The 56,178-nt window shown below is 68.9% G+C and carries 48 protein-coding genes and 1 pseudogene (1 of these 49 only partly in view); 27 read left to right on the top strand and 22 right to left on the bottom strand.

The features are described 5' to 3' along the window. Together AB4Y91_RS13605 and AB4Y91_RS13600 are read left to right on the top strand one after the other, a co-directional pair. A protein-coding gene (locus tag AB4Y91_RS13605) for an Lhr family ATP-dependent helicase (RefSeq protein ID WP_441418979.1) crosses the window boundary here: on the top strand, nt 1-4,133 show its 3' portion. Its footprint begins 928 nt before the window's first position; only the last 4,133 of its 5,061 coding nucleotides appear in the window; the start codon falls outside the window, past its left edge; it ends in the stop codon at nt 4,131-4,133. Then, complete coding sequence (locus AB4Y91_RS13600) at nt 4,126-4,962, top strand: DNA-formamidopyrimidine glycosylase family protein (protein ID WP_441418978.1); 837 nt, start codon at nt 4,126-4,128, stop codon at nt 4,960-4,962. Before AB4Y91_RS13605 ends, AB4Y91_RS13600 begins: the two co-directional genes overlap by 8 nt. 43 nt (nt 4,963-5,005) lie before the next feature. On the opposite strand, the gene yczE is transcribed toward AB4Y91_RS13600, so the two are convergent. Next, a complete protein-coding gene (yczE, locus tag AB4Y91_RS13595; protein WP_441418977.1) occupies nt 5,006-5,686 on the bottom strand; it encodes a membrane protein YczE in 681 nt (226 codons plus the stop codon). A gap of 61 nt (nt 5,687-5,747) precedes the next feature. Between yczE and yczR the strand changes: the two genes are divergently transcribed. After that, on the top strand, nt 5,748-7,268 hold the full coding sequence (yczR, locus tag AB4Y91_RS13590; RefSeq protein WP_441418976.1) for a MocR-like transcription factor YczR: 1,521 nt from the start codon (nt 5,748-5,750) through the stop codon (nt 7,266-7,268). A gap of 105 nt (nt 7,269-7,373) precedes the next feature. Here yczR and AB4Y91_RS13585 read toward each other — a convergent pair whose 3' ends face one another. Together AB4Y91_RS13585 and AB4Y91_RS13580 are read right to left on the bottom strand one after the other, a co-directional pair. Continuing rightward, nucleotides 7,374-8,066: an SRPBCC family protein gene (locus AB4Y91_RS13585; RefSeq protein ID WP_441418975.1), complete on the bottom strand. Its 693-nt coding sequence runs from the start codon at nt 8,064-8,066 to the stop codon at nt 7,374-7,376. Continuing rightward, nucleotides 8,059-8,751: an ArsR/SmtB family transcription factor gene (locus AB4Y91_RS13580; RefSeq protein ID WP_441418974.1), complete on the bottom strand. Its 693-nt coding sequence runs from the start codon at nt 8,749-8,751 to the stop codon at nt 8,059-8,061. Before AB4Y91_RS13580 ends, AB4Y91_RS13585 begins: the two co-directional genes overlap by 8 nt. A 198-nt stretch (nt 8,752-8,949) precedes the next feature. Between AB4Y91_RS13580 and AB4Y91_RS13575 the strand changes: the two genes are divergently transcribed. Together AB4Y91_RS13575 and AB4Y91_RS13570 are read left to right on the top strand one after the other, a co-directional pair. Then, complete coding sequence (locus AB4Y91_RS13575) at nt 8,950-9,885, top strand: RluA family pseudouridine synthase (RefSeq protein ID WP_441419058.1); 936 nt, start codon at nt 8,950-8,952, stop codon at nt 9,883-9,885. A 43-nt stretch (nt 9,886-9,928) separates the two neighbouring features. Then, nucleotides 9,929-10,573, top strand: a complete 645-nt coding sequence (locus AB4Y91_RS13570) for a DedA family protein (protein WP_441418973.1) — start codon at nt 9,929-9,931, stop codon at nt 10,571-10,573. 49 nt (nt 10,574-10,622) lie between these two features. Here the strand turns inward: AB4Y91_RS13570 and AB4Y91_RS13565 are convergent, their stop codons facing one another. From AB4Y91_RS13565 to AB4Y91_RS13555, 3 genes and pseudogenes are all read right to left on the bottom strand, one after another. After that, complete coding sequence (locus tag AB4Y91_RS13565) at nt 10,623-10,928, bottom strand: hypothetical protein (protein WP_441418972.1); 306 nt, start codon at nt 10,926-10,928, stop codon at nt 10,623-10,625. Nucleotides 10,929-10,970: 42 nt separating this feature from the next. Continuing rightward, nucleotides 10,971-12,446, bottom strand: a pseudogene (locus tag AB4Y91_RS13560) (phosphoenolpyruvate carboxylase); the annotation flags it as partial. Between the two features lie 237 nt (nt 12,447-12,683). Beyond that, entirely contained in the window at nt 12,684-13,364 is a 681-nt protein-coding gene (locus AB4Y91_RS13555; protein WP_441418971.1) for an NADPH-dependent F420 reductase, read from the bottom strand. A gap of 208 nt (nt 13,365-13,572) precedes the next feature. On the opposite strand from AB4Y91_RS13555, the gene AB4Y91_RS13550 reads away from it, so the two are divergent. Both AB4Y91_RS13550 and AB4Y91_RS13545 read left to right on the top strand, forming a co-directional pair. Next, entirely contained in the window at nt 13,573-14,208 is a 636-nt protein-coding gene (locus AB4Y91_RS13550; protein WP_441418970.1) for a TetR/AcrR family transcriptional regulator, read from the top strand. 79 nt (nt 14,209-14,287) lie between these two features. Beyond that, entirely contained in the window at nt 14,288-15,115 is an 828-nt protein-coding gene (locus AB4Y91_RS13545; RefSeq protein WP_441418969.1) for a DUF1684 domain-containing protein, read from the top strand. Nucleotides 15,116-15,129: 14 nt separating this feature from the next. Here AB4Y91_RS13545 and AB4Y91_RS13540 read toward each other — a convergent pair whose 3' ends face one another. Beyond that, complete coding sequence (locus AB4Y91_RS13540; protein WP_441419057.1) at nt 15,130-16,263, bottom strand: acyl-CoA dehydrogenase family protein; 1,134 nt, start codon at nt 16,261-16,263, stop codon at nt 15,130-15,132. Nucleotides 16,264-16,343: 80 nt separating this feature from the next. Then, nucleotides 16,344-17,168: an SDR family NAD(P)-dependent oxidoreductase gene (locus AB4Y91_RS13535; RefSeq protein WP_441418968.1), complete on the bottom strand. Its 825-nt coding sequence runs from the start codon at nt 17,166-17,168 to the stop codon at nt 16,344-16,346. Nucleotides 17,169-17,327: 159 nt separating this feature from the next. Between AB4Y91_RS13535 and AB4Y91_RS13530 the strand changes: the two genes are divergently transcribed. From AB4Y91_RS13530 to AB4Y91_RS13510, 5 genes are all read left to right on the top strand, one after another. After that, complete coding sequence (locus tag AB4Y91_RS13530; RefSeq protein WP_441418967.1) at nt 17,328-18,677, top strand: glycoside hydrolase family 76 protein; 1,350 nt, start codon at nt 17,328-17,330, stop codon at nt 18,675-18,677. A gap of 164 nt (nt 18,678-18,841) precedes the next feature. Further along, entirely contained in the window at nt 18,842-19,894 is a 1,053-nt protein-coding gene (locus AB4Y91_RS13525; protein ID WP_441418966.1) for an iron ABC transporter substrate-binding protein, read from the top strand. Nucleotides 19,895-19,897: 3 nt separating this feature from the next. Next, the gene (locus AB4Y91_RS13520) at nt 19,898-21,490 is read left to right on the top strand and encodes an ABC transporter permease (RefSeq protein ID WP_441418965.1); all 1,593 of its coding nucleotides are present in this window, start codon (nt 19,898-19,900) and stop codon (nt 21,488-21,490) included. Then, a complete protein-coding gene (locus AB4Y91_RS13515; protein ID WP_441418964.1) occupies nt 21,487-22,662 on the top strand; it encodes an ABC transporter ATP-binding protein in 1,176 nt (391 codons plus the stop codon). The genes AB4Y91_RS13520 and AB4Y91_RS13515 overlap by 4 nt, the downstream gene beginning before the upstream one ends. A gap of 124 nt (nt 22,663-22,786) precedes the next feature. After that, complete coding sequence (locus tag AB4Y91_RS13510; protein WP_441418963.1) at nt 22,787-24,706, top strand: glycogen debranching N-terminal domain-containing protein; 1,920 nt, start codon at nt 22,787-22,789, stop codon at nt 24,704-24,706. Here AB4Y91_RS13510 and AB4Y91_RS13505 read toward each other — a convergent pair. Together AB4Y91_RS13505 and AB4Y91_RS13500 are read right to left on the bottom strand one after the other, a co-directional pair. Further along, the gene (locus AB4Y91_RS13505; RefSeq protein WP_441418962.1) at nt 24,703-25,518 is read right to left on the bottom strand and encodes a phosphatase PAP2 family protein; all 816 of its coding nucleotides are present in this window, start codon (nt 25,516-25,518) and stop codon (nt 24,703-24,705) included. The genes AB4Y91_RS13510 and AB4Y91_RS13505 overlap by 4 nt on opposite strands. A 41-nt stretch (nt 25,519-25,559) precedes the next feature. Then, the gene (locus AB4Y91_RS13500) at nt 25,560-26,177 is read right to left on the bottom strand and encodes a YdeI/OmpD-associated family protein (RefSeq protein ID WP_441418961.1); all 618 of its coding nucleotides are present in this window, start codon (nt 26,175-26,177) and stop codon (nt 25,560-25,562) included. A gap of 43 nt (nt 26,178-26,220) precedes the next feature. Between AB4Y91_RS13500 and AB4Y91_RS13495 the strand changes: the two genes are divergently transcribed. The 7 genes from AB4Y91_RS13495 (at nt 26,221) to AB4Y91_RS13465 (ending at nt 32,898) form a co-directional block, all read left to right on the top strand. Then, nucleotides 26,221-27,006, top strand: a complete 786-nt coding sequence (locus AB4Y91_RS13495; protein ID WP_441418960.1) for a VOC family protein — start codon at nt 26,221-26,223, stop codon at nt 27,004-27,006. A 46-nt stretch (nt 27,007-27,052) separates the two neighbouring features. Further along, complete coding sequence (locus AB4Y91_RS13490) at nt 27,053-27,592, top strand: NUDIX hydrolase family protein (protein WP_175322253.1); 540 nt, start codon at nt 27,053-27,055, stop codon at nt 27,590-27,592. Between the two features lie 121 nt (nt 27,593-27,713). Continuing rightward, on the top strand, nt 27,714-28,781 hold the full coding sequence (locus tag AB4Y91_RS13485; RefSeq protein WP_441418959.1) for a DUF6707 family protein: 1,068 nt from the start codon (nt 27,714-27,716) through the stop codon (nt 28,779-28,781). A 90-nt stretch (nt 28,782-28,871) separates the two neighbouring features. Next, nucleotides 28,872-29,597, top strand: a complete 726-nt coding sequence (locus AB4Y91_RS13480) for an SRPBCC domain-containing protein (RefSeq protein ID WP_441418958.1) — start codon at nt 28,872-28,874, stop codon at nt 29,595-29,597. Nucleotides 29,598-29,630: 33 nt separating this feature from the next. Continuing rightward, entirely contained in the window at nt 29,631-30,929 is a 1,299-nt protein-coding gene (tgt, locus tag AB4Y91_RS13475; protein WP_441418957.1) for a tRNA guanosine(34) transglycosylase Tgt, read from the top strand. A gap of 123 nt (nt 30,930-31,052) precedes the next feature. Beyond that, nucleotides 31,053-31,802 carry a dienelactone hydrolase family protein gene (locus AB4Y91_RS13470; protein ID WP_441418956.1) on the top strand — a complete coding sequence of 250 codons (750 nt, stop codon included), beginning with the start codon at nt 31,053-31,055 and terminating at the stop codon, nt 31,800-31,802. A gap of 166 nt (nt 31,803-31,968) precedes the next feature. After that, nucleotides 31,969-32,898, top strand: coding sequence for a type IV toxin-antitoxin system AbiEi family antitoxin domain-containing protein (locus AB4Y91_RS13465; RefSeq protein WP_441418955.1), 930 nt, complete (start codon nt 31,969-31,971; stop codon nt 32,896-32,898). Between the two features lie 93 nt (nt 32,899-32,991). Here the strand turns inward: AB4Y91_RS13465 and AB4Y91_RS13460 are convergent, their stop codons facing one another. Further along, a complete protein-coding gene (locus AB4Y91_RS13460) occupies nt 32,992-33,690 on the bottom strand; it encodes a queuosine precursor transporter (protein ID WP_441418954.1) in 699 nt (232 codons plus the stop codon). Between the two features lie 332 nt (nt 33,691-34,022). Beyond that, the gene (locus AB4Y91_RS13455) at nt 34,023-35,414 is read right to left on the bottom strand and encodes an MFS transporter (RefSeq protein ID WP_441418953.1); all 1,392 of its coding nucleotides are present in this window, start codon (nt 35,412-35,414) and stop codon (nt 34,023-34,025) included. Between the two features lie 142 nt (nt 35,415-35,556). Here AB4Y91_RS13455 and AB4Y91_RS13450 point away from each other — a divergent pair, with 142 nt between their 5' ends. Beyond that, nucleotides 35,557-36,420, top strand: a complete 864-nt coding sequence (locus tag AB4Y91_RS13450; protein WP_441418952.1) for a hydroxymethylpyrimidine/phosphomethylpyrimidine kinase — start codon at nt 35,557-35,559, stop codon at nt 36,418-36,420. Between the two features lie 100 nt (nt 36,421-36,520). Here AB4Y91_RS13450 and AB4Y91_RS13445 read toward each other — a convergent pair whose 3' ends face one another. From AB4Y91_RS13445 to AB4Y91_RS13435, 3 genes are all read right to left on the bottom strand, one after another. Continuing rightward, a complete protein-coding gene (locus tag AB4Y91_RS13445; protein WP_441418951.1) occupies nt 36,521-37,795 on the bottom strand; it encodes a serpin family protein in 1,275 nt (424 codons plus the stop codon). Between the two features lie 187 nt (nt 37,796-37,982). Further along, nucleotides 37,983-39,731: a pyruvate dehydrogenase gene (locus tag AB4Y91_RS13440; RefSeq protein WP_441418950.1), complete on the bottom strand. Its 1,749-nt coding sequence runs from the start codon at nt 39,729-39,731 to the stop codon at nt 37,983-37,985. Between the two features lie 164 nt (nt 39,732-39,895). Further along, nucleotides 39,896-41,407, bottom strand: coding sequence for a helix-turn-helix domain-containing protein (locus AB4Y91_RS13435; RefSeq protein WP_441418949.1), 1,512 nt, complete (start codon nt 41,405-41,407; stop codon nt 39,896-39,898). Between the two features lie 141 nt (nt 41,408-41,548). Here AB4Y91_RS13435 and aceA point away from each other — a divergent pair, with 141 nt between their 5' ends. Together aceA and aceB are read left to right on the top strand one after the other, a co-directional pair. After that, nucleotides 41,549-42,877 (top strand): isocitrate lyase, encoded by a 1,329-nt coding sequence (gene aceA / locus AB4Y91_RS13430; protein ID WP_441418948.1) that lies wholly within the window; start codon nt 41,549-41,551, stop codon nt 42,875-42,877. Nucleotides 42,878-43,081: 204 nt separating this feature from the next. Further along, nucleotides 43,082-44,746 carry a malate synthase A gene (aceB, locus tag AB4Y91_RS13425; protein WP_441418947.1) on the top strand — a complete coding sequence of 555 codons (1,665 nt, stop codon included), beginning with the start codon at nt 43,082-43,084 and terminating at the stop codon, nt 44,744-44,746. Nucleotides 44,747-44,987: 241 nt separating this feature from the next. Here aceB and AB4Y91_RS13420 read toward each other — a convergent pair whose 3' ends face one another. Next, entirely contained in the window at nt 44,988-46,136 is a 1,149-nt protein-coding gene (locus tag AB4Y91_RS13420; RefSeq protein ID WP_441419056.1) for an MFS transporter, read from the bottom strand. Between the two features lie 194 nt (nt 46,137-46,330). Between AB4Y91_RS13420 and AB4Y91_RS13415 the strand changes: the two genes are divergently transcribed. Both AB4Y91_RS13415 and AB4Y91_RS13410 read left to right on the top strand, forming a co-directional pair. Continuing rightward, nucleotides 46,331-46,867, top strand: coding sequence for a GNAT family N-acetyltransferase (locus AB4Y91_RS13415; RefSeq protein ID WP_441418946.1), 537 nt, complete (start codon nt 46,331-46,333; stop codon nt 46,865-46,867). Between the two features lie 104 nt (nt 46,868-46,971). Then, complete coding sequence (locus AB4Y91_RS13410) at nt 46,972-47,682, top strand: DsbA family oxidoreductase (RefSeq protein WP_441418945.1); 711 nt, start codon at nt 46,972-46,974, stop codon at nt 47,680-47,682. 15 nt (nt 47,683-47,697) lie between these two features. Here the strand turns inward: AB4Y91_RS13410 and AB4Y91_RS13405 are convergent, their stop codons facing one another. Further along, nucleotides 47,698-47,946, bottom strand: a complete 249-nt coding sequence (locus AB4Y91_RS13405; RefSeq protein WP_441418944.1) for a hypothetical protein — start codon at nt 47,944-47,946, stop codon at nt 47,698-47,700. Nucleotides 47,947-48,188: 242 nt separating this feature from the next. Between AB4Y91_RS13405 and AB4Y91_RS13400 the strand changes: the two genes are divergently transcribed. Continuing rightward, complete coding sequence (locus AB4Y91_RS13400) at nt 48,189-48,827, top strand: TetR/AcrR family transcriptional regulator (protein ID WP_441418943.1); 639 nt, start codon at nt 48,189-48,191, stop codon at nt 48,825-48,827. Between the two features lie 73 nt (nt 48,828-48,900). Here AB4Y91_RS13400 and AB4Y91_RS13395 read toward each other — a convergent pair whose 3' ends face one another. Both AB4Y91_RS13395 and AB4Y91_RS13390 read right to left on the bottom strand, forming a co-directional pair. Then, nucleotides 48,901-49,581: a LytR C-terminal domain-containing protein gene (locus AB4Y91_RS13395; protein ID WP_441418942.1), complete on the bottom strand. Its 681-nt coding sequence runs from the start codon at nt 49,579-49,581 to the stop codon at nt 48,901-48,903. Next, nucleotides 49,574-49,873, bottom strand: coding sequence for a type II toxin-antitoxin system VapB family antitoxin (locus AB4Y91_RS13390; protein WP_175322235.1), 300 nt, complete (start codon nt 49,871-49,873; stop codon nt 49,574-49,576). Before AB4Y91_RS13390 ends, AB4Y91_RS13395 begins: the two co-directional genes overlap by 8 nt. Before the next feature lie 212 nt (nt 49,874-50,085). Between AB4Y91_RS13390 and AB4Y91_RS13385 the strand changes: the two genes are divergently transcribed. Both AB4Y91_RS13385 and AB4Y91_RS13380 read left to right on the top strand, forming a co-directional pair. Continuing rightward, nucleotides 50,086-50,997, top strand: coding sequence for a hypothetical protein (locus tag AB4Y91_RS13385; RefSeq protein WP_441418941.1), 912 nt, complete (start codon nt 50,086-50,088; stop codon nt 50,995-50,997). Nucleotides 50,998-51,035: 38 nt separating this feature from the next. Further along, a complete protein-coding gene (locus tag AB4Y91_RS13380; protein ID WP_175322233.1) occupies nt 51,036-52,676 on the top strand; it encodes a stealth family protein in 1,641 nt (546 codons plus the stop codon). 31 nt (nt 52,677-52,707) lie between these two features. Here AB4Y91_RS13380 and AB4Y91_RS13375 read toward each other — a convergent pair whose 3' ends face one another. From AB4Y91_RS13375 to AB4Y91_RS13365, 3 genes are all read right to left on the bottom strand, one after another. Beyond that, nucleotides 52,708-53,652, bottom strand: coding sequence for a phosphodiesterase (locus AB4Y91_RS13375; RefSeq protein WP_441418940.1), 945 nt, complete (start codon nt 53,650-53,652; stop codon nt 52,708-52,710). 206 nt (nt 53,653-53,858) lie between these two features. Continuing rightward, nucleotides 53,859-55,070, bottom strand: coding sequence for a formaldehyde dehydrogenase, glutathione-independent (fdhA, locus tag AB4Y91_RS13370; protein ID WP_441418939.1), 1,212 nt, complete (start codon nt 55,068-55,070; stop codon nt 53,859-53,861). 259 nt (nt 55,071-55,329) lie between these two features. Beyond that, complete coding sequence (locus AB4Y91_RS13365) at nt 55,330-55,815, bottom strand: glutathione peroxidase (protein ID WP_441418938.1); 486 nt, start codon at nt 55,813-55,815, stop codon at nt 55,330-55,332. Between the last annotated feature and the right edge of the window lie 363 nt (nt 55,816-56,178).

Below are 56,178 nucleotides of genomic sequence, written 5' to 3'. Positions count from 1 at the left end.
TGGTGCTGGCCAACCAGTCCACCATCGTGTTCGCGAACTCCCGCCGGCTCGCGGAACGGCTCACCGCCCGGCTCAACGAGATCTACGCCGAGCGCCAACTGATGGCCGAAGGCGGCGGCTGGGACGAGGCAGCCGCCGGTGCGGCGGGGCCGGACGGTTCGCTGCCCGCCTCGACCGCGACGCCGGCGCACATGATGGCCCAGGCCGGCAGCACCGCGGGCGCCGACCCGGTCCTGGCCCGGGCACACCACGGGTCCGTGTCGAAGGACCAGCGCGCCACGATTGAAGACGACCTGAAATCCGGCCGGCTGCGCTGCGTCGTGGCCACCTCCTCGCTGGAACTCGGCATCGACATGGGCGCGGTGGACCTCGTGGTGCAGGTCGAGTCGCCGCCCTCGGTGGCCAGCGGGCTGCAGCGGGTGGGCCGGGCCGGCCACCAGGTCGGCGAGATCTCCCAGGGAGTGCTCTTCCCCAAGCATCGGGCGGACCTTGTCCACACGGCCATCACCGTGGAACGCATGCTGGACGGCAAGATCGAACGGCTCTACGTCCCGGCCAACCCGCTGGACATCCTCGCCCAGCAGACCGTTGCCGCGACCGCGCTCGGCGCGATCGACGTCGAGGAGTGGTTCGCCACCGTCCGCCGCTCCGCACCTTTCGCCTCGCTCCCGCGCTCCGCGTTCGAGGCCACGCTGGACCTGCTGGCCGGGCGCTATCCGTCCGACGAATTCGCCGAACTGCGGCCCAGGATTGTCTGGGACCGCAACGCCGGCACCATCGAAGGACGCCCCGGCTCGCAGCGGCTGGCCGTGACCTCCGGCGGCACCATCCCGGACCGCGGCATGTTCGGGGTGTACATCATCGGCACGGAGGTGGAGGGCACCGGCTCCCCCGGCCGCACCGGCGACGGCAAGGCCGCGGGCCAGGCATCCACGGCCAAGGGCGGCCGCCGGGTGGGTGAACTCGATGAAGAAATGGTCTACGAATCCCGCGTTGGCGACATTTTTGCCCTCGGCGCCACCAGCTGGAAGATCGAGGACATCACGCACGACCGCGTCCTTGTCTCCCCCGCCTTCGGCCAGCCGGGCAAGTTGCCGTTCTGGCGGGGCGACTCGCTCGGCCGGCCGGTGGACCTGGGCCGGGCCCTCGGCGCGTTCATGCGCGAACTTTCGGCGTCCGACGTCGGCCCGGCCACCGAGCGCTGCAAGGCCACCGGCCTGGACGACTTCGCCGCCAACAACCTGATCCAGTACCTCGCCGAGCAGAAGCTCGCCACCGAGGTGGTCCCCAGCGACACGACCCTCGTGGTCGAGCGCTTCCACGACGAGCTCGGCGACTGGCGGGTGGTGCTGCACAGCCCCTTCGGCATGCCGGTGCACGCGCCGTGGGCCCTCGCCGTGGGCCAGCGGCTGCAACAGCGCTACGGGATGGACGGCTCAGCGATGGCCGCCGACGACGGCATCGTGCTGCGGGTGCCGATGACGGAGGACGAACCGCCCGGCGCCGAACTGTTCCTCTTCGAGCCCGAGGAGCTGGAACAGATTGTCACCGCAGAGGTCGGCGGCAGCGCTCTGTTTGCCTCCCGTTTCCGGGAGTGCGCCGCCCGCGCCCTGTTGCTGCCCCGGCAGACCCCCGGAAAGCGGCAGCCGCTCTGGCAGCAGCGGCAACGCTCGGCCCAGCTGCTGGACGTCGCCCGGAAGTACCCGACCTTCCCGATCGTGCTCGAAACCGTGCGCGAATGCCTGCAGGACGTCTACGACCTTCCGGCCCTGAAGGACATTGCCGCCTCGATCGAGCGGCGCGAACTGCGGATCCTGCAGACCACCACGCAGCAGCCCTCGCCGTTCGCGAAGTCCCTGCTCTTCGGCTACGTGGCGCAGTTCCTCTACGAGGGCGATTCGCCGCTGGCCGAGCGCCGGGCCGCCGCCCTGGCGCTGGATTCCACCCTGCTCAACGAACTGCTGGGCCGGGTGGAGCTGCGCGAACTGCTCGACGCGAAGGTCATCGAGGCCACCGAGCTTGAACTCCAGCGCCTCGCGCCGGACCGCCGAATGCGCGGGCTGGAGGGCGTGGCCGACCTGCTCCGGCTGCTGGGCCCGCTCACCCCCGACGAAGTCGCCGCCCGGCTGGAGGCCGAGATCCAGCCCGCCGCAACCAAGGCCGCGTCCGGAACGGAGCTTGCCGACGCTGCAGCAGGAGAGGGCGCCGTCGACGGCGTGCCCGATGCGGGGCCGGAGCCCGCCAAAATCGCGGCCGGCAGCCCCGAGGCCGCGGCGCACCTGGCCGCGCTACAGCGGGCCAACCGTGCGATCAAGGTCAACATCGGCGGCGCCGAGCGGTTCGCCGCTGTCGAGGACGCCGCCAGACTACGCGATGCCCTCGGCGTTCCATTGCCGATGGGCGTGCCGCTGGCGTTCATCGAACCCGTCGCGGACCCGTTGGGCGACCTCGTTTCGCGGTACGCCCGGACTCACGGGCCCTTTACCGCCGCCGAGGCCGCCGCCCGGCTGGGACTCGGCGTCGCCGTCGTCGGCACGGCGCTCAAGCGGCTGGCCGCGGATGGGCGCGCCGTCGAGGGCGAGTTCCGGCCCCACGTCACGGCACCGGAAAGCGGGTCAGCCGGGGAGCCGGCGGACGCGCCTGCCCCGGCTGCCCCGCCGGCTCCGGCGACCGTTGTGCCTTCGGCAAGCGCCAGCGAATGGTGCGACGCCGAGGTGCTCCGCAAGCTCCGCCGCCGCTCCCTGGCCGCGCTGCGCGCCGAGGTCGAGCCCGTGGATATGTCCGCCTACGGGCGGTTCCTCCCGGCCTGGCAAAACGTACGGACACCCGGCACCCGGGGGCAGTCGGCGCTGCGCGGGCTGGACGGCATCATCACCGCCATCGACCAGCTCTCCGGCGTGCCGATTCCGGCTTCCGCCTGGGAACCCCTGGTCCTGGCCAGCCGCGTCTCCAACTACCAGCCGGCCATGCTCGACGAGCTCATGGCCGCCGGCGAGGTCCTCTGGTCCGGAGCCGGCTCACTGCCCGGCAACGACGGCTGGGTAAGCCTGCACCTGGCCGATTCCGCCGAATTGACCCTGAACCCGGCCCTGGACTTCGAACCCGGCGACGCGCAGCAGCGGCTCCTGGACCACCTGCGGAACAACGGCGGCGGTTACTTCTTCCGGCAGCTAACCGACATTGCCGGCGGGATGGATTCGGTACTCAGCGACCAGGACGTCGTGTCCGCACTCTGGGATTTGGCCTGGGCGGGCCGGATCACCGGCGATACGTTCGCTCCGGTCCGGGCGCTGATCGCGGGCGGGCACACCGCGCACCGGCAGGTCGGGCGCGCCCCGCGGGCCCGTGCGCCCAGGCTCAGCCGGCTGGGACGCGCCCACGGGACCGGCCTGCTCGGATCGCCGGGCCTTACCGGCGGCCGTTACGGCTCCGTCAGCGGCGCCGCCCCCACGCCTCCCCTGGCTGCGGGGCGCTGGTCCGCACTCCCGGCCCCCGAACTCGACGCCACCATCCACGCCCGCGCCACCGCCGAACTCCTGCTCGACCGGTACGGCGTGGTCACCCGCGGATCGGTCATGGCGGAGAACATCCTGGGCGGCTTCGGCCTGATGTACAAGGTGCTGGCCCGGCTCGAGGAAGCCGGGCGCTGCCGCCGCGGCTACTTCATTGAGCACCTCGGCGCAGCCCAGTTCGCCGTGCCGGCCACCGTGGACCGGCTGCGCTCCTACGTCGAGGACGCCCAGCTGAACAAGACCGAGCCGGTCGCCCTGGCACTCGCCGCCACGGACCCCGCGAACCCGTACGGGGCCGCGCTGCCGTGGCCGGCCGTGAATGAGGAGGCAGGCACCGGCCACCGGCCGGGCCGGAAGGCAGGTGCCCTGGTGGTGCTGGTCGACGGAGCCCTGGTCCTCTACGTCGAACGCGGCGGGAAGACCCTGCTGGCGTTCAGCACCGACGCCGAAGTTCTGGCCGCCGCCGGCGCAGCCCTCGTGGGTGTCGTGACCCGGGGCGCCGTCGACAAGCTCATCATGGAAAAGGTCAACGGCCACGGCATCCTGGACACCCCCGTTGCCGCCGCCCTGGCCCAAGCCGGCGCCTACTCCACCCCGAAGGGACTGAGGATCCGTGCCTGAGGGCGATTCCGTTTTCCGCGCTGCGGCGCAGCTGCACGCCGCGCTGGCCGGCAAGGAGTTGCTGGCGTCCGATTTCCGGGTGCCGCGCTTCGCCACGCTGAAGCTGGGCGGCTGGACCGTCCAGGAGGTCGTCCCCCGCGGCAAGCACCTGCTGATGCGCGTGACGGGACCGGCCCCGAAGGACCGGCTCACTATCCACTCACACTTGAAGATGGAGGGGAACTGGCAGGTCTATCCCCCCGGCGGGCGCTGGCGCAAGCCCGGTTTCACCGCCCGCTGTGTGCTCCGCACGGCGTCGGCGGACGCCGTCGGATTTTCGCTCGGGCTGCTGGAGGTCATCCCGACGGCGGAGGAGGCCAGCGTCGTGGGCCACCTCGGACCGGATCTGCTCGGCCCGGACTGGGACATGGCGGAAGCCGAACGCCGCCTGCTCGCGGCACCCGAGGTGCCGATCGGCGTCGCGCTCCTGGACCAGCGCAATCTGGCCGGCATCGGCAACATCTACCGCTGCGAGGCGTGTTTCCTGTCCGGCGTCCACCCGGCGTCGCCGGTCTCGGCGGTCCCGGACCTGGCGGCGATGATCACCGACGCGAAGGTCCTGCTGACAGCCAACCTCGGCCCGGGCCGCCGCGTCACGGTGCTCAACGCTCGCGGCGTTCCGGTCGGCCGGACGGCGGGGCGGCCGGGCTACTGGGTGTACCGGCGGGAGCACCAGCCCTGCCTCAAATGCGGCACCCCCATCCGGCGCGGCGTCCTGGCCAAGGCCACCGGCACCGAGGAACGGGACATCTACTTCTGCCCCAGCTGCCAGCCCCTGCTCGGAGCCTGACGCGGCCGGCCGGGTGCGCGGCCGCCAGGCTCCGTCGGTGGATCTAGGTGGCCGGTGTCGAGGCCCCGGCCACGGCCGCTTCCGCTGCGGGCTGGTCGTCCGCAGCGGGCAGGACCTCTCCGGGGGACTTCAGCTCGGCGGACTTCAGCTCGGGGACGGTGAAGCGCGGCAGCAGGAGCTGGACCAGGGGTCCGATGGCCAGCGCATAGAGCACGGTCCCCACGCCGACCGAGCCGCCCAGCAGCCAGCCGGCGCCCAGCACCACCACCTCGATGCCGGTCCGCGCGCCCCGCACCGGCCAGCCGGTGCGCCGTGCAAGTCCGGTCATCAGGCCGTCCCGCGCTCCGGGCCCCAGGCGGGCACCGATGTACAGGGCGGAGGCCACGCCGTTGAGCAGCACCGCCCCGATCAGGAGCGCGACCTGGCCACCCAGGTGCGAGAACTTGGGGATCAGCGCCAGCCCGAGGTCGGCGAAGACCCCCACCAGCACGGCGTTGCTGACGGTGCCGACCCCGGGCCACTGCCGGAGCGGGATCCAGAGCAGCAGGACCAGGAAACTGACGATGATCACCACGGTGCCAAGACTCAGCCCGGTCCTGCCGGCGAGTCCCTGGTGGAAGACGTCCCACGGCGCCGTGCCCAGGCTGGCGCGGATGACCATGGCGAGCGAAACGCCGTACAGGGCTAGGCCGATCAGGAGCTGGAGGAGTCTGCGCGTCATCATGGCCACCATCCTGCCGGAAAACTGGCCTTGTAATCCATAGCCAGTTTGGAATACTGGCTTTATGTCCGGCTCCCTGAATCCGAGTTCCCTCACCCGCCTGCTGGGTAAGTGGAACGTCGGCGCCTCGCCCGCCTACCGCGAGCTGGCCGACGTCGTCCGCCTGCTCATCCTCGACGGCCGGCTCCCGCTGGATGTGGCACTGCCCAGCGAGCGGTCGCTGGCAGCCACCCTCGGCATCAGCCGCACCACCGTGACCGCGGCCTACGCCCTGCTGCGCGAGCAGGGCTTCCTCAGCAGCGGCCAGGGCAGCCGGAGCCGGAGCTGCATCCCGAGCCACGGCCCGGCCCATCCCGGCGGGAACGACGGCGGCCTGCGGCTCAGCGGCGCCCCCGGGCTGGCGGTTCCCGACGGGATCCTCGACCTGGCCTACGCCTCGCTGCCAGCCAGCGGCGAAGTGGTGCACCGGGCGTTTGCCGCCGCACTGACGGAGCTGCCGGCGCTGCTGCCCGGCTTCGGGTACGACGCGCTCGGCGTGGGTCCGCTCCGGGAGGCGATTGCGGCCCGCTACACGGCGGCCGGGGTGCCCACCACCGCCGGGCAGATCCTGGTCACCTCCGGCGCGCAGCACGCCCTGAACATCGTGCTCCGGACCCTCGCCGGGCGGTCCGGGAAGGTGCTCGTGGAACATCCGAGCTACCCGAATGCCCTCGACGCGATCCGGGCCGCGGGCTGCCGCCCGGTGACGGTGGCCATGCCCGCGGCCCACGGCGGCGGCGCCCACACGGAGCACGCCCGCGCCGGGGGCCAGGCAGGCTGGGACCTGGAGGCGATGGAATCGGCGCTGCTGCAGCAGCGGCCGTCGATGGCCTACGTGGTGCCGGACTTCCACAACCCCACCGGCCGGCTCATGCCCGACGCCCAGCGGCGCCGCCTGGTAGCGGCCGCCGTGGCGTCAGGCACCGTGCTGGTGGCAGACGAGACGCTGCGGGAGCTGAACCTCGACGGCGCCAGCTCCACTCCGATGGCCGCGTTCGGGCCGGCGGTGGTGTCCCTGGGATCGCTCAGCAAGTCGCACTGGGCGGGGCTGCGCACCGGCTGGATCCGTGCCAGCGAGCCCCTGATCCAGCGCTTCGCCGCGGCGCGGACCACACTGGACCTGGGCGGTCCAGTGGTGGAGCAGCTCGCCGCGGCGCACCTGGTCAATGACCTGGCCGAGCCGCTGCCCGCCCGGCTCGCCGCGCTGCGCGGAAACCGGGATTGCCTGCTGGACCTGATCCGCGGGCATCTTCCGGACTGGGAGCCGGAGCGGCCCGTTGGCGGATTGTCGGTCTGGTGCCGTCTTCCCGCGCCCGTCAGTACCGCTCTGGCGGTGCTCGCCCCGGACTTCGGCATCCGCCTCGCGGCGGGACCCAGGTTCGGCGTCGGCGGCGCCTTCGAGTACTACCTGCGGCTGCCGTTCACCCTGCCGCCGGAGCAGCTCGAGTCAGCGGTGCTGGCCCTGCGCGCGGCCCAGGACCGGCTGGACCGCTCCCCGCAGCTGCGCCGGAACCTCCCCGCCCAGCCCGCCGCGGCCATCGCCTGACCCGGCCCCCGGCCCGTTTCGACGGTTCCCTGCCGATCCGGGGCTTGGAAACATCGAGCGGGCACGGAACCGTCGAAACGGCGAGTGGGGCTTGGTTGCGCAGACCTAGGCATAGACCTTCGCCAGGAATCCGGCCCAGGCGTTCGACGTCGCCCCGGTGTCCCCGCTGCCGCTGAAGTCGTGCACGGTCATGCCCACCGGCGCCCCGAAGTTGTTGCGGCCGAAGAAGCGGTACATCGCGTCGGCGGTCCGCAGGCCGAGGAAGTTTTCGTTGGCAAAGTCCACTTCGCCGGCCAGGTGCCCGACGCCGTCGACGTCCAGCTCCACCCCGTCGCCGGGGGCCGACCCGGCGACGCCGAGGGCCTTCTTGAGCCGGTCGAAGCCGTCCGGGACCTGGGACGCGGCCGGCGCCTGGATGTCCGTGAAGACGACGGGCCGGCCGTTGAAGTGCTGCAGGTACTGGCCCAGAGTGTGGAGGTAGAAGGCCGTGTGTTTGCTGGCGCCGTCGTACTGCTCATCCCAGTTGTCTGCAAAAATGCCGCTGTGGACGTAGTGGAGCCGCGCCCGGCCGCCGTCTAGCGGTTCCAGCACGTGCTCCAGCTGGTTGAACCAGCCGTCCTGGCCGTCCATCCGGGTGACCAGATGCGAGGGGTACTCGTCCACGGTACGCACCGCGGGCCACTGGTCCGTGGGGAACATCCAGGCGGGGGTGTCCTTGGTGACGGCCTCCCATACCTGTTCGGGCGTGCCGGGCAGTTCGGTGTCGTAAACGATCTCGAATTCGCGCTTGTCAGTCATTGTCCTGCTCCTTGGCTTGGGTGGTTGTGTCTTTCGGGGTTGCGTGGGTTGTTGTGCGTGCCGTCGCCTTCAGCGAGGGATGGAGTGCGACGACGAGCCGGTGCCTGCGTCCGGCCGGTCGGGCTGCCGGGGACTCTGGCGAGCCGTCCGCCGGGACACCGCTGCCGCCGTCGTGATACTTGTCCACGAGCCGGGTCACCGCGACGCCGAGCTCTTCGGCGAAGGCCGCCCGGTCGGCCGCGGACCGGAAAGTGACCTCGCCGTCGATCGCGAAGGTGGCGATTTTTTGCCTGGCCGCGGTGGCCCCGGCGATCAGCTGGCCCATTTCCTGGACCATGCGGGCCGCGAGCGCCAGCAGCCAGAACGCAGAGAAGCGGTCCGAGAACCGGTGCGGGTCCGGGGCCACGGAGGCAAGCGCCGCCGGCGAAATCAGGTACGACGCCGCCGTCGCCCGCAGGATGCGTTCGGTGACGTTGCCGCGCCTGCGCTCCTCGATGAGTTCGACCAGACCATGCCGCTCGAGGGCTTTCAGGTGGTAATTCACTTTCTGCCGCGGCAGGCCCACTTTCGCGGCCAGCTGTGTTGCCGATCCCGGCTCGGCCAGCTCGCGCAGGATGCGGGTCCGGATCGGATCCAAGGATGCCTCCGCCGCGGCCGGGTCTTCGATCACTTCGATATCCAACATGCTCCAAGTCTGATTACCGACAGTTTTATTTGTCAAGAACTTTTTTGTCGTCGGCCCCGTCTCGACGGTTCCCTGCCGATGCGGCGCTTGGAAACATCGAGCGGGCACGGAACCGTCGAAACGGCGGGCGGGGCTTAGGCGGGCGGGGCACGGCGGGCAAGCGGGGCGGCGGGGCGGGCAAAGTAGAATGGACCGGTGATGCAATCCCCCCTGCCCGTGCGTGACGGCGTGAACGCGACCCGCCTGCGGCTGCCGGACGAGGGGCCGTGGGACACCGCCATGGACTACATGATGCACCGCTGGGGGCACATCGACCCGCAGGGCATCGAGGACCGTTTCGACGCCGGCGAGATCGTGGGCGAGGCCGGCGTACCGCTGGACCGCACCACCCCGCTGCAGCGCCACACCTTCATCTGGTACTACCGTTCACTGCCGCCCGAGACCCGCATCCCGGTGGAACTGAACATCCTGCACCAGGACGAGCACCTCCTGGTCGTGGACAAGCCGCACTTTCTGCCCACCACCCCGGGCGGCACCTACATCCAGGAGTCGGCCCTGGTGCGCCTGCGGAACCAGCTGCGGCTGCCGGACCTGATCCCGATGCACCGACTGGACCGCATGACGGCCGGCATCCTGCTGCTCTCCACCAACCCCGAGACCCGCGGGAAATACCAGGTGCTCTTCGAGAAGCGCCAGGTTCAGAAGGAATACGAGTGCGTGTCCGCCGCGGAGCCCGCCCCGGGGCACCCCGCCGTCGACTTCCCGGTAGTCGTGCGCAACAGGATGACCAAGTCCCGCAGCTACCTGCTCGCCGAGGTCATCGAGGGCGTGCCCAACGCCGAGACCCGGATCGAACGGTTGCGCACCTTTGACGCACCCGACGACGCCGCCCCGCGCCGTGCGCTCTACCGGCTGGAGCCGCACTCGGGGAAGACGCACCAACTCCGCGTGCACATGGCGTCGCTGGGACTCGGGATTGTGAACGACGCGTTCTATCCCGAGCTGCTGGACAAGGCGCCGGACGACTACGCCAAACCGCTCCAGCTCCTGGCCCGCGGCATCCGCTTCGTGGACCCCATCTCGGGCAGCCCGGTGGAGTACCGCAGCCGGCTCGAACTTTCCGAAGCCCACTAGCACCAACCACTGATCCCCGCCGGATATGCGGTAACTTGTGCCCATGGACCTGGCCAATGCGGACACCTGGGGAGCCGCGATCTATTTCTGGATCATCCCCGTGGTCCTCGGCGACGCCATCTTCCCGCCGGTCCCCTCCGAGATGGTGGTCATCACCGCCGGAGCCCTGTCTGCCGACGGCCGGGCCAACGTTTTCCTGGTGGCAATTCTCGCCGCCCTGGCCTCCTGGCTGGGGGACATCATGGTCTTCCAGCTCTTCAAGCGCCGCCTCAGCCACGTGCTGGACCGGTGGAGCTGGGGCCGCAGGTTCCACAGCGGCGTGCACCTGGCCATCGCTCGGGCCGGACGATCGTCGACCTACGGGGCCATCATCGGCATCCGCTTCATCCCGGGCGGCCGGCTTGCCACCACGGCCGCGGCGGGGATCGCCAACGTGTCCACCCGCGGTTTCAGTTTCTGCGCGGCGCTAGGCGGCAGCCTGTGGGCGGTCTGGTCGGTGGGCCTGGGGTACATCACAGGTTCGGCCACCAAGCTGCCGTTCTGGGCGAGCTCGCTGATCGGGGTGGGCCTTGGGCTGGTGATCGGCGCCGTCGTCGGGGTGGTCGTCACCCGCCGCCGCGGCAACCGCTCCCCCGTGGTGCAACCCGGCTCCCCCGAGGCGGACCCCGACGCGGAGCTGGACTTCTAGACCGGCACTTCCGCTCCGGCCCAGGCCCGCGCGGCTGGGCCCCGCGCGGCTACACCGGCGCCCAGCGTCCCCTGTTGCGCCGCAGCACGGTCAGGTTCCCGGTCACCGCAACGCGTTCGACGGCGTCGCGCATCATGGCGGCCGACTCCAGCGCCTGGCTGTTCTCCGCGGCGTAGGCCGTGGCGTCCACCAGGAAGCGGAGGTTCAGCTGCGGGACCCCGCCGGCGAGTTCCAGCTGGTTGGCCTCCACGTGGTGCCGCGTCCCGAGCGCCTCCACGGCAGCCGCCATCACGGCTTCCGGCGGGGTGCCCGGCTTGAGTCCGGTGATTTTGAGTCTGGTCTGGAACGACGGCATGGAACAACCCTAGCCGGACGCGCCCCGGAGCCGGGGCGCGGACTACCCGGTGTTGCGCAGGCCCGCCGCGACGCCGTTGACGGTGATCAGCATGGCCCGCTGGAGGCGTTCGTCGATCTCGGAGTTGGGCATGCCCTCCCCTGCCGCGGCCTCGGCGCGGACGCGGCGCAGCAGCTCCACCTGCAGGTAACTGATCGGGTCCAGATACTGGTCCCGGATCTCGAGCGAGCGCTTGAGCGTGGGCTGCGCGTCGAGCAGCAGGTCCTCCCCCGTCAGGTTCTGGATCTCGGCCACGGTCAGCTCGTATTCGGCGCGGATGGCGTGGAACAGGTGGTGCAGCTCGGCCGGCACCAGGGTCGAAACGTAGTAGCCGGCAATGTCCATGTCCGTCTTGGCGAGCGTCATTTCGACGTTGGAGAGCACCGAGCGGAAGAAGTGCCAGCCGTCCATCATCTCCACGAGCTGGGCCGAGTTGCCTGCCTCGCGCGCAGCCTTAAGTCCGGAGCCGACGCCGAACCAGCCCGGCACGATCTGCCGCGACTGGGTCCAGCCAAACACCCACGGAATGGCCCGCAGCCCCTCGAGGCCCGCACCGGAATCGGGGCGCTTGGACGGGCGGGAGCCGATGTTCAGCGAGCCCAGCTGCTCCACCGGCGTGGAGGCCATGAAGTAGGCCGGCAGGTCCGGATTGTCGATCAGGGTCCGGTAGCGGGCGAATGCCGCATCGGAGATGGTCTCCATGACGTGGCCGTAACGCTCGCGCTGGTCCTCCGAGGTGCGCGGGGTACGGTGCAGCGCCGATCCCTGCAGCACCGCGGCGAGGGAGAGCTCCAGGTTCTCGCGCGCGAGCTCGGGCAGCGAGTACTTGTCCGAGATGACCTCGCCCTGCTCGGTGAACTTGATCTCGCCTTCGAGCACGCCGTTGGGCTGGGCCATGATCGCGTCGTAGGTCGGGCCGCCGCCGCGGCCCACCGAGCCGCCGCGGCCGTGGAAGAGCCGCACCCGGACGCCGTGCTTGGCCGCGACGTCGCGCAGCTTGCGCTGTGTCTTGTGGATTTCCCACTGGCTCGTCATCACGCCGGATTCCTTATTGGAGTCCGAGTAGCCGAGCATAATTTCCTGCACGTCGCCACGCAGCCGGACCAGCTCGCGGTAGGACGCATCCGAGAGCAGCGCGTCCACGATCTCGGCCGAGGCGCGCAGCTCCTCCACGGTTTCCAGCAGCGGGGCAAAGCCGATCTTGGCATAGGGCGCCTCGCCGAAAAGGTTCACCAGCCCGGCCTCGCGGGCCAGCACGGCCGCGGCCAGGACGTCATCCGCGCCGCGGGTCATGGAAATGATGTACGTCTCGATCACGTCCGGGCCGTAGGTGCGCAGGGCGCGGCGGATCTCACGGAAGACGTCGTACGTGCCGTCCGCGACGCCGTCGAGCTTAATCGGGTGGCCGGAGAGCGGGCGGCGGGAGGCAAGCTCGGAGCCGAGCACTTCGAGCCGTTCGGCGCGGCTCAGTTCGGGAAACAATCTTTCGAGGGTTCGACTTGGCTCGTACACTGCGCTGGATACTGTGAGCCGGGTTACTTGTACCCATGGGATGTTACCCGGCTCACGCTCACGCGGGGAATCCGTCTCAGATAGTGTCGGGACCCTTGACGACGGCCGCTGCACCCAACTAACTCGCAGTTGTTGCCGTTTTCAGCGCTCAAAACGGCAACAACTGCGAGCCAGTTCGGCTGGACCCGGCGGGGCCCGGCGGTTTTAGCGGGCGATCTTGAAGTTGAAGTCCGCGTTTCCGAAGGCACCCCAGAGCCGCAGCCAGATCGGCAGGAGCATTTCCGTCCCGCGGGCCGTCGTGATGTCGCCCAGGTCGATGATGTCGCGGTGGCCCAGGTCCGCCAGCAGCCCCGCCACCACCGTCTTGGCGTCCGCGTCGTTGCCGGAGACGAACACCGAGTGGTCACCGCCGGCCACGCTGGCCGGGTCAACCATGATCCCGGCGTTCATCGTGTTGAGCGTCTTGACTACCCGCGCGTCCGGGAAGGCGCGCTGGATCTGCTCGCCGAGGCTGTCGGTGTTCACCGGGTTCAGCGACGGCGGGAAGCCCTGGGAGAAGTCGAGCGGGTTGGCGATGTCGACGATGACCTTGCCCGCCAGGTTGGCGGCGCCGGCGGCGGCCAGCGCATCGAGGGAACCGGTGCCGTTGGTGGCGTTGACAACGATCTCGCTGCCGGCGGCGGCCTCGGCGAAGGTGGTCAGGGAAATTTCGCCGTGCTCCGCGTGCCACTGGGCAAACGGGACGCCGCCCATCGGTCCCGCCTCGGTCCGGGCCAGCGTGGCCTGCGGATCGCGGGTTCCGATGACGACGTCGTGGCCGAGCTTTGCCAGGGCGCCTGCGACGGCGGGACCGACCGTGCCGGTGCCGAATACTGCAATTTTCATGGGGACCTCATTCGGTAGGACATTTTCGGATCATTGAGGGTAGACAAGTCCGTCTACCGCTGGGCGAGACGCTACCAGACAGAACTGTCTACGGCAAGCGTCCCGTCGGCGGACTGTGACCTGGGAGCGGCCTCGGCTGGCTCCGCCGGCCGCCCGTCAGACGGCCCCGGACCGCGCCCGGACAGACTGGTCTGTGTACCATGAAGTTATGACGCCGACAGCAGCCACCGCACCAACCGCCGTCGGGCCGCGCAGTGTCCGGACGCCGGCAGGGCAGGCCAAGGACAAGATCCTGGCGACGGCCTTCCGGCTCTTCTACGCGCAGGGACTCCGGGCGGCCGGCATCGACACGATCATCGCCGAATCCGGCGTCGCGAAGGCCACCTTCTACAAGTACTTCCCGGCCAAGGATGACCTGATCCTGGCCTATCTGGAACAGGTTGACGGGGTCTGGACCGGGCAGCTGCACGCCGCCGCCGAAGCCGCCGGGCCGGACGCCGCGGATCAACTCGTGGGCCTGTTCGACGCACTCTCCACCGCCTGCCGCCGGGACGGCTACCGCGGCTGCGCCTTCATCAACGCCGCGGCCGAGTCGGCCTCCGGCACCCGGGTGCATGAACGGACGGTCGCCCACAAACAGCACATCCTGGCGTGGATTCGGGACCTGGCGGAGCAGGCCGGCGCCCAGGATCCGGACGGGTTGGCCCGCAGCCTGACCCTCGTCCTCGACGGCGGCCTGGCCAGCGGTGTGCTCGACGCCGACCCCGCCGCTGCCGCCGCCGCCCGCACCACCGCGGCCCAACTGGTTGCGGCCGCCCTGACCAACCCGCCCACCCCCAACTGACAGACAGTTGTTGCCGTTTTGAGCCCTCAGAACGACAACAACTGCGAGCTAGTTGGGCTGATACCCGCAGAGGTGCCCTTTGACCGCCGCCCCGTCCCCCACTGACGCACAACTCGCCCGCTGGCAGCGCTTCCGCAAGAACCGCAACGAGGCCCTCGCCAGTGACTACGGCTGGCTCACCCTGACCTCCTTCCAGTGGCTGCCGGAGAGCCCGGCCGCCGTCGAACTCGTCCCCGGCCTCTGGTCCACGGACGGGACGACGGCGTTCCTTACCGCAGCCGCGGCCGACGGGCTGACCCTGGTGGAGACCGGCGAGCCCGTGGACGGGACCATCAGCGCGGCGCTTAGCAATGAAGAGTCGCTGCTGTGGGTCCAGTTCGGCGGAACGGACGGCCGGCAGGTCAGGGTGGAGCTCGCCATGCGGGCCAACAGATACGCGCTGCGCACCCGGGATTCGAAGTCGCCGGTGTTCACCGGGTTCGACGGCGTACCCACCTTTGATTACCGGCCGGACCTGGTCATCGAGGCGCGGTTTACGCCCTATCCCGAGCCGGTGGACGTGCCCATCGGGACCGCCAACCCGCTGGTGGACGGCGTGCACCGTTCCGTCGGCGAGCTCGTGTTCCGGCTCCCCGGCCAGGAGCATGAGTGCCACCTGCAGGCCGAGGAGGAGAAACTCGGCGCCCTCACCGTCACGTTCCACGACGAGACCAATGGAGACACGACGGACGAATGGCGCAAGGTCTCCACGGCCCGGCCGCGGCCGGACAACACCGTGATCCTGGACTTCAACCGGGCCATCAACTACCCCAGCGCCTTCACCCCGTACGGCACCTGCCCCATGCCGGTGAAGAACAACAGCCTGGACTACCGGATCGAGGCCGGCGAAAAGCAGCCCTTCGCCTAGCAGGGCCCGGCTGGCTAGACGATCGCGGACACCCCGGTCACGGCGCGGCCCACGATCAGGGTGTTGATCTCGTACGAGCCCTCATAGGTATAGATCGCCTCGGCATCGGCGAAGATCTTCGCCATCCGGTAGTCGGTGACGATCCCGTTGCCGCCCAGCAGGGACCGGCCCATCGCCACGCTTTCGCGCATCCGGGCGCTCACATAGGACTTCGCCAGCGCCACCTGGGGCATGTCGGCCGCGCCCGCATCCTGCAGCTGGGCAATCCGGACCATCATGCCCATGCTGGCCACCGCGTTCCCGAGCATGGTCACCAGCTGCTGCTGGACCAGCTGGAACTTGGCCAGCGGCCGCCCGAACTGGCGGCGTTCGACGGCGTACTGCCGGGCGACGTCGAACGCGGCAAGCTGTTGCCCCACGCCCTGCCAGGCGACCATGATCCGCGAACCCCGCAGCAGCTCGTTGGTGTCCTCGAAACTGTTGATCCCGGCGAACCGGTCGGCCTCGGCCACCTGCACGTCGGTGAACACGATGTCGGCGTTCTGCACGGTCCGCAGCGCGATCTTGTTTTCGATCCTGCTCCGGCGCACGCCGGGCAGCGTGGCGTCGACAATGAAGCCGCGGATGCCGCCGTCGGCCTCGTCGCGGGCCCAGACCAGCATGTAGTCGCAGAACGTCCCGTTGCCGATCCAGCGCTTGGCACCGTTGAGCACCCAGTGGTCGCCGCTGTCCCCGCCGGACACGCGCCGCGCTGTGGTCTCCATCCCGCCGGCCACGTCGGAGCCGTGGTCCGGCTCGGTCAGTGCGAAGGCCCCGGTGGTGCGCAGATCGGCCGCGTCCTTCAGCAGCCGGGCCTTCTGCTCCTCGGAACCAAAGCCGTAGAGCGACTCCACGAACAGGTCATGGTGGACCAGGAAGAAGGTCGCCAGCGAGGTGTCCACCCGGGTCATCTCGGCGATGACCAGGCCGGCGAACAGGTTGCTGTAGCCGCGCTGGGCCGGTGCGCTGAGCTCCAGCGCCGCCAGCTTGGGCAGGATATGCGCCGGGAACTCGGCGTCGTTCCACCACTGGGTGGCGAACGGCGCCACCTCGCGGGCCAGGAACTCCCGGAGTTCGGCCAGTTTCGCCTGTTCGGCAGCGCTCAGCATCGACTCAAAGTCAAAGAAATCGGCAGTCGGCAGCCCGGACACTGCCGGGTCCGCGGCAGCGGAAGTGCCCACGTCGAGGGTCACTTCGGTCCCATCCGGATGGCGCCGTCGAGCCGGATGGTCTCACCGTTAAGCATGGCGTTGTCCACGATATGCGCGGCGAGGTTCGCGTACTCGGCGGGCCGGCCGAGCCGGGACGGGTGCGGCACCTGCGCACCCAGCGAGTCCTGCGCCTCCTGCGGCAGCCCGGCCATCATGGGGGTTTCGAAGATGCCGGGCGCGATCGTGACGACGCGGATCAGCGAGCGCGCCAGTTCGCGGGCGATCGGCAGCGTCATGGCGGCGACGGCGCCCTTGGAAGCCGAGTAGGCCGGCTGGCCGATCTGTCCGTCGAACGCAGCGACAGAGGCGGTGTTGATGATGACGCCGCGCTCCTCGCCGCCCAGCTCGGTTGCAACTGGCTCGGTGGCGGCCATCGCCGCGGCGGCCAGGCGGATGACGTTGAAGGTGCCGATGAGGTTGATCTGGATGACCCGGCTGAAGGTCTCCAGCGGCAGCACACCGTCCCGGCCCAGCACCTTGCCCGGGGTGGCAATGCCGGCGCAGTTCACCACGATCCGCAGCGGCCCAAGGGCGACGGCGGCGTCGACGGCGGCCTGCACCTGCTCCTCGCTGGTGACGTCCGCCGGGACAAAGACGGCACGGTTCGCCGGTACCGGCGCACCGCCGCCCGCAGCGCCGCCGTCGGCAGACGCGTTGAGCTCGGCGGCTAAAGCGTCCCCGGCCGAGGCCGGCAGGTCCACCAGCACCACGGACGCGCCGGCATCGAACAGCCGCCGGGCCGTCGCGGCCCCCAGACCGGAAGCGCCGCCGGTGATCAGTGCGACAGTACCCAAGACGTCCATGCATCCTCCTTGATGTGGAACCGGAACCCGGCCGTGAGCTGCGCGCAGCCCACTGGCACCAGGGAACATTAGTTAGTTCAGGTTAACTGGAATGCAAACATTGCGCACCTCGGCCCTGAGATTCCGCGCCGGAGCCGCCGCCGCCACTAGGCTTGAACCATGACCGCAGCACCTGCCCATTCCCCCGCCCCGAACTGGTCTTTCCGCGCCGATGAGGCCGCGCGTTCGGTGACCCGGCTGTTCGGGCAGCGCCTCTTCTTCCTGCCCGGCACCCACATCGCCGCGATTTCCCGCCCCTCCGGCAGGCTCAAGAACTTGGCCCGGCCGTGGCACTACTGGTGGCAGGCACACTATGTGGACTGCCTCGTGGACACCGGCCGCCGCGAACTCGGCGTCGAGGGCCACACCCCGGCCAAGTTCGACGGCGACAACCCGCCCAGCGCCGGCAAGCTGGCTTCCCGGCTGGTCACCGGCATCCGGCTGCGCAATTTCCTGACCGTCGTCAACAGCTACTACGACGACATGGCTTGGCTGGCCCTCGCCACCCTGCGGCTGGAGAAGCTCGCCGAAGACACCCGCAAGACCTCCGGCAGGCGCCGCAACGCCAAGGTCCTCAAGAGCCTCACCCTCCAGTTCGACTCGGCCTCGACCGACGACCTGGGCGGGGGCACGTTCTGGAGCAAGAAGCGCGACTTCAAAAACACCCCGGCCACGGCCCCGATCGCCTTGTACTACGCCCGGACCGGTCAGTCGGCCAAGGCACAGGCCCTGCTCGACTGGCTCGACGCCAAGCTCTACGACCCGGAACAGGGCCTGTACCGGGACGGCCTCCGGATCGCCCCCGGCGGGGAGCTGGTGCTGGAAAGCGCCATCTACACCTACAACCAGGGCCCGGTCCTGGGTGCGCTGCTGGAGCTGGGCGGTGAGGCGAACCTGGAACGGGCGGCCGCGCTGGTCGCCGCGGTGGGGCGCAGCCTCACGGTCCAGGCCCCGCTGCTGGGGCGCAAGGCCACGGTGCTCCGGTCCGAGGGAACCGGCGACGGCGGCCTCTTCACCGGTGTCCTCATCCGCTACTTGGCCCTTGCGGCCGTCGACGAACGGCTGTCCGCCGAGACCCGGGCCGAGGCGGCCCTGCTGGTGACGGATACCGCGGAGGCGTTCTGGGAGGGCCGCCGCCTGGTGGCGGCGCAGGAGCCGCTGGCACGCAACGGGGCACGGCTGGTCTTCTCGGCCCGCCCCGAGCTGCCGGCGCGCCGGAGCTACCCGGCGGGGTCCGCCGTCGAGCTGTCCACGCAGCTGCAGGCCTGGATGGTCATGGAGGCAGCGGCGTCGATCGCCGGGAGGCTGCCCGCCGTCGGGAAGCCCTCCGCCGAGGAAGCCGGCGCCACCGAGTCCGCGGCCGAAGACGCTGGCGCTCCGGCCGTTGCCACCCCAGAGGCCGGCGCCACCCACGCGGGCGACGCCGCGCAGAGCGCCACAGCGGCCCAGGAAGCCTCCACAGGGAATTAGGTCACGCAATAGTTTCGTAATTGGTGTGATCCTCCTCACTTAAGGCGCTCTCGGCTTGGTTGCTTAGGTTTGGCTAACCTACAGTTTTTCGTAGTGAGCATGCCCTAACTTCCCGCTCACGGAGGTTAGGCACCTACGACCTTTTCCTTGCAGAAAGTAGCCTCATGAAGATCCGCAACAATGCGCTGGCAGGCATCGCCCTCGCCGCCACCGCCGCCCTCAGCCTCGCAGCCTGTGGCTCCGGCGCATCGACCTCCGGCAGCACCACCGGAGCCGACGGCAAGCCGGCCGGCGAGATTACGGTCTACAACGCCCAGCACGAATCCCTGACCAAGGAATGGGTTGACGCCTTCACCGCGGAAACGGGCATCAAGGTCACCCTGCGCCAGGGCGACGACACCGAAATGTCCAACCAGATCATCCAGGAAGGCGCGGCCTCCCGCGCCGATGTGTTCCTCACCGAGAACTCCCCCGCCATGGCCCAGGTGGAAAACGCCGGGCTGTTCGCGGACGTGGACAAGGCCACTGTCGACCAGGTTCCGGCCGAGTTCCGGCCCTCGACGAACAAGTGGACCGGCATCGCCGCCCGCTCCACCGTGCTGGTCTATGACAAGGCCAAGCTGAGCCAGGACAAGCTGCCCAAGTCCATGCTGGACCTGGCCAAGCCCGAGTGGAAGGGCAAGTGGGCGGCATCGCCGTCCGGCGCCGACTTCCAGGCGATCGTCTCCGCCCTGCTCGAACTCAAGGGCGAGGCCGCCACTGAGGAATGGCTCAAGGGCATGAAGGAGAACTACAAGGCGTACAAGGGCAACAGCACGGCCATGAAGGCCGTCAACGCCGGCGAGGTGGACGCCGCCCTGATCTACCACTACTACTACTACGGCGACCAGGCCAAGACCGGCGAGAACTCCAAGAACGTCACGCCGCACTACTTCAAGAACCAGGACCCCGGCGCGTTCGTGTCCGTCTCCGGCGGCGGCGTGCTCAAGTCCTCGAAGAATGCGGCGGCCGCCCAGGCCTTCCTGAAGTTCATCACCGGCAAGAAGGGCCAGGAAGTGCTGCAAAAGGGCACGTCCTTTGAGTACGCCGTCGGCTCGGACGTCCCGTCCAACGACAAACTGGTTCCGCTCAAGGAACTACAGGCACCCAAGGTCGATCCGGCCAAGCTGAACTCCGCCAAGGTCACCGACCTGATGACCAAGGCAGGACTGCTCTAAGCAGTGACAAAAACGCTAACGGCTCCCGGAACCACCGGAAGCACGACGACGGCGGGCAGGGGCAAACGCCCCCGCCCGCCTTTCGGCGTTTCCGTGGTGGCCATCCTGGCGGTCCTGATCGCCCTGTTTTCGCTGATCCCGCTCGGCTACGTGGCGGTCATGACAGTCGCCACCGGCTGGGACACCGCCGTCGGCCTGATCTTCCGCGCCCGGGTAGGCGAGCTCCTGCTCAACACCGTGCTGCTCACGCTGATCACCGTGCCGCTCTGCCTGATCCTGGGCGTGGGCGGCGCGTGGCTGGTGGAACGCACCAACCTCAAGGGACACAAGTGGTGGGCCGTGCTGCTCGCGGCGCCGCTCGCGGTTCCGGCCTTCGTCAACAGCTACGCCTGGGTCTCGGCCGTGCCATCGATGGGCGGGCTCTGGTCCGGCGTGCTGATCGCCACCCTGTCCTACTTCCCGCTGGTCTACATCCCCGCCGCCGCGACGCTCAGCCGCCTGGACCCCGCCATCGAGCAGTCCGCCGCCTCCCTGGGCCTTGGGGCGTGGCGCGCCTTCTTCCGTGTGGTGCTGCCGCAGCTGCGGATCGCGATGACCGGCGGCGCGCTGCTGGTCTCACTGCACTTGCTGGCCGAGTACGGCGCCTTCGCGATGATCCGTTTCGACACCTTCACCACCGCGATCATGGTCCAGTACCAATCCACCTTCAACGGGACGGCCGGGAACATGTTGGCCAGCGTGCTGGTGTTCCTCTGCCTGATCCTGCTCCTCGTGGAGGTCCGCAGCCGCGGCACCGCCCGCTACGCCCGGGTGGGCTCCGGCGCCCAGGCCCGCGCACTGCGCCTGCCGCTGCACGCCTACCAGCTGCCCGCGCAGCTGTCCCTGCTGGCCCTGACCGCGCTGGCTTTCGGGCTTCCGCTGACGTTCGTGCTGCGCTGGATCTTCGCCGGCGGGCCGGACATCTGGGCCGCCGATGAGTTCCTGCCCGCGCTGCTGCAGACCCTCGGCTACGGCCTGGCCGGCGCCCTGGCCACCACCGTGGTCGCGTTCCCGATGGCGTACCTCGCCGTGCGGCATCCCGGCTGGTTCAGCAAAGCCCTGGAGCTCTCCAACTACGTCACCAGCTCCATGCCCGGGATCGTCGTCGGCCTGGCCTTCGTCACCGTGAGCATCCGGCTGGCACCGGACCTCTACCAGACCACGGCACTGCTGATCTCCGCCTACGTCCTGCTGTTCGTGCCCCGGGCGCTGGTGAACATCCGCTCCGGGCTTTCGCAGGCCCCCAAGGAGCTCGACGAAGCGGCCCAGGCCCTCGGCAAGCCTCCGCTGCTGGCTTTCCTCCGGGTTACCCTGCGGCTCACGGCTCCGGCCGCGGCCGGCGGCGCTGCCCTGGTGTTCCTTGGGATCGTGAACGAACTGACGGCCACCCTGCTGCTCTCCCCCAACGGGACGCGCACCCTGGCCACCGAGTTCTGGAGCAAGAGCAGCGAAATCGACTACGCCGGGGCCGCCCCCTACGCCCTGCTGATGATCCTGATCTCGGCGCCGATGACCTACCTTCTTTTCCAGCAGTCCAAGAAAGCAGCGGGACAGTGACCGAACAAAACCCCTCCCGGCTTCCGGAACCCCGGATCGCACCCTCCGTGGCGCCCAGCACCAACAGCCACCTGGAAGTCGAGGCCGTCACCAAGAACTTCGGTTCCCAGGCCGTCCTCAAGGGCGTCAACCTCTCCGTCGCGAAGGGCGGCACGACGGCGATCGTGGGCCCCTCCGGCTCGGGCAAGACCACCTTGCTGCGGTTGATCGCCGGCTTTGAGCACCCCGACACCGGCAGCATCTCCCTCGATGGCCGCAAGGTAGCCGGCGACGGCCTCTGGGTGCCCGCGCACAAGCGGCACGTCGGCTACGTGGCCCAGGACGGCGCCCTCTTCCCGCACCTGACCGTGGGCCAGAACATCTCCTTCGGACTGGACGCCGGCAAGCTCCCCGGCGGCCACCGCGGAGTCAAGGCCCGCGTCGCGGAGCTGCTCGAGATGGTCGCCCTGGACCCGGCCATGGCCAAGCGGCGGCCGCACCAGCTCTCCGGCGGCCAGCAGCAGCGCGTCGCGCTGGCCCGCGCCCTGGCCCGCGAGCCCGAGCTGATGCTGCTGGACGAACCGTTCTCCGCGCTCGACGCCGGGCTGCGCGTCGCCACCCGCCGCGCGGTCGGCAAGGTGCTCCACGACGCCGGCGTGACCACCATCCTGGTCACCCACGACCAGGCCGAGGCGCTCTCCTTCGCGGACCAGGTCGCCGTGATGCGCGGCGGCAAGCTCGCCCAGATCGGCAACCCGTTTGTGGTCTACACGCGCCCGGCGGACCGGGCCACCGCGGAGTTCCTGGGCGACGCCGTGATCCTCGACGCCTGGATGGAGGGTTCCCTAGCCACCTGCTCGCTGGGCGGCATTCCGGTCCGCCGGCCGCCGGCACAGGGACGGGTGCAGCTCATGCTCCGGCCCGAGCAGATCCGGATCGCGGAGGACGGCCCCATCCGCGGCACCGTGGTGGACACGGACTACTTCGGCCCGGAGACCACGGTACGGCTCAAGCTGGCCGTTCCTCCGGTCCTGGCCGAGGGCGCCGTTGCCGACCACCGCTACCCCGGCGGCGGCGAGATCATCACCATCCGGCACTGGAACGCGTCGATCGCCCGGCCCGGCACCGAACTGTGCCTGAGGGTGGTGGGTGAGGCCGTGGCCTTCCCGATGGAGGACACCACGCAGGACTGAGTCCCGCCGGCCGGGCGGCGTGCCCGCAGACGGGCGGCGTGCCCGCATACGGGTGGACCTGCAGGCGGGCGGCACCGCGGGCGGGCCTAGGTCCGCCCCGGCCTTCCGGCATAGGCTGGGGCGCATGACTGTTCAGCCAGCACTCCACCGTCAGCACTGTTCCGTGGCCGCCCCCACCCAGTTGTGGCTCGACGCCGACGGCCGGCTGGCCGGCGATGCATCCGGCGAGAGCGCCGCAGGTACAGCCACCGCCACAGGCGCCGGCGACTGGTTCACCGGGCTCTTGCATGGCGACACCCGGATGCTGTGTCGGGCCGAGGTGACCGTCAACGGCTTCGCCCCGGAACCGGCCACGGTCGAGGCCTCCCCCGGCGGGGTGCTCCGCGTCCGCGGACTCGTGCGCGGCATCGAGGGCCCCACCGAGGATCCCGCCGTCGAACTTGTGCAGACCTGGACCGTCACGCCCGGCGCTGTCCGCGTCTCGCTGCGGCTGAGCACCTCGCTGGAGGCCCTGGACGCGGAGGTTGAGGTGCGGCTGGCTGCGGACTTCACCGACATGGCCGCCATCCGGCTCGGCCGCTACCGCGAACCCTTGCAGCCCGCGGCGGCGGATGATTCCTCGCTGCGCTGGAGCGAGGGCGGCAAGACCCTGACCGTTTCCGCGCCCGGCAGGGTGTCCCGCGGCGAACGGCTGATCTGGCGCGGGACCGCCGGCCGCGGCAGGCCGCTGGAAGCCGAGTGGCAGGCCGTGCTGGCCGACACCGAGGACATCGTGGTGGCCGCGCCGCCGCCCGCCCGCCGGGTCCGGACCGAACCGGAGGGGGACCTCGGCCTGCTCCTGGACAATGCCCTCGACGAGCTCGACGGGCTCCGGCTGGCCACCCGGAAAGCCCCTGAGGCGCCGTTCCTCGCCGCCGGGGCGCCCTGGTACTTCACCCTGTTCGGCCGGGACTCGCTCTGGGCGGCCCGGCTGCTGCTGCCGTTCGACGCCGCCCTTGCCGCCGGGACCCTGCGCGCCCTTGCCGCTTACCAGGGCACCAAAACGGACCCTGCAGCGGCCGAGGAGCCGGGCAAGATCCTGCACGAACTGCGGGCCAAGGAACTGGTGCTGGAAAGCCAGGCCCTGCGGCTGCCGCCGGTGTACTTCGGCGCCGTGGACTCCACCCCGTTGTGGCTGTGCCTGCTCGGCGAACTGGGCCGCGCCGGCACCGACGACGCCGCGGTCCGCGCCCTGCTGCCGAACGCCGCCCGCGCCGCGCAGTGGCTGCTGGCCGCCGGGATGGCCGGTGCAGACTCCGGCAACGGCGGGTTCCTCAGCTACCAGGACACCTCCGGCCACGGTCTGAGCAACCAGGGCTGGAAGGACTCCCGGGACGCCATGCAGTTCCGCGACGGCCGCCAGGCCGACGGCCCGATCGCGCTCTCCGAGGTGCAGGGCTACGCCTACCAGGCAGCCGTGGGGACGGCAGAACTGTTCGACTCGTACGGCGAACCCGGGGCCCAGGAGCTGCGCGACTTCGCCGAGGCGCTGAAACACAACTTCCGCGAGCGCTTTTGGGTTCAGGACGACGGCGGCCGGTTCCCCGCCATGGCGCTCGACGGCCACGGCGAACCGCTGGACATCCCGGGCTCCAACATGGGCCACCTGCTGGGCACCGGGATCCTGGACGCCGCGGAGGCGCGGCTCGTGGCGGACCGGCTGCTCAGCCCGGAGCTGTTCTCCGGCTACGGCCTGCACACCCTGTCCCGGCGCGCGGCGGGATTCTGGCCCTTCAGCTACCACTGCGGCTCGGTCTGGAGCCACGACACCGCCATCGCGATCAGGGGCCTGCTCAGCGAGGGATTCACCGCCGAGGCACGGGTGCTGGCCGAGGGCCTGCTGAGCGCCGCGGGGTCGTTCGGGCACCGGCTCCCGGAGCTCTTCGCCGGCGTCACCGCGGCCGAGTCGGGGCGCGCGGTGCCGTATCCGGCCTCCTGCCACCCGCAGGCGTGGTCCTCAGCCTCCGCGGTGGTGCTCGCCCAGGCGCTCGGCGTAGCGTTCTAGGGCCTCTGCTCCGCCCGGGCCGGCAGACCCGGCTCGGCCTGAAGTGCCGGGTAGGCCGGAAGTGCCGGCGCGGCCGGCGCCTGGTCCGGGTCCGCCATCCGGGGGTCCGCCGTCCGGGCGCCGCGCAGGCCATCGACCAGGACCACGACGCCGGTGACGGCCACCGCCAGGCCCAGCGAGGCGACCACGTCCGTCAGCCAGTGGTAGCCGAGGTAGAGCCGGCTGAACGCGACCAGCAACGTGCCGAGGGCGGCCCCCGAGAAGGCCAGCACCGCCGTCGAACGCCGCGCCGTGCGGGCGCCGGCGCTGCCCAGCAGCAGGTACACCAGCACCAGCAGGAAGACCCCGGTACCAAAGGTGTGCCCGGAGGGGAAGGACAGGGCATCGTCGGGGCCCATCAGGAAGTCCGTAGCCGAGGGCCTGCCGCGCGCGACCTCGTGTTTGATCAGGGTGGACACGCCGAAGGCGGCCGCCATGGCTCCGAGGAGCAACGCCGGCCGCCAGATTTCGCGCTTCCAGACCGCCCAGCCGAGCGCGAGCAGGCCCCCGATGACCGTCATCCAGCTTGGCGAGGTGACCGTGCTGACGGCAGCCAGGATTCCTGTGGCGAGGGGCGACCGGTCCTCCACCAGGGCGTCATGGACTCCGCCGTCGAGCAACGCGAGCCCCGAGTCCGTCTGGACTGCGGCCAGCATGAGCCAGAACACGGCCTCGCCGGCCACCAACAGGCCTGCGGCGGCAAAGAACAGCGTGCGCTGCGAACGCTGGGTGGGGGCGGCGCCGCGCGAGGGCCCGCTTTGGGTGGTAGGCATTGGGCTATTTTCCCACCCCAGGCTGTCGGGCTCCCGGACGGTTACCGGGAAGTCTCTGAAGGTCCGGGATCCGGCCGCCGGCTTTGCGGGTACGGCGTTTCAAAGCGTGCGAGCATGTCCACGAAGCCGGCGATCTTCCGCTCCCGGGTGGCGGCCTGCTTGACCGAGTTGGTCCGGTAGATCAGCGCGAACCGGTTCACCGACGTCAGGACCTCAAACATCGCCTGCGCCCGGGGGTCCGCCGCGATCGCCGCGGCAAGGTCCTCCGGCACCTCGGCTGCGGCCTGGCCCGCATAGGCCGCCTCCCAGCGTCCGTCGGCCTTGGCGCTGTCGACGGCGGCGCGCCCGGCGGGCGCCATCCGGCCGGCCGCCTCGAGGCGCCCGACGCGCTCCACGTTCCGCGCGGACCAGACGCTTTTCGGCCCACGCCGGGTCATCCGCTGGAAGGACGTCTCGGCATCCCGGCGCCTGCCCTGCCCGTCGATCCAGCCAAAGCACAGCGCCTCCTGCAGGGCGGCCTCGTAGTCCAGTTCGGTAACCGAGCCGCCCTTCTTGTGCAGCACCAGCCACACCCCGGGGCTCTCCGCGTGGTGCTGTTCCAGCCACGCGCGCCACTCGGCGGCGTCTTTCACCAGCAGTTCCCTTAGCTCAGCAGCCATGGCACCATTGTGCTCCCGGCCCCGAACCATCAGGGAGATACCAATGCTGCGTGTCCGCCCCATCCATTTCACCTCCCGGCTCGATCAGTGGGAGCGGCTGCTGACCGACCTGGGCATGGTCAAGACCGCCGACGAGCCCACCTGGCGGGAGTTCGACGCCGGCGCGGGACGCCTGGCACTGCACTTCGCCGAGGCGGGGTCCGCGGAGGACGGCACCACCTCCTTCGGCGTCGAGGTCGGCGACCTGGCGGAATTTGCCCGCCAGACCAACGAAGCCGGGGCCGGCGGCGGCACCACCGCGGAGCTCATCGACGCCGACCACGGTTCCTCGTGCCGGGTCTCTTCGCCGGATGGGTTCAGCTTCCTGGCAGATCCCGCCGTGCGCGCGTCCGACGGCACCTGGTCCACGTCTGCGGAGGCGGAGCCGGGTCTCGCCGTCGTCGGCGTCTGGTTCGCGCAGGATCCGCGGGCGGCGACCCAGACCCTGCGCGACATCGGCGCCCGCCCCCGCCCGGTGCCGGGCGCACCCGGTGTCGGCTACGCCGACCCCGACATCGTCGAAACGGAGGCGTTCACGGCGAAAAACGGCGGCGTCCTGATGGTCGGCGCCGCTGCCGGAACCGCGGCGGGCGCCGGGAGCGCCGGGCTGGCCTTCGAATACGACGGCGACCTCGACGCTCTGCGCGAGCGGCTCGCCGAGGCGGGGCATGACGTTGCGGCGGTCGAGGAGGCCGCCCTGCCGCTGCTGCACGTGGGCAACCCCGATGCGGACGGCAGTGCCGCCCACCCCCACGCCCTGTGGATCGCCGCGGCCCCCGCGTCCGAATAGACAGGGTGACCACGCCCGGGGAACGCGGATGGGGTAGAACTTAACCATGAACGTTCGCACCCCCGACCCCAATCCCGGCTGGCTTTCCGACGAGGACCTCTTCGAGGCCCGCGGCCGGCTTCCCATGGTCTACGTCGAGGCCGTTCCGGTCCGGCTTGACCCGCTCGGGTTCGTGAACGAGGTCGGCACCCTGCTGCAGGCCGACGAGGACGGCACCATGATCCGGTCCCTGGTTTCCGGCCGGGTGCTGTACCGCGAGACCATCCGGGCGGCCCTGTTGCGCCACATGGAAAAGGACCTTGGCCCGCTCGCCTTCCCGCAGCTGCCGATCAGCCCGGTCCCCTTCACGGTGGCCGAATACTTCCCATCCCCGTCCCACACCGGCTTCACCGACGACCGGCAGCACGCCGTCGCCCTGGCCTACATCATCCCCGTCACCGGCGAATGCTCTCCGCGGCAGGACGCCCTGGAACTGACCTGGATGACCCCGGAGGAAGTGATGAGCTCGGACGTGCAGCTGGAGTTCAGCGGCGGCCGCGGCGCCCTGATCCGCCAGGCACTTGCGTTCGCGGGCGTCGGCCACTAGGGAGTCCGCCCGGAGCAGCTGGACCTCCCCCGGGACGACCGGGCCGCCCCGGCGTCCCCGACTTCGCGCGCCGGTCTTTGTAGACTGTTGAGCGGACCGAAAGAGAAGTTAAGGACTCCAGATGACCCACCCCACAGCCTCACTGAACTACAGCGAACGGCAGGCGGGATCTCTGCAGACCGGGGATCTGCTGCTCCTGCCCGACGCCACGCGCACCGCCGAAATCCAGCGTGTGGACGTCGACAACGACGATTTCGGTTCCCCCGCCATCGTCCGCGCCACCCTCACCGGGGGCGGAGTGCTGCGGATCGCCGCCGGCTCCGTGGTCCGGGTCCGGGACGCCCCGACCGAGGCCGCGGAGCTGTCCCCTGTGGACGACGCCGGCCGCCAGGACGACGATGCTCCGGAGACCGCTTCCGGCGAACCCGCCGCTCCCTCCCCGGACGACGCCGGCCCGGAACTGCAGGTGGTCCCGCCCCGTCCCGCGGAGGACGGCAGCCCGACGTCGCCGTCCGCCGTCGCCGTCCCGCCGCCGCCGGTGGTTCCGCCGGCCGTCAGTGGACCGAGCGAGGCGGACCTGGCCTTGATCCCGATCGCGGAGGGAACTCCGGAGTCCGTAGTGGAGGCCGCGGCCGAGGCGCACCCCGATGCGCTGGGCGTGTTGTTGCTTAGCGACCGGCTCACCAAGGGCATCAACACCAAGTCCGGCAGCTGCCTCAAGGACCTCAGCGATCTGGCGCATGAACTGTTCGTCGTGCTCAAGGACGCCGACAACGCCCTCGCCGTCGCGGACCTGCTCAACGTGTTGCCCTTCGACGGGAACCCGGGCCGCTGGGCGTCGGTGGAAGCGTCTCTGGCGCTGGCCAGCTACATTTGCCGCCAGCGCGGGGAAGACGAACGCGCGGCCGTCTATGAGAAGTTCCTGCGGGCGCCGGACGCCATGGAGACGGACCCGTTTAAGTCGCGGATAAACGCCAAGGTGCGCCAGCGCTCACTCAACGAGCCAAACCTGTACGACAAGGAAATCTTCCGCGCCATCGACAACTCCAACCCGGATGCGGAGCGGGAGTGGCGGCTGCTGCGGCTCGAGGCGCTCCTCTTCCTGCGCGCGCACGGCGGCTCGCAGACCATCGGAGGCCCGGAAATAGAACGCCGGATCAGCAACGAACTCGAGTCCGTCCGCGGCTGAGCGCACCGGCGGAACGCGGCCCGCCCGGGACGCCGATCGGTGGGCGTTTGGCCCTACCCGGTCAGGGCCGGGCGGGGTAAATTCAGCCCCATGACGAACAATCTCAGCGTGGTGATCAACTCTGACGCGCCGCAGGTCTGGACGATGCTGCGCGAACCCGCGAAGGTGGCCCAGTGGCACGGCTGGGAGGCCGACGACCAGGCCGCCGAGATCAACGCGATCTACTTCAGCCCCAACGTGGTCGAGAGCGCGGACCACACGTCGCTCGTCGTCGACGGCGGCGACATCTTCACCCTCAAACCGGTCCCCGCCGGCACGGAGGTCAGCGTGACGCGCGCGGCGATCGACCACAATTCGGAGTGGGCGGCCTGGGACGAGGACATCACCCAGGGCTGGCTGACCTTTTTGCACCAGCTCCGTTTCGCCCTCGAGCGCCACCCGCACGGCAAACGGCGGACGTTCTTCTTCTCGGTGCCCGGGACGGGTGGCTCCGCGATCGACAAGCTGGGCCTGGCCGATGTGCCCGCGCCGGGCGAGCCGTACTCGCTGACCCTGGCCACCGGGGAGGAGATTGCCGGGAAGGTCTGGTTCCGGAGCAACCACCAGGTGGGCCTGACCGTGCACGGGTACGCCGAACACGGCGACGGCCTCGTCATCGTGGCGGACCAGCCCGCCATCCCCGAGGTCCGGCCCGACGGCGGCTCCCTGGTGATCGTCTCCACCTACGAGCTCGGCGCCCACCAGCTGGAGGCCATCCGCAACTACTGGGACAACTGGCGCGCTGAGAACTACCCCACATCGGACCCGCTGCACTAAGGGTTCCGCGGTGTTAGCTGGCACACTTGAACGGTGCCAGCGAATCCTGAACCCGCCCCCTCCGCCCCGCTGCCTGCCCGGCAATCCGAGTTTTCCTTCCGGGTGGGCAAGCGCTTGAGCGAAACGTGCGCGCCGTCGGGCGCGCAGGTGGCGGCGAACGGCGGGGAATTCCTGGGCCGCACCGGCACCATCGCCACCCCGCACGGGGAGATCCAGACGCCGGCGTTCATCGCCGTCGGAACCAAGGCCACGGTGAAGTCCGTGCTGCCCGAGGCCGTCGCCGATCTCGGCGCGCAGGCCGTGCTGGCCAACGCCTACCACCTGTACCTGCAGCCCGGCGCGGACATCCTGGACGAGGCCGGCGGGCTAGGCGCCTTCATGAACTGGCGCGGACCCACGTTCACGGACTCGGGCGGCTTCCAGGTGATGAGCCTGGGGTCCGGGTTCAAGAAGGTCATCGACATGAAGTCGGTGGACCACTCCGGCCCGGACGACGCCGTCGCGCCCGGCAAGGAACGCCTGGCCCACGTGGACGAGGAGGGCGTCTGGTTCAAGAGCCACCTCAACGGCGACCGGCACCGGTTCAGCCCCGAGATCTCGATGAACGTCCAGCACCAGATCGGCGCGGACATCATGTTCGCCTTCGACGAGCTGACCACGCTGCAGAACTCCCGCGGCTACCAAGAGGAGTCCCTGGAGCGCACCCGCCGCTGGGCCGAACGCTGCATCACCGAGCACTTCCGGCTCACCTCCGAGCGTGCCGGGAAACCCTACCAGGCGCTGTTCGGCGTGATCCAGGGCGCCCAGTACGAGGACCTGCGCCGCAAGGCCTGCCGGGACCTCGGCGCCATGAACTTCGACGGCTTCGGCATCGGCGGGGCGCTGGAGAAGGAAAACCTGGGCACGATCGTGCGCTGGTGCAACGAGGAACTGCCGGAGAACAAGCCGCGGCACCTGCTGGGCATCTCCGAGCCGGACGACATTTTCACCGCGATCGAAAACGGCGCGGACACCTTCGACTGCGTCTCCCCCACCCGGGTGGCCCGGAACTCGGCGTTCTACCACCCCACCGGCCGGTACAACCTCTCCGGCGCCATGTACAAACGCGATTTTGGTCCGCTGCAGGAAGGCTGCGACTGCTACGCCTGCCTGAACTACTCGCGGGCCTATATCCATCACCTGTTCAAGGCCAAGGAGATGGTCTCGGCCACCCTGATCTCGATCCACAACGAGCGCTTCGTGGTGAAAATGGTCGACGACGCCCGCCTCGCCATCGAGGCCGGGACCTTCTTCGAATTCAAGGCCGAGACCCTGGGCCGGTATTACTCCTAGGCTCCCGCTCCGGCCGCGCCCCCGTCTCTCCTTCGGCCGCTTCGACGGTTCCCCGCGCGTTCGACGCGGGTAAACGTCGAACGCGCAGGGAACCGTCTAAATGGCGTCGGATAGGCTGGCCGGATGTTTATCGAGATTCCCGCCGCAGACGGCACAGCCGAGGCCCTGGTGGCCCGCCCCTCCACCGGTGAGGGCCCGTTCCCGGGCGTCATCCTGTACATGGACGCCTTCGGCCTGCGCCCCCGCATCCAGGACATGGCGCAGCGCATCGCCGACTGGGGCTACGTCGTCCTGGCTCCGAACGTCTTCTACCGCGAAGGAACGGTTGCCGAGCTGGCCCCGGACCTGGACATGACCACGCCGGAAGGCCGGGAGGCGGCAGGCGCGGCCGCCTTCCCGCGGGTCGGCCGCCTCACCACGGACAAAGCCCTGCCGGACATCGACGCGTGGCTGGCGGCCTTGGGCGGTCTGGACGGCGTCGCCCCCGGCCCGGTCGGCGTCACCGGCTACTGCATGGGCGCCCGGCTTGCTGTCCGCACCGCCACCGCACACCCGGACGCTGTGGCTGCCTGCGGCGGCTTCCACGGCGGCGGCCTGGCGACCGACGAGCCCGACAGCCCCCACCTGGGACTCGGCAACGCCCGTGCCCGGTTCGTCTTCGGCCACGCCGATCATGATCGGAGCATGGATACCGACGCCGTTGCCCGTCTCGGTGCGGCCCTGGACGCGGCGGGCCTGAAGGCTGCCAACGAGGTCTACGCGGGGGCACCCCACGGCTATTCGATGGCGGACACCTCTGCGTTCCACCCGGAGGCCACCGAACGGCATTTCCGCGAGCTTCGCGAGCTCCTCGACGGGACGCTCAAGGCCTGACGGACCGCCCGGCCTTCGCCGTTTCGATGGTCCTGGCCGTTTCGATGGTTCCCTGCGTGTTCGATGTAACCAAGCAGCCTTACCGCAGGGAACCGTCGAAACGGCATTGTCCACATACCCCCACGGCGCTCTGGAGCGAGCCGGGCGGTTGGCCAAAGCTGGTCCCATGCCCACCAAACTTCCCGATGACGGGACCCTCTGGCGCACGGACCAGCTTTTGGCATCCGGACGAAATTCCCGGGCCATTGCCAGGCACGTCCGGGACGGAACCCTCGTCCGGCTGCGCCGTGGCTGCTACGCCCGCGGGCAGTGGTGGCGGGGCCTTGATGCCCCGGCCCGACGTCGGCAGCTGATTTCGGCGCATGTGCTCGGAACGCTGACGACGTCGGCGGGAGGCTTCGTGTACAGCCACATCTCAGGTGCCAGCCTCCATGAACTCCAGCTGTGGAGGGTCGATTACCGCGTGCACCTGACGCAGAACGGCTGCCCCTCGCGGATTTCGCACGGGCGCGACGTCGTCGCCCACACCAGGCGGGTGACAAGCCGCGAGATGTGCTTCGTGGACGGATTGCCGTGCACGTCCCTGGAACGCACGGTCGTGGATTGCTGCCTGATGTTCACCGTGCCGCAGGCTGTGATCCTGATCGATCATGCGGCCCGCCTGGGGGCGGATCTCGGCATGATCCGCGCCCAGTGTGGTGCCCTAGCCGGGCGTAACGGAGTGTTGGCGCTGCGCCGGGCCCTCGAGTTGGCCGATCCTCGCTCCGAATCAGCCGGAGAGAGCCTGACGAGGGAGCTGCTGCACCGGCTCGGGATTGCGCCGCCCGAGCTGCAGTACAGCGTTCTGACGCCGCTCGGGGAATACCGGCTGGACCTAGCCTGGCCCGAGCGCAAGGTTGCCCTCGAGTTCGACGACAAGAGCAAGTACTTCGACTACCGGCCCACCGGAGAGGTCCTATTCGCGGAGCGGCAGCGCGAGAAGGCGCTGACGGAGCAGGGCTGGACGTTCCTCCGAATCGAGTGGAAGCACCTGTTCAACGAGGTGGAGTTCAAATACCGGGTCCTGCGGGCGCTGAACCGCGGCGCCCGGGGCTGATTCCGCGCCGTTTCGACGGTCCGCTGCCGGCTAGACGCTTCTCAGCGTCGAGTGGGCTGGCGACCGTCGAAACGGGGGATGTTGCGGGCGGAGCTAGACAGTACCGTAGCTGGGTTCGCGCTTCTTCACCCAGCCAATGGCGAGCGTGGTCAGCGGCACGAAGGCGAACTCCACGAAAGTCTTGTAGAGGAATCCAACGAGGACGTAGTTCACGAACATCGCTGCGTCGGTAATTCCAATCACGGAGGCAGCGATGCTGCAGAAGATCAGCGTGTCCACGAACTCGCCGGCCACGGAGGACCCCATGATGCGGGCCCACAGGGACTTCTCCCCCGTCCGGGCCTTCATCCTTACCAGGATCCAGGAATTGATCGTCTGGCCGGCGAAAAAGGCCAGCAGGGAGGCGAGCACGATCTGCGGGACCGGGCCCAGGGCGCCTTCCAGCGCGGACTGCTTGGCGGCCCCATACTCGTCATCGAAGCCGGGCAGCGCGATGATGACCCAGTAGCACAGGGACGCGAAAGCTGACAGTGCGAAGCTGGTGATGATCGCCTTGCGCGCCACTTTGAAGCCGTAGACCTCGCTGATGACATCGCCCAGGATGTAGGCCAGCGGGAAGAGGAAGAACCCGCCGTCGGTGATGATCGGGCCGATCGCCACGCCCTTGGAGGCGCCGATGTTGGACAGGATCAGCACCACGGCCATGACGGCCAGCATGATGCCGAAGTATGGGGAACCGATCGAGGCGAACTTCGGCGGGGCGGCAGCCGGAAAGGTCTTGGCGGAAGTCATGGGCGTTCCATTCGTAGTGGTTCGCTCGGCGGCCCGGTTCGCGTGAACGGGCGGGTCGGCCGGCTGTATTAGCACTGGGGGTTCCTGCGGCACGGGGCCCGGAACCGCCTCCATTCTCGCACCTGCCCGCCGCACCCCCGGCGGCCGCCCCCGCAGTCGCAGCGCCGACGTTAACGACGACGGCGGGCCGCCGGGTCCGGACCGAAGTCCAGAAGCCGGCAGCCCGCCGTCGTCCGCGGTGCGCCGTTTCGACGGTCCCTGCGGACAAGACGCTGCGTAGCGTCGAATCGGCAGGGAACCGTCGAAACGGCGCCAGGGTAGCGTTCGGAACCCTAGCGGCGCGAGGCGTCCACGAGATCCTTGCCGTCGTCCTCACGGGCAGCCGCGGGCTCCCAGGCGTGGCCCTGTTCGTGGTCCAGGTGCGTGGACTTCTTGTTCTTCAGCGCGAAGATGTAGACCAGCAGCGAGATGGCGATGGCCACTGTGACGTAGGTGAAGAACAGTTCTTCCTGGCCGGCCTTCTGCAGCGCCGCGCCGATCAGCGGGACGGTGCCGCCGAAGAGCGAGTTGGCGATCGCGTAGCCCAGCCCGACGCCGAGGGCGCGGATGGACGCGGGGAACAGCTCGGCCTTCACCAGGGCGTTGATGGACGTGTACCCGCCCACGATCAGCAGGCCGCCCATCATCAGCAGGAACGCCGTGAGCGGATCCTTGGTGCCGGCCAGGGCGGAAAGCAGCGGCCACGTGAAGAGGACGCCGGTGATGCCGAACCAGAGCAGGAGCGGCTTGCGGCCCACCTTGTCCGAGATGATGCCGTAGACCGGCTGGAGCAGCATGAAGATGAACAGCGCCCAGAAGTTGATCACCGAGGTGTCGGTCTTGGCGATGCCCGAGGTGTCATTCATGAACTTCAGGATGAAGTTCGTGTACGTGTAGAACGCCACCGTGCCGCCGAGCGTGATGCCGATGCAGATCATCAGCGGCTTCCAGTAGCTGGTGAACAGCAGCTTCATGGTGCCCGGCTGCGCCTGACCGGCCACCGCGGGGGCCTTGGCGGCCTCGATCTGTTCGGCCGAGACGGTCTCCTCCATGGAACGCCGGAGCCAGAGCACCACGAGGGCCGCGACGCCGCCGATCGCGAACGGGATCCGCCAGCCCCACTCGCCCAGGTCGCCCTTGGGCATAACGTTCTGCAGGATGACCAGGACCAGCAGGGCCAGCATCTGGCCGCCGATCAGCGTGACGTACTGGAAGCTGGAGAAGAAGCCGCGGCGCTTGGTGGTGGCGGCCTCGGACATGTAGGTGGCGCTGGTGCCGTACTCGCCGCCCACCGAGAAACCCTGGATCACGCGGATGAGGACCAGCAGGATCATTGCCCACAGGCCGATTTGCTGCTGCGTGGGCAGGATGGCGATGGCGAAGGAACCGGCGGACATCATCGTCACGCTCAGCGTCAGCGCGGCCTTGCGGCCCTTGCGGTCCGCGTAGCGGCCGAAGAACCAGGCGCCGATCGGGCGCATCAGGAACGACGTCGAGAAGACGGCCATCGCCTCGAGGCCCGCCTGGAGCTCGTCCTTGGAGTTGAAGAAGTGCGACTGGAAGTAAGCCGCGAAGACTGTGTAGACGTACAGGTCGTACCACTCGACGAGGTTGCCGGCCGAGCCTTTGAGGATGTTGCCGACGGCTTTTCGGGTCTGGGCCGCTTCGGACAGTTGGGTGCTCATCAATGAACCTTCCTGGATCCGGCGTCGCAAGAGAGCAACACCGTCCGCCACCTTAGTTCCCGTGATCCAGAACACTCGGGTTTTGGTCATATTGGTCATACGCACAATGCGGCCCGTTTTCCCCGAGTGGCAGGATGGGTCCATGACTTCTTACGCCGTGGACAACGTGACCTCCGACGCCAGCGCCTACCCCGCCGTCGCCCTGACCATCGCCGGCTCCGAGGCCACCGGCGGCGCCGGCGCGCAGGCGGACCTGAAGACCTTCCAGGAACTCGGCGTCTTCGGCATCGCGAACCTGACCTGCATCGTGTCCTTCGACCCGAAAGACAACTGGAACCACCGCTTCGTCGCGGTGGACCAGCAGGTCATCTCCGACCAGCTGGAGGCGACGACGGCGGCGTACGGCGCCGCGTCCGGCGCGCCGTCCGTGCTGGACACGGTAAAGATCGGCATGTTGGGCAGCCCGGCGACGATTTCCACGGTGGCGTCGGCGCTGGCCGACTCTGCGTTCCGGAACGTGGTGCTGGACCCCGTGCTGATCTGCAAGGGCCAGGAGCCGGGCCACGCCCTGGACACCGACCGGGCGCTCAAGGCACAGATCCTGCCGCTGGCCACCTTAGTCACACCGAACCACTTTGAGGCCGAGTCGCTCTCCGGGCTGGAGATCACCGACGTCGACTCGCTCAAGGCCGCGGCCGTCCGCATCCACGAACTCAGCGGCGCCGCGGTGTTGGCCAAGGGCGGCGTGCGCCTGGCCGGGCCCGACGCCGTCGACGTCTACTACGACGGCGAGACAATGGAGGTTCTCTCCGCCCCGAAGGTGGGCGAGGTCGCCGTTTCCGGCGCCGGCTGTTCGCTGGCCGCCGCCGTGACCGCGGAGCTTGCCAAGGGCGCGACGCCGCTGGAGGCCGCCCGCAAGGCGAAGGACTTTGTCACTGCGGGGATCCGGAACCGGGTGGCCTCGGGCGCGCCGTTCGACGCACTCTGGCAGGGCGGCCCGCGCTAGCCCGGAGGACGCTCCCTCAGGTCCGGCGACTACCCACCGGACGCTCCCTCACGCGCTGCGGGAGCGTTCGATACTTGCCGGCAGAATCTGAGGGAGCGTCTCATGATCGGCTGGGGTCGGACACCCGGCCCTCGAACAGTGGCAGCCCGGTTTCGACGTGGACGATTTCGTAGAAGAACGGCCTGTCGAAATGGATCGTGTGCGTGAAGGCGGCGCCGCTCACCGCCTCCGCGTTGATCTGGGTCACGGCCGCGGCAATCGTGCCCTTTTCCGCCACGGTGATGTTAGCGGACTGGCCGGCCTGCGTGATTTTGAGCCCGTGCTGGATCGAGTTGAAGTCAGTCTCGGTTTGGAGCGTTTCCCGCAGGCCGAGGTCGGCGAAGACCTTGCGCAACTCGAAAGTGCTCTTCTGGTCCGATCGCGGCAGGTAGAGCTGGGTCGGCGACGACGTGGCAGCGTCAAGGACCCGCGCAGCCTCGGCAAGGTATGGCACCCCGGTGCCGGGAGCTCCGGAATCCGGCAGTACCAGGCGCATCACGAAGCCCTCGGCATAGGGAAGATCGACGGCCTGCCAGCCGTTTCCCTGGGCAAAGGGGAGATCCTGGACGCCGGACATGGTGGGTACCGATACCTGCCGGCCGGCCGCCGTCGTGAAGGGACGGTCTGCGGTGTCCGCCGGGTCGAAGGGCACCTTCCAGGCAGACGCGAAGTACACCGAGTTGAGCACGCTGAAGGTGTTGTATTTGCTGTACTCCGCAGGCGCTTTCTGGATCCGGCCTCCGGTGTTCTTGTTCACCCAGGCGTCGATTGCCGGCTTAGTGGTGTCCTCATCCTGAAAGTCCACCGGGTACACGCCGGTGCCGTAGTACCGGGCCAGGGAACGCAGGTACCCCTCTCCGGTGGACACGCCCTTGTCCACGAACAGGCCGTTGGCGGTGTGCAGGACCGGCCGGCGGGGCGGATTCTTCTCGTCCACCGAGCCGGGGTCGCCGTCGAAGGCTTCCAGGGAAGAGAGCAGCGAATCCAAAGCTTCGTCGCGGTGCTGGGCGGGGAGGCCCAGGACCTCGTCCATCTCGGCGGCCGTTGCCCCGGCCGCACCTGTCCGCAGCATGGCCAGGGCAATCAGCAGGCTGCCCGGGGACGAGACCACGTTGCCGTTTCCGGCCTCCCCGCCGTCCGCCAGAAGCGCGGCGCCCAGTTTCCGCGCCGACGCCCGGAGCTGAGCCAACTCGGCCGGGTAGGCGGCGCGGTCCACCGAAACGCGTTCGACGCCGTCGGCCTTCAACAGCGCCGGCGGCGAGGCCGCACAGGCCGAGAGGACCAGCGCCACGACCGCCGCGGCAGCAATAAGGCGGGCCGGAATCTTCTTTTTCATCGCGCCCCCAAGGCCAGTACCACCGCGTAAAACGGCGGGAATCCGCCTACGGCCAGTCAACCAGCGGGGGCCGCCCCGCGCTAGCCCTTGGCCATTTCGACGGTTCCCCGCCCACTCGATGCGTCGTAGCGTCGAGCCCGCACGGAACCGTCGAAATGGAGGCGGGCCACGGGTGCGCGACGGCCCGTCAGCGCCGCGGGATGTTGCGCAGGTTGCTTCGGGCCATGCTCACGGCCTCGCCGGCTCCCCGGTTCAGCACCACCTTGGACATCGCCGTGGCGAAGCCCAGGATCTGTGCGCCCTTGATCTTCGGCGGGATCGAGAGTGCCTTGGGATCGGTGATCAGCTCCACGAGCGAGGGTCCGGGGTGCGCGAACGCCTCGCGGTAGGCGGCCTCGATCCGGGACGGATCCGTGACGCGGACGGCGTGGAACCCCAGGGCGCGGGCAACCTCCGCATAGTTGGCGTCCGGGACGTCGACGCCGAAATCGGGCAGCCCGTCCACCAGCATCTCCAGCTTGACCATGCCCAGGGTGGAGTTGTTGAAGACCACCATGTTGACCGGAAGCCGGTGCGCCGCGACGGTGATCAGCTCCCCCAGCAACATCGAGAGCCCGCCGTCGCCGGAGACCGAAACCACCTGGCGTCCGGGGTAGGCGAGCTGGGCCCCGATGGCGTGCGGCAGCGCGTTGGCCATGGAGCCGTGCAGGTACGAGCCGATCAGCCGCCGGGTGCCCAGCGGGTTGATATACCGCGCGGTCCAGACGTTGCACATGCCCGTGTCCGCCGTGAAGACCGCATCCTCCGCCGCCACCTGGTCCAGCAGCGAGGCCGCGTACTCCGGGTGGATCGGCTCGGTCTTCTCGACCCTGCGGGTGTACGCCCCGACGGCCTTGTTCATCAGCCGGTCGTGCTTCTTGAGCATCGCGTCAAGGAAGCGGCGGCTTTTCTTCGGCTTCAGCAACGGCATCAGCGCAGTCAGCGTCGGAAGCACGTCGCCGTGCACGGCGACGTCGACGTCGGTCCGCCGGCCCAGGTTCTGCGCGGCCCGGTCCACCTGCGCCGTCCGAGTCCCGGGCAGGAACTGGTCGTAGGGGAAGTCGGTGCCGAGCAGGATCAGCAGGTCCGCGTCCTCGATCCCCTCGGCCGCGGCGCCGTAGCCGAGCAGCCCGGTCATGCCGATGTCGTAGGGGTTGTCGTACTGCATGAAGTCCTTGCCGCGCAGCGAGTGACCGATCGGCGCGGCGAGGAGTTCGGCCAGCGCGATCACCTCGTCGTGCGCGCCGTCGACGCCGGCCCCGGCGAAGATGGCGACCTTACCGGCGTCGTTGATGGCGTCCGCCAGTTCCCGCACGCTGGCGGGGTCCGGCACCATGGCGGCCGGCCGGAAGGCTGCCGGCGCCGGGGTTTCGGCGGTCGCCTCCAGCCCGGCAATGTCGCCAGGCAGGGTCACGACGGCGACGCCGCGGAGCGCGACGGCGTGCTGGATGGCGCTGTGCATCACCCGCGGCGCCTGCTCGGCCGTGCTGACGAGCTCGGAGTACACCGAGCACTCGTTGAAGAGCCGGTCCGGGTGGGTTTCCTGGAAGAAGCTGCTGCCGATCTGTTTGCTCGGGATGTGCGAGGCGATGGCGAGCACCGGGGCGCCGGAGCGGTTGGCGTCGTACAGGCCGTTGATCAGGTGCAAGTTGCCCGGGCCGCAGGACCCCGCGCAGACCGCGAGCTTGCCGGTCAGCTGGGCTTCCGCCGCGGCGGCGAACGCCGCGGCCTCCTCGTGCCGGACGTGGATCCAGTCGATCCCGCCCTTCGCGGCCCCGCCGGTCTTCCGGACGGCGTCGACGATCGGATTGAGGCTGTCGCCAACAATCCCGTAAATCCGCTGCACGCCGGCAGCCTGGAGTTGTTCGACAAGCTGGGTGGCAAGTTCCTTGGCCATGGGTGCACGCTCCCGCGAGGTGGATCGATGAGCTGACACTGGCCAATATAGTCTGCGCGCCTGTCAGCCACGCCCAGAAAACGCTCCCACAGGTTCGGCAACCAAACCACCGAACGCTCCCCGAGCCCGACGGACCTGAGGGAGCGTGCCGGGTCCCGTCGAACTCAGTTCCCGGAGTGCGCCTGCAGGAAGGAGTAGACCTCGGTCTCGTCCACGCCCGGGAAGGCGCCGGGCGGCATCGCGGCAAGCAGGTGCGAGTGGGCGCGGGCCGAGGGCCAGGCGTTGCCGGCCCACTCGGAGGCGAGGGCGGCCGGCGGACGCTTGCAGCAGCTCTCGTCCGGGCAAGTCGACTTGGAGCGCTCCGTGGTGTCGCGGCCGCGGAACCACTTGACCTGCGCGTAGGGCACCCCCACCGAGAGCGAGAACTCCCCGTTGGCGGAACGCTCCGTCCGGGCCGTGCACCAGTAGGTCCCGGCCGGGGTGTCGGTGTACTGGTTGTAGGCGCTGAACTTGTCCGGCACGTCGAACACCACCCGGGAGGTCCAGTTCTTGCACGAGGGCTGGCCCTCGATGGCGCCGGTGTGGTCCTGCGGGAACGTCACGCCGTCGTTCTCGTATGCCTTGTAGATGATGCCGCTCTTGTGCGTCTTCTGGAAGTGCGTGCGCAGGTCCAGGTGCTGCGTGGCGAGGTTGGTGAAGCGGTGCGCCGCGGTCTCGTAGGACACGGCGAACGCGTCCCTAATGTCCTCCACCGCGATTTCCTTGGCCGCCTTGGCCTTCTGCAGGAACTCCACGGTGGCCTGCTCCGGCAGCAGCAGCGCGGCGGCGAAGTAGTTGGTGGCGACGCGCTGCATCAGGAAGTCGCCGTAGTTGGTGGGCGTCTGGTGGCCCAGCACGTAGTGGCCCAGGGCCTGCAGCAGCACCGAACGGGGGTCGTGGTCGCTCCGGGCGTTCTGCGTGAGGTAAATTCGGCGGTTCTTGAGGTCCGTCACCGAGCGGGTGGAATGCGGCAGGTCGCCCACATGGTGCAGGCTGAAGCCAAGGTGCCCGGCGATGTCGGCGATGACATGGTGGGACAGCGGGCCGGACGTGTGGCCCACCGACGCCAGCACCTTCTGCGCCTCCGCCTCGTATTCCGGGAAGTAATTGTTCCGCTCCCGCATCATGGCCCGCAGTTCACCGTTGGCGCGCCGGGCCTCTTCCGGCGTCGCGACCTGCTCGTTGAGGCGGCGTTCCAGCTCATGCTGCAGCCCCACCATGGACTCCAGCACGTCCATCGGCAGCCTTGAACTGATGCGGATCTTGGGCAGCTTCAGGGACTCGTAAATGGGGCTGCGCTGGTAACGCTCCAGCTCAATCTCCAGGGCCGCACGCCGGTTCGGCGGTTCCGCGCCGAGCAGCTCGTCGATGCTGACGCCAAGCGCAGCAGCAAGCTGCTGGAGCAGGCCGAGTTTGGGCTCACGCTTGCCGTTCTCGATCAGGCTCAGCTGGCTGGGGGCCGTTCCGACCGTGGCGCTGAGGTCATCGAGCGTGAGCCCGGCCGCCTTGCGCAGGTGCCGGACCCTTCGGCCCATGCTGATGACATCCACCTCTGGTTCGGCGGGGTGGGACGGCGGTACTGCCTGACGGTTCCAGCTGCTTGGATGCATTTCTTGAGAATACGGGAAGAAGTGCATTTCTTTCCATAGATTTCCCCTAGAAACCCCCTTGAAAGTAAAGAAAAGTAGATCTCACAGAAAGATTCACTACCTCGGAACAACCCGCCGGGACTTGCAGAGACGCAGACTGGCGGGCCGGGACCCCTCAAGGAGACAAAGATGACTGCAGCATTTGAGCCCACCCAGCAGCCGGCCGGCCAGGACACAACAGAGCAGGCCGCCGCCCTGGAGCTCGAGTGGGCTGCCAACCCGCGCTGGGAAGGTGTCACTCGGGATTACTCGGCGTCCGACGTCGTCCGCCTCCGCGGCCGCGTCTCCGAAGAACACACGCTGGCCCGCCGCGGCTCCGAGAAGCTGTGGAAGCAGCTCACGGAGGAGCACAAGGAGGGCAAGTACACCAACGCCCTCGGCGCCCTGACCGGCAACCAGGCCGTGCAGCAGGTCAAGGCCGGCCTCCGCGCCATCTACCTCTCCGGCTGGCAGGTTGCCGCCGACGCCAACAATTCCGGCCACACCTACCCGGACCAGTCCCTGTACCCGGCCAACTCCGTTCCCACGGTGGTCCGCCGCATCAACAACGCCCTGCTCCGCGCTGACCAGATCGAGTTCTCCGAAGGCATCCAGACCGTCGAGGACTGGATGGTGCCGATCGTGGCCGACGCCGAAGCCGGCTTCGGCGGACCGCTGAACGCGTACGAACTGATGAAGTCGATGATCCAGGCCGGCGCTTCGGGCGTGCACTGGGAAGACCAGCTCGCCTCGGAGAAGAAGTGCGGCCACCTTGGCGGCAAGGTCCTGATCCCCACCCAGCAGCACGTCCGGACGCTGAACGCCGCCCGTCTCGCGGCCGACGTCGCCGGCACACCGTCGGTCGTCATCGCCCGCACCGACGCCGAGGCAGCCACCCTGATCACCTCCGACGTCGACGAGCGCGACCAGGAATTCATCACGGGCGAACGGACCGCCGAGGGCTTCTACAAGGTCCGCAACGGTATCGAACCCTGCATCGCCCGGGCCAAGGCCTACGCCCCGTACTCCGACCTCATCTGGATGGAAACCGGCACCCCGGACCTGGAGCTGGCCCGCAAGTTCGCTGAATCGGTCAAGGCCGATTTCCCGGACCAGATGCTTTCGTACAACTGCTCGCCGTCGTTCAACTGGCGCAAGCACCTCGACGACGCCACGATTGCGAAGTTCCAGCGTGAACTCGGCGCCATGGGCTTCACCTTCCAGTTCATCACCCTGGCCGGCTTCCACGCCCTGAACTACTCGATGTTCGACCTCGCCCACGGTTACGCCCGGGAAGGCATGAGCGCCTACGTCGAGCTGCAGGAAAAGGAATTCGCCTCCGAAGCCCGCGGCTACACCGCCACGAAGCACCAGCGCGAAGTCGGCACCGGCTACTTCGACGACATCGCCACCGCGCTCAACCCGAACGCATCCACTTTGGCCCTCGTGGGATCCACAGAAGAAGGCCAGTTCCACTAACTCACGACGGCGGCCTTGCGTCCGGCCTTCGGTCCGGCATTGCTCTGCCTGCTATTCCCCGTGTCCGGGCCCGACCTCGCTGAGCGAGGACGGCCCGGACACAGGGCCCCTTTTACGCAGGCTGCCGCAATCCCGGCACCTTTGGCCTCGCGCTTGAATCACCATTCGCCGTCGACCTTGCTTCTTCTCTAAGGAGAGATTGAAATGAACAGCTTCACTGACAACTTCACTATCAACGGGGTTACGTTGACCGCACAGCCGATTTGCCGGCAGGGCGAGGTTCTGACTCCGGACGCGCTGGCTTTTGTTGCCAAGCTGCACCGGGCGACGGCGGAGCGCCGGCAGGAGCTGTTGCGGACGCGGCAGGAACGCCGCCAGCAGATCAGCAAGGGCCAGGACCCGCGTTTCCTCCCCGAGACCGAGTCCATCCGCAACGACCCGGAATGGCGCGTCGCTCCCCCGGCACCGGGACTGACCGACCGCCGGGTCGAGATCACCGGCCCGGTGGACAAGAAGATGACCATCAACGCGCTGAACTCCGGCGCCAAGGTGTGGCTCGCTGACATGGAGGACTCCTCCACCCCGACGTGGCGCAACGTCATCCAGGGCCAGCTGAACCTCACCGACGCCCTGGAGCACCGGATCGACTTCACCTCCCCGGAAGGCAAGGAGTACAAGCTCCGCGCTGCCGAGGAACTGCCCACGATCGTGGTCCGTCCCCGCGGCTGGCACCTGCCGGAGAAGCACATGCTCATCGACGGCGCCCCGGTGGCCGGCGGCATTGTGGACTTCGGCCTGTACTTCTTCCACAACGCCCGCCGCCTGATCGCCCAGGGCAAGGGGCCGTACTTCTACCTGCCGAAGATCGAGAACCACCTCGAGGCGCGGCTGTGGAACGACATCTTCGTCCTGGCCCAGGACCTGCTGGGGATCCCGCAGGGCACCATCCGCGCCACGGTGCTGATCGAGACCATCACGGCCGCGTTCGAGATGGAGGAGATCCTCTACGAACTGCGCGAGCACGCCGCGGGCCTGAACGCCGGCCGCTGGGACTACATCTTCTCGCTGATCAAGAACTTCCGCACCCGCGGACCGCGCTTTGTCCTGCCGGACCGCGGCCAGGTCACCATGACGCAGCCGTTCATGCGGGCCTACACCGAACAACTGGTGCGGGCCTGCCACAAGCGCGGCGCCATGGCGATTGGCGGCATGGCCGCGGCCGTCCCCAACCGCAAGGACGAGGAAGCCAACGCCATCGCGTTCGAGAAGGTGCGCGCCGACAAGACCCGCGAGGCGGCCGACGGCTTCGACGGCTCCTGGGTGGCGCACCCGGACCTGGTGCCGGTGTGCCGCGAGGTGTTCGACGGCGTCCTCGGCGACCGTCCGAACCAGCTGGACCGCCTCCGCGAGGATGTCACGCCGGATGACCGCGCACTGATCGACATCTCCTCCACCACGGGCACGATCACCGAGCAGGGCGTGCGGAACAACATCGAGGTGGGCATCCGCTACATCGAGTCCTGGCTGCGCGGCAACGGCGCTGTGGCTATCCACAACCTGATGGAGGACGCCGCCACCGCGGAAATCTCCCGCTCGCAGCTGTGGCAGTGGATCTTCTCCCGGGCCATCACGGACGCGGGCGACGTTATCACCCGCGAGTGGGTGGAGGACATGCTGGATGAGGAGTTCGCCAAGCTGGAACGCTTCGAGGGCGACCGCTTCGCCGATGCCAGGGACATCTTCGAGGAGGTCACGCTCGGCAACGAGTTCCCCGCCTTCCTGACGTTGCCGGCCTACGACCGCTTCCTGCACGAAGCCCGCGACGGCGCCGACACCGCAGCCAACTGCGAGGACCTCGTGGCCGTCTAGCCGCCCGGCCCGGTGCGGGCGCCGCCTACGGCGTCCGCACCCGGGCCCCGCAAGAATTCCGTCCGCCGGGCTGCCACGCCCTTCGCAACAGGCACCCCGAAATCCGGGGCGGCAGCCCGGCAACGGAAGACCCTCCCCGTCCCCGACAACGGCGTCGAGCGGACACTTGAGGCCCATGTTTTCCACAAAACATGGGCCTCAAGTGTCCGTTCACGAGGGGGGCCCGCCGGGCTCAGTGAGGTCAGTGCGCCTTCGGGATGTGGCGCAGGGACAGCGCGCAGCCCAGGATGAACAGGGCCACCGAGCCCAGGATCATCAGCAGGGGCCCGGTCCACGAGCCCGAGATGCCGTGCACGAAGCCCAGCAGGGTGGGAGCCGCGGCGCCGAAACAGTAGCCGGAGCCCTGGACGACGGCGGACATCCGGCCCGCCGAGGCCTGGTCGCGGGCCAGCCGGATGATGGCGATGAAGATCAGGGTGATGCCGCCGCCCTGGGCCACGCCGCCGAAGGAGGACCAGAGCCACCACAGCTCGGGCGCCAGCAGGAGCCCCAGCGGCACCGTCAGCCACAGCGCCCCCAGGGTAAGTCCGACCGTCGTCGTGCTGGCAAAACGCGCCACGAACGGGACGCCTAGGCCGCCCGCGATCGCCAGGATCTGGAAGAGCGAGGATCCGGCGCCGGCCGCCGACGGCGCCAGCCCCAGTTCGTCGGCAAGGAGGCTGGGCAGCCAGGCGGTGACCCCATAGTAGGAAAACGCCTGGCCGGCGAATCCCGCGGTCAGCGCCACGGTGATCCAGCGCGACGCGGGCCGCCCCGCCGTTCGGGTCGGATCCGCCCCCGGGATCGCTTCGGGCCGGAGCGAACTGCTGCCGGCGGCCAGCACCCACACCGCGCCGGCCGCAACCGCGAAGACGGCGCACGCCGCGATGGCCGGACGCCAGCCGAGCAGTTCCGCCAACGGCGCCGTAATCATGGACGTGACGAAGGAGCCGATATTCAGCGCGGCGGTGTAGGTGCCCATGGCCGCTGCCTGCTTGGCCGGGCTGAAGTCGCGCCGGATGATCAGCGGGACCACAATGTTGCCGATCGTGATGGCGATGCCAAGAATCACGGTCCCCAGCATCACGAGGGCACCCCCGCCCGCGGAGCGGACCACGACGCCGAGCAGTACGCCCAGCAGGGTCAGCGTGATTGCGAACTCCGGACCCAGCTTCCGGCCCGTCAGCGATGCCAGCGGCGCGGCCAGCGCGAAGCAGAGCACCGGGATGCCCGTCAGGAAGCCGATTTCGACCGGCGAAAAGCCCAGGTCGCGCTGCATGTTCCCCACCACCGGCGCGACCGCCACGAACGGCCCGCGCATGTTGAGGGCGATGAGTCCGATCGCAATCATCAGGAGCCCGCCGCGCGGGATCTTCGCCAGGGCACTCACCCGGCGGTCCGCGGACTGGCATCCGGGCAGAAATATGTTTTCATCAGTCCCATTGCTATCACGCGCGGCTGCGGCCCGCCCGGCACCCGCCGGAACATGACGGAGCCAGCTTCACGAAGGTCAAGCAGCGCGGTCCGCGGACTAGGGTTTTTCGCATGACGCACCTCATCCGGAAGGCAACGGCCGACGACGCCGGCCCGCTGGCCGAACTCGCCGCCATCACCTTTCCGCTCGCCTGCCCGCCGGAATCCCGGCCCGAGGACATCGCCGCGCACCTGGCCAACACACTCAGCGAAGCCAATTTCCGCGACTACCTGGCCGATCCGGACGTCACCGTGCTCGTGCTCGACGCGGGCGGGGCGCTCCGCGGCTACAGCCTGCTCCTGGACCGCGCCACGCAGGATCCGGACGTGGCTGCCGTCCTCGGGGCCGGGCCGAGCACGGAGCTAAGCAAGTGCTACGTCCACCCGGAGCACCACGGCCTCGGCGCGGCGGCCGAACTGATGCAGGCCAGCATCGTCGCGGCGTCGGSCGCGGGCGCCCGCGGCCTCTGGCTCGGCGTGAACAGCCAGAACGCCCGTGCCATCAGGTTCTACGAGAAGTCCGGCTTCCGGAAGGTCGGCACGAAGTCGTTCAGGCTGGGGAGCACGGTGGAGCACGACTTCGTCATGGAACGCCCGCTCGCGCCCTGACCACGCCCCTCCGCGTCCCTCCGCGTCCCCTGACCGCGGGAACGGACTTTGGAAGCTGGCGGGCCGACGGGAATGAGCGCGGGCCCGGCGGGGTTGTCGCCAGCATGAAGATTGAGATCTGGTCCGACGTGGCCTGCCCCTGGTGCTATATCGGCAAGCGCCGTTTTGAGACCGCGCTCGCGGCGTTCCCGCACCGCGATGGCGTGGAGGTGCAGTGGCGCAGCTTCCAGCTGGACCCGTCCCTGCCGGAGCACTACGACGGCACCGAACTGGACTACCTGAGCACCCGCAAAGGCATGGCCCCGGACCAGGTCGCCGGCATGTTCGAGCACGTGGCATCCCTGGCCAGCGCCGAGGGACTCGACTACCGCTTTGACGCCGTCGTGGTGGCCAACAGCTTCACGGCCCACCGGCTGATCCACCTCGCCGCCGCGCACGGTCAGCAGGATGCCGCCAAGGAACGGCTGCTCAGCGACCACTTCGAGCACGGCCGCGACATCGGCAGCCGTGAATACCTCACCTCCTTGGGCCTCGACCTCGGGATCGACGCCGGCGAACTGGACGAGCTGTTCAGTTCGGACAAGTACGCCGACGACGTCCGGCAGGACTTCGCCGAGGCCCGGGCCCTGGGCATCAGCGGTGTGCCGTTCTTCGTCATCGACCGCAAATACGGCATCTCCGGGGCCCAGCCCGCGGAAACCTTCACCGCAGCCCTGGAGCAGGCGTGGCAGGAAAGCCACCCGCTCGTTATGGTCGACGCCGGCACGTCCGGTTCGGACGGCGTCGCATGCGGCCCGGACGGGTGCCCTGTCTGAGTCCCCGTCCGAGGCCTAGGCGGGCTGAGCCAGGCCTGCGGTGACCCCGAGCCGCGAGGCCGGGGCACAGCGGACGATCTCCAGCGCCTCGACGTCGAGCAGTTTCCGGGCGCCGGTCCGGGCGTCCAGGATCCAGAACAGCTCCATCGGCGGGATGGTCTGGGTGACCCGCCCCCGGTGGAACAACTTGCCGTTGTGCCATGCCTCGATCTCGTCCCCGGCGGCCAGTTCCCCGCACGTCCGGATCGCACCTTCCCCACCCATAGCCAACTCCTCCCCATCGGAGCCCCTCCGTCGGGGCTCCATTGGCACCAGCATGCACGGATGAGGTTTCGGCGGCGTTTCCGGTGCATGTTTTTCTCGCGTCACGGACCGGTTTGGCTCCGGCTGCCGCCGAACGCCGCCGACGGGTGCGGGGCAGCTTCGGGGGCGGCTTCGGTGGCCCCGAGCGCACGCACGCCGAAGCTTCGCCTCTTTTTACTGACAGATCGCGCTAAAGTGTCCATATGCCCAGGATTTCGGCCGCGAGCAACGCCGCCCAACGAGCCGAGACCCAGCGCCGGATCCTGACCGCGTTCGGCGAACTGCTGTTCACGCACGGGCTGCCCGGCCTGACCATGACCGACGTCGCCCGGCACGCCCGGATCGGCCGTACCGCCGTCTACAACTACTACGCGGACATCGAAGAGCTGCTCATTGCCTACGCACTGGACGAGACGGAACGGTTCCTCGTCGAGCTGCGTGATTCCCTGGCCTCGCTGGAGAACCCCGTGGAGCGGCTGGCGCTCTACGTGCGGGCCCAGGTGGCGGACCTGAGCCGCCGCCACCTGCCGCCGGGCCCCGCCATGGGGGCTGTCCTGTCCCCTGCCTCCTTCGCCAAGCTGGCGGACCACGTAGGCGAACTCAGCCTCCTGCTGCAGGACATCCTGCGCGACGGCATGGCCCAGGGCTATCTCCCCGAAGCGGACATCACCCAGCTTGCCCAGCTCATCCACGGCACGCTCTCCTCCAGTGCGGCCCGCGGGGACGGGGCCGGCGCGGACCCGGAAGCGGAGGCGCGGATCGCCCGGACGGTACGCTTCATCCAGCTGGGTGCCGGGGCCAGGTTCGACGACGCCGGCCGCCCCCTGCGCGTGAGCGCATAGCCGAGCCCGCCCGCTTCCTCCTGGAAGCCTTCCTCCCGGAAGCCTTCCTCCTGGACGCCTTCCTCCCGGAGACTCAGGGCTTGGGGCTGGCCGGGACGATGGTCGGCACCACGGGCAGGCTGGGATCTTCGACTACCCGGCGGGTCTCCCGGGGGCAGCTGAGCTTGCCCGGCGTCTGGTCCACGAGCCCCGGCTTGGCCAGTTGTTTGAAGTCCCCGGTCAGGATGACGTCCACGCTGGCGTCGCTGCGGCCGTCCTGGACGTAGTCCGAGCCGGGCAGGTTGCGCTGGACGCTGAACGCCGCGGACTGGCCGGCAGCCCCGGACACCACCAGTGCCACACCGCGGTAGCCGGACTCGGTGTTGCCGACCGCCCCCACCACGAACTTGCGCGCCGCAAACTCGTTGGCCACCGTCCGGGCCAAACCCGGGCGGCTTGTGGAGTTGTAGACGTTCAGTTTGATCTTCCCGGGCGGCGTGTAGTCGTACGTCGCGTCCGGGCACAGCGGCGCAGCAGCCTGGCTGCGCTCCGCCGTCGGGAGCTTGATCTGGCCGTTCATGATGGCCAAGGCCACCACAATGGCTGCGGCAAGCAGCCCGAGAAGGATCAACAGGACCGCGCCGTGCAGGATGCGCCGCCGCTTCCGGACCCGGTTGTACAGCTCGTCTTGCTCCGCGAACGTGGCCCGCAGATCGGCGCCGGTGATGACGTGGTGCCCGTGCAGGACCGAGAGATCCTTCGGCTTCCTAGCCATTTATCACCAGCACGCGGGCGTGGATCGCGGTGCGCTGGTGCAGGGCGGTGCGGACGGCCCGGTGCAGGCCGTCCTCGAGATAGAGCACGCCGCGGAATTCCACCACATGCGGGAAGAGGTCCCCGAAGAAGGTTGAGTCCTCGGCCAGCAGCGCTTCCAGGTCCAGGGTGCGCTTGGTGGTCACGAGCTCGTCCAGGCGGACCGGGCGCGGCGGCAACGCCGCCCAGTCCTTGGGCGTATTGAAACCATGGTCAGGGTACGGGCGTCCCTCGCCCACAGCTTTGAAGATCACCATGCAAGCCTAAGGAAGATCACCGGTCAGGGGAATCAAAGTCGCCACGGCGCCGGAGGTTGTGGCCAAACAGTGACCATTTGTCATCGATACGTCCGGTGCTGTCACTGCCGGGCACAGAAAGGTCATTCCGGTTTTGGCCCGTCCGGAGCCCCGGCGTCACGAGTCCGCCGGCGGAGGCGAAGTTCCGGCCCGGCTGAGAGAATGGAGGCATGACTGCAACCGAGACCTCCGCCCTGGTGCCTTCGGCCCCGCCGCTGGCCCTGCTGCTCGACGTCGACGGTCCCGTGGCCAGTCCGCTCACCCGCACCGTCCAGCCGGGAATCATCGCGGACCTGCTGGCCCTCGCGGCCGCCGGGATTCCGGTCATTTTCAACACCGGCCGTTCGGATGCCTTCATCCGTGAGCAGGTTATGGGGCCGATGATCGCTGCCGGAATGCCGGAGGGGCTCACCATCCACGCCATTTGCGAGAAGGGCGCCGTCTGGTTCAGCTACACCGCCGCCGGGGCCGGCGCCGTGCACGTGGACCGGGAACTCGCCATCCCGCAGGCGTTCGGGGACGATGTGCGGCGGCTTGTCGCGGAGGATTACTCCGCCCACATGTTCTACGACGAAACCAAACGGGCCATGGTCTCCGTGGAACAGCACGTCGCCGTCGCCAACTCCGACTACCGCGAGGAACAGGCGCTGTTCGACGCCGACGCCATGGCCCTGATGGGCCGCCACGGCCTGGGGGTGGTGCGGCTGGACCACCACGCCCCGAACAGCGATGACCAGATCGACTACCGGGTCGACCCCACCATCATCTCCACCGACATCGAATCCGTCCGGCTGGGCAAGGACCTCGGCGCCAGCCGGGCTGTGGAGCTGCTGGCCGCCCAGGGCATCACCCCGCAGGCCTGGCGGACGGTGGGCGACTCGCGCACCGACTACGCCATGGCCGACTGGCTGCACCACAACGACCACCCGGTGAAGCACGTGGACGTCCGTCCCGCCGACGGCGTGCCGGTCAAGCCGTACGGAATCCTGACCGCGGCCGACTTGGGGCTCGGCGACGAGGTCATCCACGACGACGCCGGCGCGGCCTTCCTGCGTCACTGGCGCGCCGCCCTGGCCGGCTGAGCGCCCCGCACCGGGCCGTTTTTGCGCCCCGGGTTATTATGCAAGTAGAGATCCACGCACCTTCAACCACTCGGAGAATCGACATTACAGACGCATTGATCCAGGACGAGATTTACTACGGCAGCCAGGCGAGCGAAGACAACCACGCCCACGCGGAGATCACCTCGCCGGCCGCCGTCGCCAGACTCCGGACGCGCTCCGACGTGGTGCGCCGGCACGGCAGGTATGCGCTGATCAATGAAAACCGCACGCCGTACCAGGCCATGGTGGAAGACCTGCTGTTCGTGCGCTCCGTGCTTGCCGGGGCAAAGCTGGACTACCTGCTGGTCCGCGGCAACAACGACCGCCCCGTGATCGCCGTGGACTGGAAGAACCGTCGGGAACTCCGCGCCGCCCTCGTGGAGGCCTGCCGGGACGAACCGTTCTACTCGATGACCGTGGACGCCAAGAAGAAGTCCTCCGTGCTGGTGGCCGACGGTGAGCTTGCACTCAACCGCCAGGCCCGGATCTTCCGGCTGTACCGGCCCCGGGTGGAACCGGACGGCGGCCTCGAGTTCGGCGCCTCGGCCGGCGTCCAGCTGGAGCTCTGGAGCTTTGAGGGCGACCAGCTGATCCTGCCGATCGAAAACTCACTGACCCGGCGGACCCTGCTGGCCCAGGACGCCGTCCGCGGCACCGTCGAACGCTACGGCCACACCTGGCCCACCATCGAGAACATGTTCGCCGACCACGCCAGCGACATCAGCTTCGACGTCGATCTGGTGTTCTCCTGGGTGGACGGCAGCTCGCCCGAGTACATCGCCGCGCGCCGGGCGAGGATGGCCGGCGTCGTTGTGGGCGAGGGAGACGACCACGAGGCCCGCTTCCGCCAGATCAATGAGCTGAAGTATGCCCTGCGCTCGGTCTACATGTTCGCGCCGTGGATCCGGCGGATCTTCATCGCGACGGACTCCCCCGCCCCGGAGTGGCTCGCGGACCACCCGAGCGTGACGATCGTCCGCAGCGAGGAGTTCTTCGCCGACCCCTCCGTGCTGCCGACGCACAACTCGCAGGCGGTCGAGAGCCAGCTCCACCACATCGAGGGCCTCTCCGAGCACTTCCTGTATTCCAATGACGACATGTTCTTCGGCCGGGCAGTGCGGCCGGACATGTTCTTCACCCCGGGCGGGATCACCAAGTTCATTGAGGCGGAGACGCGGATCGGGCTGGGCGACAACGACGCCGAGCGCAGCGGTTTCGAGAACGCGGCGCGGGTGAACCGCAAGCTGCTCTGGGACCGGTTCGGGCGGATCACCACCCGCCACCTGGAACACACCGCCGCGCCGCTCCGGCGCAGCGTCGTGGCGCAGATGGAACAGGAGTTCCCGGCCGAATTCGCGAAGACGGCGGCCAGCCGGTTCCGGGCCGCGGACAACATCTCCGTGACGAATTCGTTCTACCACTACTACGCGCTGCTGACCGGCCGGGCCGTGACCCAGACTGCGGCCAAGGTGCGGTACGTGGACACGACGGCCCGCGCCGGCCTGAACTACCTGCCGAAGCTGCTCTCGAAGCGCAACATGGATTTCTTCTGCCTCAACGACGGAAGTTTCCCGGAGGTGGCTGCCGAGGAGCGCGCCGAACTGGTGACGGACTTCCTGGAGAAGTACTTCCCGATCAAGGCGCCCTGGGAGAAGTAAAAACGGGAACTAGCCGCGGGGAAGCTGCCGGCTAGTTCCGGGTGGTGATCCGGCGGTGGCCCGGGGTTTGTGCCGGATCCTCAAGCCTGGCCTGGCGCGGAATCCGGATCCCCGCGGCGGCAATGCGCCGCTGGGCCTCTTCGGCCGTGACGAATTCGCCCACCGCAGGCATCGTGTCGCCCACTTGCACCACCGAATGCACGATCGTGTGCTCGTAGACGTGGACCAGGTTGAACGACTGCCCGCTATCCCGGCCCCGGCTTCCGCCCACCGGGACGTTCAGGTCCTGGGTGTAACAGGTGGCGGACGCGACCGAGACGGGGATGCCGGCAAACGTGGCGGTCGTTGAATAGTGCAGGTGGCCGCCCAGGATGGTTCGCACGTCGGAGTTCCGCAGCACCCCGGCAAGCGCTGCCTGGCCGCGCAGTTCAACCAGTACGGCAAGATCCAGCACGGAGGGCACCGGCGGGTGGTGCAGGGCCAGGATGGTGCCGTCGGGTGCCGGGGTGGCGAGCTCGGCGGCGAGCCACTCCAGCTGCGCAGCGCTCAGTTCGCCGTGGTGGAACCCGGGGACGGAGGTGTCCAGCGTGATGACCCGGAGGCCGTTGATGAAGTAGCTGTGGTCCACAGGTGCGTCGTCGGCCGGCTGGTCCAGCAGCCTGGTCCGGAAGTTGGTCCGGTCGTCGTGATTGCCCATCGCCCAGATGACTTTTGCGCCCATGGCGCGGCAGGCAGGTTCCACGATGCCGCGCAGCTTGGAGTAGGCCTCCGCCTCGCCGCGGTCGGCCAGATCGCCGGTGAAGATCACGGCTTCGGGGCGCGCGCCGGAGGCACGGACTTGCTCGAAGAGTTGTCTGAGCCGGGAATCTGCGTCCACCGCGCCGTGCAGGGGATCCGTACCGCCCAGCAAATGCGGATCGCTCAGGTGGAGTAGGAAATGACGTGGCCGGGGGTGCTCGGCCTCGATGAGCTCCATTGCAACCTTCCTGGTTGGGTGGCGGCAGATGCCTCCAGCGTCCCTCTCAGTTAGATCTATCCAACCAGACATTCGGCCGGCAATGTGCAAACTCCAGTAGGCATGTTTGAAAAAGGGTGTAAATCGAGTATTCCGGCGGACACATACCTGCTTACGTATATGCAGGCTGTGTCCGCCGGAAAGTGGATTACTCGGTTGCTTCGCGGCTAGCTCAGGTAGCCGTTCGGGTTGAGTACGTACTTTGTGGCGGCACCGGCGTCGAACTCGGCGTAGCCCTTCGGTGCGTCCTCGAGCGAAATCGCCTTGGCGTTGACGTTCTTCGCGATGTGGACCTTGTCGTGCAGGATCGCCATCATGAGCCCGCGGTTGTACTTCATCACGGGGCACTGCCCGGTGGTGAAGCTCAGCGACTTGGCCCAGCCGGTGCCCAGGCTCAGGGAAAGGGCCCCCTTCTTGGCTGCCTCGTCAATGCCGCCCGGATCCCCCGTGACGTAGAGTCCGGGGATGCCGAGGGCTCCGCCGGCCGCCGTGAGTTCCATCAGCGAATTGAGCACCGTCGCCGGGGCCTCCTTGGCGTCGTGGCCGTGCCCCTTGGCTTCGAAGCCGACGGCGTCGACGCCGCAGTCGACCTCAGGGACTCCCAGGATCTGCTCGATCTGTTCGGCAGGTCCGCCTTGGGACAGGTCGACGGTCTCACAGCCGAAGCTGCGCGCCTGCTTGAGCCGGTCCTCGTTCATGTCACCGACAATCACGACGGCGGCGCCGAGCAGCTGCGCGCTGGTGGCCGCCGCGAGGCCCACGGGTCCGGCCCCGGCGATGTAGACGGTGGAGCCCACACCAACGCCGGCAGTGACGGCGCCGTGGAAGCCGGTCGGGAAGATGTCCGAGAGCATGGTCAGGTCCATGATCTTCTCCAGCGCCTGGTCCCGGTCGGGGAACTTCAGCAGGTTCCAGTCCGCATACGGGACCAGTACGTAGTTGGCCTGGCCGCCGACCCAGCCGCCCATGTCCACGTATCCGTACGCGGCGCCCGGACGGGCGGGGTTGACGTTCAGGCAGATGCCGGTCTTGCGCTCCTTGCAGTTCCGGCAGCGGCCACAGGCGATGTTGAAGGGGACGGAACAGATGTCCCCCACCTTGATGAACTCGACGTCAGGGCCGACTTCCACGACTTCGCCAGTGATTTCGTGGCCCAGCACCAGGTCTGCCGGGGCGGTGGTGCGCCCGCGGACCATGTGCTGGTCCGAGCCGCAGATGTTCGTGGCAACGGTTTTAAGGATTACGCCATGGCGCACCGGGCGGCCCACGTTGGCGGGGTTGACCCCCGGGCCGTCCTTGAGTTCGAAGGTGGGGTAGTCAATGTCGATAAGTTCGACTTTTCCTGGCCCTTTGTAGGCAACGGCTTTGTTTCCTGTCATCACTTTCCTCCTGGTTTCACGGACCCCAATGTTGAGTGCCCAGTTGTGACTCACGAAGCGTTCTGATGCGCCCTCCACGGGGCTACGTCGGCTGCACGGCCGACGGGCAGAGGTGTCTGCGCCGCAGGTATGCCCGGAATGTCGGAGGGTTTCGCCAGTCTAGGCCTGAAGCATGCTGAGGGATAGGGCCCCTTGTGCCCTTGCATTCCCCCGCCGCCCAAAGCTGGCTGGCAGGGACCAGCGGTGGTCCGACGGCGGCTCAGCCGAGCGCCTGCCGCACTGCCTCGATGACCTCGGCTGAGTCGGGCTCCACGGTGGGCGCAAAGCGGGCCACGATCTCGCCGTCGCGATTCACCAGGAACTTCTCGAAGTTCCACTTCACCAGGCCCGGCAGCAGGCCGTTCTTGAACTTGGTCAGCTGCGCATAGAGCGGATGCTGGTTCTTGCCGCGGACGTTGGCCTTGGCGGTCAGCGGGAACGTCACACCGAAATTGCGTTCGCAGAACTCGGCGATTTCCGCGTCGGCGCCCGGCTCCTGCCCGGCGAACTGGTTGCACGGGACGCCGAGGACGCTGAAGCCCTCTTCGCGGAACTTGTTGTGGAGCGCCTCCAAGCCTGCGTACTGGGGGGTGAAACCACACTGGGATGCCACGTTCACCACCAGCACCACCTGGCCGCGGAACCGGCCAAAGTCCGTTTCGGTGCCGTCGTTGAGGGTCAGCGGGATGGAGTGCAGGGATGTCATGGCTTGGTTTCCTCGCGGGCTTGGGGGCAGGAACAGTTCACGACGGTAATTCGCTGCCACGGCGCGTGGGTATGGGTACGGGCCGCGCCGGACTGCCGTGGCTACGGAGTCGGGGAGATCGCGGTTTCCAGGGCGCCCGTCGGCTCGGTGGAGACGGTCTCCGCTGGGACCGCCGGAGCGGTGGGGGCCGGAGCGGGCGGGGTCGGGTCCGACGCCGGATCAGTCACCGCGGGTGTGGGGGTGGGGGCCGGGGGCTCGGCCGGTGCCGGCGCGGTCGTCGGCGGAGCGGTCGGCACCGGCGTCGGCGTGGTCGTCGCCGGAGCGGTCGGCGTCGGCGTGGTCGTCGCCGGAGCGGGCGGCGCC

It is taken from the genome of Arthrobacter sp. YAF16 (genome assembly GCF_052113385.1).
Lineage (GTDB): Bacteria > Actinomycetota > Actinomycetes > Actinomycetales > Micrococcaceae > Arthrobacter.
The sequence above is the reverse complement of the archived record's forward strand: the minus strand, read 5'-3'. Positions and strand labels throughout refer to the sequence as shown.

What these genes read in the sequence shown, in the direction of transcription:
- yczE (WP_441418977.1), bottom strand. Translation starts at nt 5,686, where the DNA reads ATGATGACGCGCAGACTCCTCCAGCTCCTGATCGGCCTAGCCCTGTAC.
- yczR (WP_441418976.1), top strand. Translation starts at nt 5,748, where the DNA reads ATGTCCGGCTCCCTGAATCCGAGTTCCCTCACCCGCCTGCTGGGTAAG.
- AB4Y91_RS13585 (WP_441418975.1), bottom strand. Translation starts at nt 8,066, where the DNA reads ATGACTGACAAGCGCGAATTCGAGATCGTTTACGACACCGAACTGCCC.
- AB4Y91_RS13580 (WP_441418974.1), bottom strand. Translation starts at nt 8,751, where the DNA reads ATGTTGGATATCGAAGTGATCGAAGACCCGGCCGCGGCGGAGGCATCC.
- AB4Y91_RS13575 (WP_441419058.1), top strand. Translation starts at nt 8,950, where the DNA reads ATGCAATCCCCCCTGCCCGTGCGTGACGGCGTGAACGCGACCCGCCTG.
- AB4Y91_RS13570 (WP_441418973.1), top strand. Translation starts at nt 9,929, where the DNA reads ATGGACCTGGCCAATGCGGACACCTGGGGAGCCGCGATCTATTTCTGG.
- AB4Y91_RS13565 (WP_441418972.1), bottom strand. Translation starts at nt 10,928, where the DNA reads ATGCCGTCGTTCCAGACCAGACTCAAAATCACCGGACTCAAGCCGGGC.
- AB4Y91_RS13555 (WP_441418971.1), bottom strand. Translation starts at nt 13,364, where the DNA reads ATGAAAATTGCAGTATTCGGCACCGGCACGGTCGGTCCCGCCGTCGCA.
- AB4Y91_RS13550 (WP_441418970.1), top strand. Translation starts at nt 13,573, where the DNA reads ATGACGCCGACAGCAGCCACCGCACCAACCGCCGTCGGGCCGCGCAGT.
- AB4Y91_RS13540 (WP_441419057.1), bottom strand. Translation starts at nt 16,263, where the DNA reads ATGCTGAGCGCTGCCGAACAGGCGAAACTGGCCGAACTCCGGGAGTTC.
- AB4Y91_RS13535 (WP_441418968.1), bottom strand. Translation starts at nt 17,168, where the DNA reads ATGGACGTCTTGGGTACTGTCGCACTGATCACCGGCGGCGCTTCCGGT.
- AB4Y91_RS13530 (WP_441418967.1), top strand. Translation starts at nt 17,328, where the DNA reads ATGACCGCAGCACCTGCCCATTCCCCCGCCCCGAACTGGTCTTTCCGC.
- AB4Y91_RS13525 (WP_441418966.1), top strand. Translation starts at nt 18,842, where the DNA reads ATGAAGATCCGCAACAATGCGCTGGCAGGCATCGCCCTCGCCGCCACC.
- AB4Y91_RS13510 (WP_441418963.1), top strand. Translation starts at nt 22,787, where the DNA reads ATGACTGTTCAGCCAGCACTCCACCGTCAGCACTGTTCCGTGGCCGCC.
- AB4Y91_RS13505 (WP_441418962.1), bottom strand. Translation starts at nt 25,518, where the DNA reads ATGCCTACCACCCAAAGCGGGCCCTCGCGCGGCGCCGCCCCCACCCAG.
- AB4Y91_RS13500 (WP_441418961.1), bottom strand. Translation starts at nt 26,177, where the DNA reads ATGGCTGCTGAGCTAAGGGAACTGCTGGTGAAAGACGCCGCCGAGTGG.
- AB4Y91_RS13495 (WP_441418960.1), top strand. Translation starts at nt 26,221, where the DNA reads ATGCTGCGTGTCCGCCCCATCCATTTCACCTCCCGGCTCGATCAGTGG.
- AB4Y91_RS13490 (WP_175322253.1), top strand. Translation starts at nt 27,053, where the DNA reads ATGAACGTTCGCACCCCCGACCCCAATCCCGGCTGGCTTTCCGACGAG.
- AB4Y91_RS13485 (WP_441418959.1), top strand. Translation starts at nt 27,714, where the DNA reads ATGACCCACCCCACAGCCTCACTGAACTACAGCGAACGGCAGGCGGGA.
- AB4Y91_RS13480 (WP_441418958.1), top strand. Translation starts at nt 28,872, where the DNA reads ATGACGAACAATCTCAGCGTGGTGATCAACTCTGACGCGCCGCAGGTC.
- AB4Y91_RS13470 (WP_441418956.1), top strand. Translation starts at nt 31,053, where the DNA reads ATGTTTATCGAGATTCCCGCCGCAGACGGCACAGCCGAGGCCCTGGTG.
- AB4Y91_RS13465 (WP_441418955.1), top strand. Translation starts at nt 31,969, where the DNA reads ATGCCCACCAAACTTCCCGATGACGGGACCCTCTGGCGCACGGACCAG.
- AB4Y91_RS13460 (WP_441418954.1), bottom strand. Translation starts at nt 33,690, where the DNA reads ATGACTTCCGCCAAGACCTTTCCGGCTGCCGCCCCGCCGAAGTTCGCC.
- AB4Y91_RS13455 (WP_441418953.1), bottom strand. Translation starts at nt 35,414, where the DNA reads ATGAGCACCCAACTGTCCGAAGCGGCCCAGACCCGAAAAGCCGTCGGC.
- AB4Y91_RS13450 (WP_441418952.1), top strand. Translation starts at nt 35,557, where the DNA reads ATGACTTCTTACGCCGTGGACAACGTGACCTCCGACGCCAGCGCCTAC.
- AB4Y91_RS13445 (WP_441418951.1), bottom strand. Translation starts at nt 37,795, where the DNA reads ATGAAAAAGAAGATTCCGGCCCGCCTTATTGCTGCCGCGGCGGTCGTG.
- AB4Y91_RS13440 (WP_441418950.1), bottom strand. Translation starts at nt 39,731, where the DNA reads ATGGCCAAGGAACTTGCCACCCAGCTTGTCGAACAACTCCAGGCTGCC.
- AB4Y91_RS13435 (WP_441418949.1), bottom strand. Translation starts at nt 41,407, where the DNA reads ATGCACTTCTTCCCGTATTCTCAAGAAATGCATCCAAGCAGCTGGAAC.
- aceA (WP_441418948.1), top strand. Translation starts at nt 41,549, where the DNA reads ATGACTGCAGCATTTGAGCCCACCCAGCAGCCGGCCGGCCAGGACACA.
- aceB (WP_441418947.1), top strand. Translation starts at nt 43,082, where the DNA reads ATGAACAGCTTCACTGACAACTTCACTATCAACGGGGTTACGTTGACC.
- AB4Y91_RS13420 (WP_441419056.1), bottom strand. Translation starts at nt 46,136, where the DNA reads ATGATTGCGATCGGACTCATCGCCCTCAACATGCGCGGGCCGTTCGTG.
- AB4Y91_RS13410 (WP_441418945.1), top strand. Translation starts at nt 46,972, where the DNA reads ATGAAGATTGAGATCTGGTCCGACGTGGCCTGCCCCTGGTGCTATATC.
- AB4Y91_RS13405 (WP_441418944.1), bottom strand. Translation starts at nt 47,946, where the DNA reads ATGGGTGGGGAAGGTGCGATCCGGACGTGCGGGGAACTGGCCGCCGGG.
- AB4Y91_RS13400 (WP_441418943.1), top strand. Translation starts at nt 48,189, where the DNA reads ATGCCCAGGATTTCGGCCGCGAGCAACGCCGCCCAACGAGCCGAGACC.
- AB4Y91_RS13395 (WP_441418942.1), bottom strand. Translation starts at nt 49,581, where the DNA reads ATGGCTAGGAAGCCGAAGGATCTCTCGGTCCTGCACGGGCACCACGTC.
- AB4Y91_RS13385 (WP_441418941.1), top strand. Translation starts at nt 50,086, where the DNA reads ATGACTGCAACCGAGACCTCCGCCCTGGTGCCTTCGGCCCCGCCGCTG.
- AB4Y91_RS13380 (WP_175322233.1), top strand. Translation starts at nt 51,036, where the DNA reads ATGCAAGTAGAGATCCACGCACCTTCAACCACTCGGAGAATCGACATT.
- AB4Y91_RS13375 (WP_441418940.1), bottom strand. Translation starts at nt 53,652, where the DNA reads ATGGAGCTCATCGAGGCCGAGCACCCCCGGCCACGTCATTTCCTACTC.
- fdhA (WP_441418939.1), bottom strand. Translation starts at nt 55,070, where the DNA reads ATGACAGGAAACAAAGCCGTTGCCTACAAAGGGCCAGGAAAAGTCGAA.
- AB4Y91_RS13365 (WP_441418938.1), bottom strand. Translation starts at nt 55,815, where the DNA reads ATGACATCCCTGCACTCCATCCCGCTGACCCTCAACGACGGCACCGAA.